Below are 57,221 nucleotides of genomic sequence, written 5' to 3'. Positions count from 1 at the left end.
CTATACCCTCGGGCCCCTCACTACTGACATTGCGCCTGGCTATGACCACATTACCTCCGGTATCGGCGCGGCCATGATCGGCTGGTTCGGCACAGCCATGCTTTGCTATGTCACCCCGAAGGAACACCTCGGTCTGCCTAACAAAAAAGATGTAAAAGACGGCGTCATCACGTACAAAATCGCCGCCCATGCCGCCGACCTTGCCAAGGGGCATCCGGGAGCGCAGTACCGCGACAACGCCCTGTCCAAAGCACGCTTCGAGTTCCGGTGGGAAGACCAGTTCAACCTGTCCCTCGATCCGGATACGGCCCGGGAATTTCACGACGAAACGCTCCCGGCCGAAGGCGCCAAACTGGCCCACTTCTGCTCGATGTGCGGGCCGCATTTCTGCTCGATGAAAATCACGCAGGACGTCCGGGCATACGCCGAAGAACACGGCCTGGGCGACGAAGAAGTACTCGGCCATGCTATGCTCGAAAAATCCCGGGAATTTGCCGAACAGGGAGGAGAACTATACCTATGATCCAGCGGGAGCGACCATATGCGCTGTCGATCGCCGGCCTGGACCCATCGGCCGGAGCCGGGCTGCTTGCCGACGTCAAGACTTTTGAGACCTGCCGGGTCTATGGTCTTGGCGTTTGCACGGCGCTGACGGTCCAGCATGATTCCCGGTTTGATTCCGTCGACTGGGTAGCCTTCCCGCAGATTCAGGCACAGTCTGCCCTCCTGCTCGAACGGTACCCGGTTTCGGTCATCAAAATAGGGCTGATTGAATCGTATGAAGTACTCGACCGGCTGGTATCCTGGCTCGCGGCCAACTGGCCGGCGATTACCCTGATCTGGGACCCGATTCTGAAGGCTTCTGCCGGGTTCGCGTTTCACGACGGTACCCCCGCACACTCACTCGACGCTCTGAGCCTGATCACGCCCAATATGCCCGAGAGCATTCAGCTCTCAGGACATTCCGACGCCAGGGAAGGAGCGTTGATGCTCAGTACCCATTGCCCGGTTTACCTGAAAGGCGGCCATGCCGGTGGGGAAGTGTTCATTACCGACAGGCTTTACCAGAAAGGCACGGAAACGGCTCATTATACCTCTCCTTTTCTGCCTTCGGGAGAAAAGCACGGCAGCGGCTGCGTGGTTTCTTCGGCGATAGCCGCCGGACTGGCCCTGGGACGGTCTCTGCCGGAAGCCTGCGCATTCGCGAAAGAGTATACCGGCCAGTTTCTGGGCAGTACTCCAACTCTACTTGGTTTTCACTCATGATCACATCCCTGCACTACCTCGTCACCAATGCCCGCCAGGCCGAAGAAGCCTGCCGCGGGGGGGTACGGTGGATACAGCTTCGCCTTAAAAATATGCCGTATGAGGCGTGGAAGGAGACGGCCCTGTCTGTTCAGGAAGTCTGTATCCGTTACAATACCATCCTGATTATCAATGACAATCCCAAATTGGCTAAGGAAATCGGCGCGAATGGTGTTCATCTCGGGAAAGAAGATATGCCCGTCGCCGAAGCCCGCCGCCTGCTTGGACCGGATTTTCTGATCGGGGGAACGGCGAATACGTTCGAAGATGTACTCCGCCACCTCCGGGACGGTGCCGACTATGTAGGTCTCGGGCCATTCCGGTTCACTCCAACCAAAGAAAAGCTCAGCCCGATCCTGGGGCTGACCGGGTACGAAAACCTGCTCAACCGGCTCCGGCAGGAGGTTGCCTCCCTCCCTGTTATCGCTATCGGCGGCATCACGGCCGCGGATATTCCGGCCTTGTTTGCCACCGGCATACATGGCATCGCCGTTTCGTCGGCTATTCACCAATCGCCTGATCCGGAAGGACAGGCCCGTCATTTTCTAGCTGAAATACACCATGCAACCGCTTCAACTTGCTGACCGGGTATTCACCTCCCGTTTGTTTACAGGTACGGGGAAATTCGGCTCGGTTTCTGTTATGACCGAAGCACTCCGGGCTTCGGGGACCGAACTGGTGACCGTAGCCCTCAAGCGCGTACATGCCGACGACCCCGGCGATGAAATGCTCGCCGGGCTGAGCGGGATTCCCCTGCTTCCGAATACCTCCGGCGTCCGCAACGCGAGAGAAGCGGTATTCGCCGCCCAAATGGCACGGGAAGCCCTCGAAACCCATTGGATCAAGCTCGAAATACACCCCGACCCCCGGTACCTGCTCCCTGATCCGATCGAGACACTTGCCGCGGCGGAAGAGCTCGCCCGGCTCGGCTTTGTGGTGCTACCCTATGTCCACGCCGATCCCGTACTCTGCAAGCGGCTGGAAGAGGCCGGCGCGGCTGCCGTCATGCCGCTGGCTGCTCCTATCGGCAGCAACAAGGGACTGAAAACGTTTGATTTTCTGGAGATTATCATCGCGCAAAGCCGCGTTCCGGTCGTAGTGGATGCCGGTCTGGGAGCGCCTTCTCATGCCGCCGCAGCGATGGAAATGGGCGCCGACGCGGTACTCGTCAACACAGCCATCGCGGTATCCGAAGACCCCGTGCGGATGGCACAGGCCTTCCGAATGGCGGTCGAAGCCGGCCGGATGGCGTGGGAAGCCCGCCTCGCGCCGGTAGTATCCCATGCCGTTGCCAGTAGTCCACTCACTGCTTTTCTGGAGGACTGACGATGTTCCGGGACTTATTTGATACCTATTGCTGGGAAGAGGTAGTCGGGCAAATCTACACCGCTACGCCACGCCAGGTGGAAGCCGCACTGGCCGCGCCTACCCGGTCGCTGGCCGATTTCGCTGCGCTGATTTCACCCGCCGCGCGGCCGTATCTGGAAACGATGGCCCGCCTCAGCCACGAGCGTACGTTGCGTCGCTTTGGGAAGACGATGCAACTGTACGCGCCGCTGTACCTGTCGAACGAATGCCAGAATATCTGCACGTATTGCGCTTTTTCGGTCGACAATAAAATCCGCCGCAAAACACTGACAGACAGCGAAATACTTGAAGAAGCCGCCGCGCTGAAGGCGATGGGATACGAACATATTTTGCTGGTAACGGGCGAAGCAGTACCCTTCGTCGGCGTGCCGTATCTGCGGCATTCCCTGGCGCTGCTGCGGGATCAGTTTCCACATCTGTCGATGGAAGTACAGCCGCTGGATCAGCAGGATTATGAACTGCTTCGCGACGACGGCCTGCATGCTGTACTCGTTTACCAGGAAACCTATCACAAAGACGCCTACAAGACCCATCATCCAAAGGGCAAAAAGTCAAACTTTTACTACCGCCTGGATACTCCGGATCGTCTGGGTAAGGCAGGTATTCACAAGATCGGACTTGGGGCGTTGTTGGGTCTGGAAGACTGGCGGGCCGATAGTTTCTTCACGGCCCTGCACCTCCGCTACCTCGAAAAGACATACTGGAAAAGCCGGTTCAGCCTGTCCTTTCCGCGCCTGCGACCGATCCAGCTCGGAGAATCCTCCCGTTCGTTCCGGGATGTCATGACGGATGCCGAACTGGTGCAGCTTATCTGCGCTTTCCGGCTGTTTGACGAAGACGTCGAACTCTCCCTGTCCACGCGGGAAGCGCCCAAATTCAGAGATGCGCTGATCCGCCTGGGTATCACGAGCCTCAGTGCCGGCTCGAAAACGAACCCCGGCGGCTATAGCGTCGAGCCCCAATCGCTGGAGCAGTTTGAGATTTCGGACGAACGTTCCCCCTCCGAAATGGCCGAAATCATCCGGCGTCAGGGGTATTCAGTGGTATGGAAAGACTGGGACACCTCTCTCACCGGCGTATGACAACCGAACAACGCACCCGCTACAGCCGGCACCTCAAACTCCCGGAAATCGGGGAATCCGGTCAGGAAAAAATCAACGCCGCCCGCGTAGCCGTCGTCGGCGCAGGTGGCCTGGGCTGCCCGCTGCTGCAGTACCTGGCAGCGGCGGGGGTTGGCCACATCGGCATTTTTGACGGCGACACCATCGCGCTGAGTAACCTCCAGCGGCAGGTACTGTACCGCCCGCAGGATGTCGGACAATCCAAAGCGCTCGTCGCCGCGACGCTCCTTCGTGAGCAGAATCCGCTTATCGAGGTAACTGCTTTTCCGGAATACCTGCAACGGGGTACGATTCTCTCATTTTTGGAAGACTATGATATCGTGGTCGACGGATCAGATAATTTCGATACCCGTTACCTGGTCAACGACGCCTGCGTCATTCTCGGAAAACCCCTTGTATTCGGTTCGATTTACCGCTTTGAAGGGCAGGTAAGCGTACTCAACCACCGCGGCGGACCGACCTACCGCTGCCTCTACCCTGAGCCGGGCGAGCTGGCTGCCTGTTCGGAAGCAGGCGTACTTGGCGTATTGCCGGGTATTACGGGGACGCTGATGGCCGCGGAGGTCATCAAACTCTGCGCGGGTATCGGCGATCCGCTGAGCGGCCGGTTGCTGCTTTTCGATGCGCTGTCGATGGTTTTCAACGTTTTTTCCTTCTCTCTTCGTCCGGAAAATGCGGCGATCGATGCGTTGCCGGATACGACATATGTCTGCGAAACCGACGAGATCGACCCCGCCGCGCTGTTTCCACTGGAAGAAGACGCGGTATTGATCGATGTCCGGGAAGTTTCGGAATACGAGGACGAAAATATCGGCGGAAAAAATATTCCCCTGTCGGAGCTCGAAAACCGGCTGACCGATATACCGCGAAACGTTCCTGTATACGTGCATTGCCAGTCCGGCGTTCGCAGCCGCACGGCGGTCCGTCTGCTACAGGATCACGGGTTCCGGAATGTCGTTCAGGTTCGCGGCGGGTTAGCGGCTATCCTGCGTTACGGCGTTTTGTAACGCACGGAGGGCAGCGACCGGATCGGGAGCCTGCCACAAGGTCCCCATGACTGCGGCGCCGTCGAACCCGGCTGCAACGAGCATGCAAACATTGGCCGGTGTGACGCCACCCAGCGCGATCAGTAGCGGGAGGACCGGTATTTCCTGCCGGATACGGCTGATTTCGGCGGCTGTTTCAGCCAGGGGTGCCGTCGGTCCATAGCCCGGTTTGGATATACTGGGAAAGACGGGACTGAAAAATACCATGTCCGCAGAAAGACCCGGCCAATCAATCAACCGGTGGATACTTGTCGAAAAAGAATGACTATTTGCGTCCCGTTCCTGCTCTTTACTATGCCGTAGAAAGGGTATGGGAGTCTCCCGCGCGACAAGGATACGGGATACGTACGCAGCCGGCAGCGAAGTCAGCACATCGGTTGGCGCGGCAGAACGCCAGTACAGGTAATCCAGGCCGCTTTCGAAGAGGCGCTGAACCAGATCCGGCGAAAGACCCTCATCTTCTGTAATCGCCACAAGCAGAAACCGCTTCATAGAGGAGTGATGCGGAGCAGTGCCTCTCCTGCGGCGTTGCGGGCGAGCGTAACCGGTCCGTCCTGCGACAAAAAAATACCTTCTCCGGCAAACGCCGGCATCAAAAAGCGCGCCTCATATCTCTGAAGTACAGCACTTTGCCGAAAGATTTCCCGAAGCAACAGCAACGCAGGCAGGATCGCCTGCCCGCCTGTATGTATGGGATTATCGTCTCCCGAAAACGCCAGGTATTCCGCCAATTCTTCCCGCGAGATACGAAACGGACCGACAGGCTCCGAAGCGCTTTGCCGTACTTCCCTGCCCGGAACGAGCGTTACCCAGAGCCAGACCTGTTCCCGGGGCAGGTACCCGGTGATAACCGCGGCCCGGCCCGTTAGTACGATACCCGGCTGGCCCGGCTCCGCCGTTACAGACAAACGCGCAATCACCCAGCCGTGCAGGGCGGGTGACCGGTAGGTACGAAGCGTATCGGCGATGGCTGAAATCATAAAAAAAGCCCGGCTTAACCGGGCTGTGTATCAGGAGTTCTGCAGCGTTCCGAGGAGAGACTTGAACTCCTCCCAGTTAGGCAGAATCTGGTCTTTGGCAGAAACAGTAGGCGCTTCAATTCCGTATTCCGACAGGCCCCAGTCGATTCCCAGTGCCGGGTCATTCCAGAGCAGGCCGGACTCGGCCGCCTTGTTATACAAGTTGGTACACTTGTACATGAAGGTAGCTTCTTCAAGGGCAACGAACCCGTGGGCAAAACCGCCGGGTACCCAGAGCATATTGCCGCGGGAAGCCGTCAGCAAAAATTTCTCGTGCTGCCCGAACGTCGGAGAATCGGGGCGGATGTCCACCACGACGTCCAATACGCTCCCCTGCGTACACCGGACCAGCTTTCCCTGCGCATGCGGCTGGTGCTGGCAGTGAAGTCCGCGGAGAACTCCCTTTTTGGACCAGGAGTGATTATCCTGAACGAATTGGCAAGCTGTGGGGAGATTAGCTTCCGCGAACGTTTTTTCGTTATATGACTCCCAGAAGAAGCCTCGTTCGTCTTCGAAAATCCGGGGAAAGAGTTCAATCAATCCAGCGAGCTGGCCAGGACGAAATTCCATGCAATGCGTAAGGGGTTGTGAGTTTGAAAATGTCACTACAATTTTGCAGAGCAAAAATAGGAATAAGTAACGGCAGAGTGACTTCTGTTCAGGCAAAGTTTCCGTCCTTGCAGGAACAATCTCCGTATCTGTCTCATTTCCTGTTGATTATTCGACTTTTTCCCTGCCAATTGTGACCCGGTCAGACCTTTACGCCCAAATCAGGAGCAAATCTTCCTACCTCTGTGTAGGGCTGGATACTGATATTCAGAAAATTCCGTCGCACCTCCGGTCGGAGCCGGACCCCGTTTTTGCCTTTAACCGGGCCATTATCGAGGCCACCCATGAGTATGCCGTCGCCTATAAACCGAACCTGGCTTTTTACGAAGCACTCGGTCCGCGGGGGTGGGAAAGTCTCCAGAAAACCCTGGAAATCATCCCGAAAGAGTGTTTTACCATCGCAGACGCCAAGCGCGGCGATATCGGTAATACTTCCGGATTGTATGCTCGGGCATTTTTTGACAAGTCGGCCTCTGGACTGGAGTTTGACTCGGTGACCGTCGCCCCCTACATGGGTGCCGATTCGGTCAAGCCCTTCCTCGCATTTGAGAACAAATGGGTCATCCTGCTGGCGCTGACGTCCAACCCGGGCAGCCACGATTTTCAGCGCCTGGCGTTGAAAGACAGCGACCGCGCCCTGTTTGAAGAAGTACTTCTCACGTCGGCACAATGGGGTACGGCAGACCAGCTGATGTATGTTGTAGGCGCCACGCGGGCCGACCAGCTTGCCCGCATCCGGGAGCTCATTCCGGATCACTTCCTGCTCGTACCGGGTGTCGGCGCGCAGGGCGGCAGCCTCGCGGACGTGTCCCGGTACGGAATGAACAGCCAGTGCGGTCTGCTTGTGAATTCGTCCAGAGCCATTATTTACGCGTCGTCAGGTGAAGATTTTGCCCGCCGCGCCGCCGACGAAGCCCGCGCCGTACAACAGGAGATGGCCGGATACCTTGAACAATATGCCTGATCTGATCCGGACCGAACGGCAGCGGATTGGGGCGTGGATGGTTTTTTCTTTCCTCGTCGAAATCCTGTTTGTATGCCTGTTCCGTCCGGATCAGCCCTTTTCTCCCGATTACACGCCCTACAACGCCCTGACCGATACACTCGCAGCCGGCAAAGGATTTACAGAGAAAGGCAGGGCGTTCATTTTTTTCCCGCCGGGGTATGTGTTTTACCTGTTTCCGTTACACCGGCTGGCCGACTGGCTGCAAGTGCCCAGGTACGAGGCAGTTGTCTGGGCGACGCTCCCGCTCGGCGTCGTTAATACCTTGCTGATCAGGGAATTCGCCCGATCTTTGTTCGGAAGTACCACCGCGGAGTGGAGTACCCTGCTCTGGGCCTGCTATCCTTTTCAGCTCTATCTTTTCGTTCAGCCCAGCAGCGAAATTCCTTTTCTGACCTGCTTTCTGGCGTCGCTGGCGCTGATAGCCCGTGAAAAGTCAGGCATTACTACGATTATGCTGGCCGGCGTACTGCTGGGCCTCTCCTGTCTGATCCGGCCGATCACCCTGTACCTGAGCATTGTACTGGCTGTATACCTGGGTTTTACGCGTTCTTTCCGGTCGGCAGTAAGCTTTCTGCTGGCTTTCGGGCTAACACTTTTTCCGTGGGAATACTACGTCTATATGCTCAACGGAGAATGGATTCCGGTACAGGGAAAGTCGATTCTGGTCATTCGGGAAGGGCTGCTGTTTGGTCATCCCTCCTATGCCGGAACGCCGGTACCGGTACCGGCAGATGTATACCGCCTCATGGACCAGCTATCCCGAACAGATTACACCTATTCCTCACTTCGGACGGTGCTGCTTCAGGCAGAGCCGGTAGCATTGCTTAAACTAGTGGGACTGAAGCTAATACGGTGCTGGTATGGCCTATGGTCTGGCTCGCGGGAAACCGCAACGGGGTGGATCCAGGGCATACTGCTCGTACTCGCGGCGTACGGGTTTGCGCAGTATTCTCCGAAAAAAAGCCGGGGTATTGTCCTCTGTCTGCTGTTGATTTTCTTCTTCTGGGGAACGACGTTTCTCATCATCCCCATGCTCCGGTACATGATTCCGGCGATGCCCTTTGTGCTGATTTTCGCAGCGATGGCAATGAATAAGCTGCTCCGCCGGTTCAGATGATCTGGCGGATGACATTCTTGATATTGAGTTCTACGATATCAACCATGCTTCCGCACTTCAGGTAGTCCGGGTTATGGAAGTACTCGGCGAGGCCGGATTTCAGCTGGTGGACATTCTCTTCGGTCGAAAGAACATCCCGGTTGGCTACGTCCCGCAGGTGCGCGAGGCGATGACGCTCGCTCCGGATACGGTGCACGAGCATCGATCGTTCCTCCTGCTGGTATTGCCAGACAGTCTTGTCGGTCAGGTGCTCCATTGCCAGCTTCACATACGCCAGGTTTTCCTTGAAAAACTGTGGCATATAAACTTTACGATTGCCTTCGTAAAACTGCTGGTCGAAGTCGATGCAGCGGATACGGAACTGAAAATCGTCGAAATCAGGGGTAATCTGGAGGACGAAGTTGTAGGACCGCATGTCTCCCAGAAGCATAATCAGGCACCGCTCGTTGAATTTCACGAACTCCTTGGCGATCCGGATGGGGTTATACTCCGGATGGTTCATGTAGGTTCGGGGAAAGGCGTCGCCCGGAATACCGGCAATGTGTTCTTCGACGAGTGTCGTATGGTCGACGAGGTAGTTTACGTCATTCGGCGACAGCGTATGCTCCAGTTCCAGGCCATAGATCCGCGACGCATCGGCTTTCTTCACGTAGAAATAATCGTACACATCATTCAGCCGGTTGACAATCCGTATCCGGAACGGATGGGTATTGCCGAAGGTACAGTAGTCGATCCGGTCGATGTACTTGTGCTCGACGATGCTGATATTCCCCGACGTATTCAGCATGGCGTAGATTTTCTTCAGGCCATTGTGAATGTGTTCGATTTCGCCGGGAGGATAAATCGGTGATTCCCAGAGGGTATCCCGGCCATTTTTATCCGTCAGCGGTACTGATTCCCGAAAATTAAGCAGGTCGCTGTACCCGATCGGCAGTTTAGCCTCCCGCTGGTATTTATGCAGGTATTTGTGCAGCTCCGCACTGATGGGGAAAATCGGTTTCTTCCGGTGAATGACTACGTCCTCTTGCATGGCTTCGGTTTCCTTCCTGCTTCCGCCCGCCCCGTTTTTCCATGAGCGGTTTGGCAAATTAGGACAATGTTACTCAACTTCGTAGATTCTTTACGCTGATCGTCATCAAACGAATGAAAAGACTCCCCCAATTGTTGACCCTGCTGGCCGGTACGACTGCCGCGTTGGCCCAGGGCCCGAAAGTAACCCCCGCGCAGACGGCCGCCGGGAACACCTCTATGGAACAAAATCCGTTGCTTCAGGCGTTTGCTACGCCTTTTCAGACTCCTCCGTACGACAAAATCAAAGTCGAACATTTCATCCCTGCCATGAAAGAAGGGATGACCCTCGGCCGCAAGGAAATTGACGCGATCGTCAACAACCCTGCCAAGCCGACGTTTCAGAATACCATCGTTGCACTCGAAGACGCCGGACAGACGCTCAGCCGCGTGACCCCCATCCTCTTCCACCTCAACAGTGCGGAAACCACGCCCGAGCTGCAGAAAACCGTGCGCGAGGCTTCTCCCCTGCTGACGGAATACGGCAACGACATTTCCCTCAACGAAAAGCTCTTCGCCCGTGTGAAGGCCGTTTGGGATCAAAAGGATAAGCTCAAACTGAACACGGAAGACCAGATGCTTCTCGAAAAGACCTACAAAGGCTTTTCAAGAAACGGCGCCAATCTGTCGGAAGCCGACAAGGAAAAGCTCCGTGGCATCAACAAGGAACTCTCCCAGTTGTCAATCGAATTCAACGAGCATAACCTCGACGAAACCAACGCCTATTCGCTGCTGGTGACCGACGAAAAAGACCTCGCCGGATTGCCTGAATATGTAAAGGAAGCGGCGAAAGCTGTCGCCAAAAAGCAAAACAAGGAAGGCTGGGTATTCACCCTCCAGGCGCCGAGCTACGGCCCGTTTATGCAATATGCCGAGAATCGGGAACTCCGGAAAAAACTCTGGCTGGCGTATAACAAGCGCGGGTTCAACGGCGACAAGAACGACAACCAGGCAGTAATCCAGAAAATCGTCAAGCTGCGTCATGACAAGGCAACGCTCCTCGGCTACAAGACCTGGGCCGATTACATCCTGGAAGAGCGCATGGCCGAGAACCCGAAGACGGTCATGGACTTCGAAAAGAACGTCCTCAGCTATGCGAAGCCGGCTGCCGAGCGCGAAATCAAGGAACTGACCGAGTACGCGAAGGCACAGGGCTATCCCGAAAATACCCTGCAGCGCTGGGATGTGAGCTTCTACAGCGAGAAACTGAAAAAGGAAAAGTACTCCATCAACGATGAACTGCTGAAGCCCTACTTCAAGCTGGAAAACGTACTCGACGGCCTGTTTACCCTGACCAACAAGCTGTACGGCTTGACGTTCAAGGAGCGGAAGGATATTCCGACCTGGAACCCCGAGGTAAAGACCTACGAGATTATTGACGCGAAAGGAAACCTGCTCGCCATCTGGTACGGCGACTACTTCCCCCGGCCCGGCAAGCGCGCCGGCGCCTGGAACTCAGGTACCCGCTCGCAGCATTTCGAAGGAGGCAAGGACATTCGCCCGCATGTGCTGAATGTCTGTAACTTCACCCGGCCTACCGAGACGATGCCGTCTCTGCTGACCTTCCGCGAAGTAGAAACCCTCTTCCATGAGTTCGGCCATGCCCTGCATGCCATGAGCTCGCACGTGAAGTACGACGCCCTGAGCGGTACGAGCGTCCCCTGGGATTTCGTAGAGTTGCCGAGCCAGTTCATGGAAAACTTCTGCCTCGAGCCGGAAGTACTGAAGCTGTTTGCAAAGCACTACAAAACCGGCGAGGTTATTCCCCAGGAATACATCGAAAAGCTGAAGGCTTCTTCCAATTTCATGGCGGGCGTTGGTACGGCACGGCAGATCAACCTCGGCCTGACGGATATGGCCTGGCACGGACAGGCGCCGACGAATGAGTCGGTCGCACAGGTAGAAGCGAAAGTCGCTGCGCAGACGGAAGTACTTCCGCTCGTGGAAGGTACGGCTGTCAGCCCGGCCTTTGCCCATATCTTCGCCGGCGGATATTCGGCAGGCTATTATTCCTACATGTGGAGCGAAGTACTGGATGCCGATGCATTTGAGCTTTTCAAGGAAAAAGGCATTTTCAATAAGGAAGTATCGCAGTCTTTCCTCAGCAATGTATTGTCGAAAGGCGGTACCGAAAAGCCGATGATTCTGTACAAGCGCTTCCGCGGCCGGGAACCCAAACCCGAAGCCATGTTGAAGCGTGCCGGGCTGATTAAGTAATCGATGAAAAAGAGTCGTCTCCGGGCGACTCTTTTTTTGTTCTGCAGCGACGGCCTGTTCACCGTGTTAACAGTTTTTAACGGGCTGGTTTGTTGCTTTCCTGATTCTTTACAAGCCATCTTCGCGCGGTAAGACGCGATCCGCTATGTCCTTTCTACGTTATCGTTTATTTCCTTCGCTGTTGTTTATCTGGGTGATGACGGGCTGTTCTGCAAAAAAGGACGACCCTTCTCCGCTTGCCGGCCAGGCCGATCTGGTCGAAAAAGTATGGACATCCAATCAGGTGGATTTCGTGCTGGATGGAAAAACCTATTCCGAAAAAACGCCGGGCGCTACCGGAAACTGGTTATTCCGGAAAGATGGCACCTACCGCACAACCGACGAAGACGGCAAAACCGAACAGGGTACCTGGGAGCTGAGCGGCAACCGGATTAAACTCCGCTATGAAGAAAGTACAGCTGTTGACTACCTGACTATTACGCGGCTGGAAGACCGAACACTGGTACTAAACCTGATTGAAAATCTGGATCTTACAAAAAAAGAAGAGGCCTATACGCCGTCGGAACTTACCTATTTCACGATGGCGAATCATTACCTCGACCGCCTTAATCTGGATATTTCAAAAAACAGAAAACTGGCTATAAACGCGACGTTGGTCGTTAAATAATCCGTTTTTTTTCGGAAAAGTCCGTCACATGTGACGGACTTTTTTTGTACTATCTCTTCTAAGTATTTCTCCGGAAAAGAGAAAAAGGAACCGATACCGTTCAAACATTTTTGGTGAATTTACTTGACGAACCGCTCTTTTAACCTGCATATTCGCGGCTCACGAACCAATCCCTTATTATGTCCATTTTACGTTATTCTATCCTGCCTGCACTCCTTTTTATTTTTGTTTTCACCAGTTGTTCGAAGAAAAAAGACGATGTTACTCCTTCCGTCAATCGTGCCGATCTGATTGGGAAAGTATGGACAGCAACCAGTATCGATTTTGTACTGGATGGCAAGGCCTATAATCTGCCGACAGATCCCTCAGACACCAGTACCTGGGAATTTAAGGATAACGGCTCTTTTGTTTTTAAAGATTCAGACGGATCGAGTGATTCAGGAAAGTGGGAACTCAGCGACAAGCAAATCAAGGTTACCTATGATGGGTCTACGGATGTAGAGTACATCAGCATTGTAAGTCTTGAAAGCAAAAAACTGACAATTAAGTCCGGCGAAGAACTTGATTTGACGAAAAAACCAGAAGACTACACCGAAGATCAACGGTTTGTTTATGAGCTGGCTTCAACGTATTTCAGTGCTATCAAAGTTGACATCTCTAAGTCAAAAAAATTCTCTGTACAAGGCAACTTCACTGTGAAGTAATAGCAACTTATTGAACCAAAAGACCTCGCCCTCCGGTGAGGTCTTTTGGTTTTCAGACGGGCCTATTATCCGCCTCGTTCTATCTCCGGCCACCGGCTTCCCTTCCTGGTTTTGCTGCATTCAGTATTCCGTCTCCTATTCCTGCGGAAATTATTCGATTCCGAGCCTAACCAATATCATTTTTCCATCACCCGGCCCTGGTTATGTTTGTCTCTGACAGGAAGAAACCCGGATCATCCGAACTATTCCTTTCCTGAGGGACTTCTCCCTTCAGTCCCTATTTTTGACACATGAACCTGGATCTGATCATCATCGGAGGCGGGCCGATCGGCCTGGCCTGTGGCCTGGAGGCAAAGAAGCACGGATTGAACTACGTGATTCTGGAAAAAGGCTGTCTGGTCAACTCCCTTTACCGGTATCCGGCCAATATGACATTTTTTTCGACGAGCGACCGCCTCGAAATCGGCGGTGTGCCCTTCGTCTCCAATAATGCCAAGCCCACCCGGCCCGAAGCCCTGGAATACTACCGGCGGGTGGCTTTTTCATACAAGCTGAATATCCGGTTGTTTGAACAAGTCGAAGCCATTGAGCGGGAAAACGGCTATTCCGTCCGTACCCTGAAAGGTACCTATCACGCTCCCCGCGTCATCATCGCGACGGGTTTCTACGATATTCCGAATCTGTTGAATATTCCCGGAGAAGACCTTCCGAAAGTAACCCATTACTACCAGGAGCCGCATTTTTACGCCGGTATGAAGGTCATTGTGGTAGGCGCCAATAACTCCTCGGTCGACGCCGCACTTGAAACCTACCGTAAAGGCGCCGAGGTGACGATGGTGATCCGGGAAGGCGAGATCGGCCGGAGGGTGAAGTACTGGGTCAAGCCTGATATCGAGAACCGGATTGCGGAAGGTTCCATCCGGGCCTACTTTCATTCGCATCTCGTTGCGGTGCGCGAAACAGAAGCCGACATCCGGACGCCGGACGGCCTGATTACAATACCAAATGATTTCGTAGTAGCTGCAACGGGCTACCAGCCGAACTTCTCGTTTCTCGAACAGGCCGGTATTACCCTGTCAGAAGATGAAAAACGCTATCCGACCTACGACCCCGACACCCAGGAAACCAACCTGCCCGGATTATACCTGGCCGGCGTTGTCTGCGGCGGGATGGATACGCACGTCTGGTTTATTGAAAACTCCCGAATACATGCCGAAAAGATCATCGGCCATATCCTTTCCCAGATACAATCCGCATGACGCCACTGGCCCGACTCATCGATCACGCGTTGCTCTCTCCGCTGCTGACGGATACGGAGCTGGAGGCCGGTTGCCGTACCGCCCTGGACTACGGCGTTGCGGCAGTATGCATCAAGCCTTATGCCGTGCCGCTGGCCGCGCGCCTGCTGGCCGGTAGCAATGTAGCGGTATGTACGGTCATCGGTTTTCCGCATGGCAGTAACGCGACATCCATCAAGATCGCGGAAACCCTGCAAGCCATTCGTGACGGAGCTACGGAAATAGACATGGTCGTCAACCTCGGAAAAGTACTCGGCGGAGACTGGACCTATGTAAGTGCTGAAATCAACGCGCTCCACCAGACCTGCCGCGAAAACGGGGCTATTTTGAAAGTCATTTTTGAAAACGACTACCTGACCGACGCGCAGAAGATTCGTCTCTGCACGCTCTGCCGGCATGTTGAATTCATTAAAACCTCAACCGGTTTCGGCTTTCCGAAGCCGGACGGCGCTGCATACCGCGGCGCCACTCCGGAAGACCTCGCGCTGATGCTCGCGCATGCCGGCGAAGGCGTTCGCGTCAAGGCGTCGGGAGGTATCCGGACACTGGAGGCTGCACTGGCGCTCCGGGAAATGGGCGTCGCCCGGATTGGTACCAGTTCAACGGTCACTATTCTGGAAGAAGCCCGCAAACAATCCATCACGTAACCGCTTAAAAGTATGCTTGACCTCGGCTTCGTATCGGCCATTCTGGCTGATTACAACCTCGAAAACGTCCTCAAATTCGCTTCGCAGCATGGCTTCAGGTGCGTGGAAGTGATGTGCTGGCCGAAAGACAACAGCGATTCCCGGCGGTACGCAGGGGTATCACACATTGATGTCGCCGCCCTCACGACCGACGAAGTCAACGATATCCGGCACCGCCTCAAGGAGTACCGGGTCAACATTTCCGGCCTGGGTTACTACCCCAATCCCCTCGACCCGGACCCGGAAAAGGCGGAATTTTACCGCGAACACATCAAAAAAATCATCAAGGCAGCAGCGGCACTGAAAGTACCGGTGGTGAATACGTTCATCGGCCGGAATCCGAAACTGTCGGTCACCGAAAACCTGAAGCTGTTCGCCGAGCACTGGCCGGCGATTGTCCGCGTAGCCGAAGAATACAACGTTAAAATCGGGATTGAAAACTGCCCGATGTGGTTTACGGACGACGAATGGCCGGGCGGCAAAAACCTCGCCACCACGCCGGCCATCTGGGATAAACTATTCGAAATTATCCCCTCGCCGATCTTCGGTCTGAACTACGATCCGAGCCATCTCGTCTGGCAGATGATGGATGAAGTACGTCCGATTTACGACTACAAAGACCGGTTGCATCACATTCACCTGAAGGACGTGAAAGTGTACCGCGACAAGCTCAACCGCGTCGGCATCATGGCCAATCCGCTGGAATATCACTCGCCGAAGCTTCCGGGCCTCGGAGACGTTAACTGGCGGGGCTTTTTCGCCGCGCTGACCGACGTACGCTACCGAGGGCCCGTTGTCATCGAAGTCGAAGACAAAGCTTATGAAGGAAACCTGCAGGATGTTCAGGCGGCTATTCTGACGTCGCGGAACTACCTCCGTCAGTTCCTCGGCGGCGCTTAGCCGCTCCGGTGGCGGGGACGCGGGATGCCGTTTCCCCGCCACTGGTATGTCTTTTTCCGGACCGCAGTGCAAGGTACTCGGCCACCAGCGTCAGCGAATGCGCATCGCATACCCAGTTGATATGGCTGAGTTTCCAGCCGGTCAGCCAGCGGGTTTGGGGATAATAGTTGAGAATCGGCGCAATGGAAAAGCAGTGATGCGCCGACCATTTCCGGATATCTGTGACCGTAGCATGGTCCGGAACGAGCTTTTCGGCTTTTTCGCCCAGCCGCAGCAGGGTGGTATTGAGCATGATACGGTCCATCCAGCTGATTTTCTGTTCGGAAAGCCAGTGTTTCAGGTCTTTCAGAAAACGCTTCCGGCAGTCGTTCAGGACCGGATATTCGGCCATCAGCCGGCCGATGTGGTACATGATCAACGGCGTGGTGGCGTAATACGCCGATACTTCGAGCGGTCGGGTGAGGTAGTCTCCGGATTTGACCGAGTGACGGATAAAGTCCAGGACATCGTAATCGAATTCATCGAGCGGCAACTGATTCCGGCATACCCACAGCAAGACATTGGACAGCGTACTGGCGTCAAAATCTATCGGCATCTTCTCTCCGAACCAGGTTGAATAGATCTTTTTGTTCCGAAACATATCCGGTCCCGTTCGTACCCAGCCTTTTACGGTATTGGCATGCGCGCGGAGTTTTTCTTTCAGCCATTCATTCTCTTCCCAGGTACGGGGCGTAATCAGGTAGAGCATGACGGTATCGTCCACATCATCCGGCAGTTTGAAATGCCGGGTTTTGCGCATGATATGCCCGTTGGGAAAGTGATTGGACGGATCGGTCTGGTAGAAGTTATAGGTGGCGAGTCCGTTTTTGTTCCGGTATAATTCATAGGTGGCAGCTGCTTTGGCAGCGATTTCCGCGACCTTTACCTGATCCTCCGCTCCGAGAAACGGACGAATATCATTGAGCGTAAAAACCGTTATCGCCGTAAAGAAGATATTGGAATCCTCCCGGACATACCCCAGGATTCTCTTCTCCCGGCGGGAGGGAAACAGCCCGGCAGGGTAATACCGATCACCGGTCGACTGGCAGCCGGCTATTTCTTCAATCAGCAGGGAAAGTAAGTCCTTCATGTACACAATACCCGCCCGGTCGTCGGGGCTCATCCGCTAAAATACGGATATCCTGTCCGGGAATTTACCACATATCCGAAGTAAGCGCCGTTTTCCCGGGTCTCTGTTTCATCTTTGACCCGTCACTCATCCGGAATCACACACCATGACACCCTCCAGACAAGGTTCGTTCATCCGAAAAACCAAAGACATCGCCATCGGCGGCACGCTCGCCCTCGCCCTCCTGAGCGGAGGCGTGGCGTTGCAGGGATGCGGCGGCTCGTCGACCGAAACGACCTACGAAGACCAGACCCGGTACGGCAAAGGCGTGCGTACCTATATCTCGGAAATCAGCCCCGGCGAATTCCGGATCACGGACGAAGTATCCGTTCCGGCAGACAGCTCCCGCGCGATTGTCCGGTATTACGACGGACACCGCGACACCCTGACCCTTGCGGCTTCCAAAGCCCTGATCGACAGGGAGGTAGTCAACAACCCCTCCTACCATACCCAGCACCACAGCGGCCTGGGCAGCGCCCTGCTCTGGGGCGGTATCGGGTATTTTATCGGGAGACAGTCCAACAACCAGGTGTATCAGCAATATTACAACCGCGAACAGGATCGTTCCCGGTTTTATTCCAACCCCGCTACCTATGCACGGGCTAACCGCGTGCACGACGAAGTACGTAGTTCCGCCAGTACTCACCGGGTAAAGGTAACCCGGCCGTCGAGTGGTCGCAGCGGATTTTTCAGTCGTAGCCGGAGCAACGGCTTTGGCGGATAACCGACAAACAACATGCCCAAAATCAAGACATTACCCCTCTCCCCGGAATCGCAGTTGCGGCAGGTCGGCTGGGACTGGATGCTGGGGACGGATACCCTTTCCTACCTTACTCACGACCTGGTGGTGGTCAGCGAGGCGGAAGCACAGGCGTATTACGACGCCGCCAATGATCTTTATGAACTTTTTATCGATGCCGGTCAGGCCGTCATTGACCAGGACCGGTTTGCCGAGCTGGGTATTCCCGACAACCTGAAGGAACTGATCCGCCTCTCCTGGGATGACGACCGGCACCTGCACCTTTACGGGCGTTTCGATTTTGCCGGCGGTATTGACGGGAAACCGATTAAACTGATTGAGTTCAATGCCGATACGGCTACCTGTATACCGGAAACGGGAATCGTGCAATGGGCGCATCTGAAGGCCAACGGCCTCGACGAAGCCTCCCAATTCAATACCCTGTACGAATCGCTGGTCGAAAACTTCCAGCTGCTGCGCAACCTGAATTCCGACCTGACGCCTACCCTGCTGATCTCGACTTTACAGGGATTTCCCGAAGACGAAACCAACGTGCAGGTACTGGGTGAAGCCGCGAAAGAAGCCGGATTTGACGTGGAGTATGCGTATGTGGAAGACGTCGAATTCTCACCCAGCGAAGGTATTTTCCGCCAAAATGCGCAAAACGGAAACTTCGAGCGCTTCGACTTCTGGTTCAAGCTGGTACCCTGGGAGTTTATCGGGTGGGAAGAACCCGATCTCGCCGACCTGCTCACGCAAATCGTCCGGAACCGGAAGGCGGTAATCATCAACCCCGCCTATACCCTCCTGTTTCAGTCAAAGGCAATTTTGAAAGTACTGTGGGAACGTAATCCCGGACACCCGTTGCTGCTTCCGACCTACAATACTCCTCCGGCAGGTATTCCGTCCGTTGCCAAAGTTATGTTTGGACGGGAAGGGGCCAACGTGGAGATCCTGGACAAAGACGGAAAGCCCGTAACCTCCGCCGAAGGGGATTACGACGATCAACCCCGTGTGTATCAGGAATATGTGGCGTTTCCGGTAGATAGTGCAGGAAACAGGTACCAGGCGGGCGTATTTTTTGCGGGAGAAGGCTGCGGACTGGGGTACCGGACCGGCGGAGAAATTCTCGACAATGGCGCCCGCTTTTCCGGACATATCGTCGAATAACTTCTGTGTCTTCTGTGAGAGATAACTATTTTTTTCTCACAGAAAGCACAGAAGACACAGAATATAGAAAGACAGGCCGTTCCGGGTGGAACGGCCTGTCTTTCTAGTGATGCTTCATTTTGCTGTCCTTTTTGCAGCAGGAAGGAAGCTTATCATACCCTTTCGGATCGGCGGGGACGAGGTTGGCGTCGTAGCCCGTCTTCGAAATCGTCTGAAGAATCTTCTCTTCGCTGGTCTTGCCGGGATCGTAGGTGACAGTCACCACCTTGTCATTCAGATCCAGGTTCGCGTCTTTCACGCCTTTGGAGAATCCGAGATTCTTCTCGATCCGCGCCTTGCACATCTCGCAGATAGCAGACGTTTTGACTTTAACGATCTTGGGTTCATCGGAGAATCCCAGGAGATTACCGGCCAGCAGAAGGCCGAGAACAAGTGACTTCATCATCGTTTTACTTGGTTAGTTCATGGATAGAATTGTGGGCGTCAGCCGGAGGTAAACCTGCCCGGAAACGGGCGTGGAACCGTATGCCGGCTCGAGCGCTTTATCTGTTAAAAAGATACTTCCCTGAATACCGGCCGTCAGCCAGAGGCTTTTTGACCGGGCCAGCTGCCGGGAATATCCCAGCGTAATGGCGTTGACGTCGAATACGCCCGGCGTAGCCAGCGCCAGCTCTTCGGCGGATTTCTGCACCCACTCATACCGGCCGTATACTGCCCATTTCGGGTGCTGCCAGTTCGATTCCAATAGGGCTGAGTGCTCATTGTGGTGGTCGCCGGACTGGTTATATCCCCAGGCGGCGGTAGTCGCCAGCCAGCTGTCACGACCCAGGCGCCGGTTGTTTTGCGCCGAGGCCGTTGTCCGGTCTACATTTTCGGTCGGTTTCAGCGACTCCGGCGACTTTAGGTATGCCCGGGAAGCCTGCAGCGACCAGGTCGCCGACGGGTTCCAGGATACCCGGTAGCTGTAGGAATCGAAGCGGGGTTTATCAAAGTTATACCGGTTTTCGTCCGGTTCTCTGCCGGTAAAGGATGAACCTTCCAGTTTTACCTGCCCGATTCTCACCCCGAGTGTCGCCACACCGAATACAATGTGCGTTGCATCCTGCCAGTGGTGGCTGAGGGTCGCGTCCGGGTTGTTCATCGCCGAAAACCGGTGCATAAACGCCGCCGGTCCCAGCGCCGGTTCCCCGGGGTAACCCAGGTACGCCGTCACGTCCACTTTCTGACTCAGCCGCTGGGTATAGCCCACCGACAGGCCGGAGATCAGGTCGTGCGGGTGCTGGCGGTCAATCAGCGGCGCATCTTTCCAGCTTTCCCCCGTCTGAAACAGGAGCGGATAACCGTTGCCACCTTCCGTCAGCCGGTCGAGCGACAGCATCATAGACGCCGTAAACAGCCCGTTCTTTCCTACCCGGCGCTGCGCCATACCCATCACCCAGTTCGGTGCGGAGAAGGCCGATTCCTGGCCCCGTTTGCCGCTGTTTCCAAAGTTCTGAGCTGTATACCGCAGAAAAACGCTTCCGTGCATCATATAGGTCCACTTTGATCCGTGCGCCATCCAGGCATACATCGGAGTCGCGTCAGGCTGCCAGCCGGTACCCGAACCGTTCCGGTTCATGGGCAGGCTGAGCGAGTAGGAATGCGTCATCGTGGCCATCTGTCCATGTCCGGCGTGCATGCCGGACATGGAGTTGCGGCTCGAGTCCGCGGGCATCGTATGGTGGTGTTCGTGTTGTCCGAAGGCCGAAAGGCTCAACAGAGACAACGCTGTAATCCAAAACTTTTTCATGGCTTATCGGGAAAAGACTTCCGTCGCGCAAAGGTACCGCCCTCCGTTTCGCCCCTGTTACAGGATTCGGGAAGGCATTTACACGATTCGGGCGTCAGACCTGATCCAGTGCTACCCGCCGCGCCTGGGCCGGGCTTTGCCGGAATTGGGTCGGCGTCTGTCCGGTTACCTTCTTGAACTGGTTCGAAAGGTGCGCCACGCTGCTGTATCCCAGTTTGTAGGCGATTTCGCTCAGGCTCCATTCGCTGTACGTCAGCCATTCCTTGACCTTTTCGATCTTGAGGCGGATGAAATATTGTTCGATGGTCGTTCCTTCGCTTTCCGAAAAAAGCTTACTCAGCGCGCTGTAATCACGGTTGAGACCCTCCGCGAGGTAATCCGACACATTCGTCCGGGCGTTGTCCTGCAAGTCGAGGTAATCGAAAAGCAGGCGCTTGATCCGGGAGACGGTCTGATCGCGCCGGTCTTCCAGCAGCTCGAAACCAACGGCTTCGAGGCGGTCCCGCAGCAAGCCGAGGTCAGCGGCCTCCTCCGCAATATCCACCTCTCCCAGCTCCACCCGCTGCGGATGCAACCCGAGGTCTTCCATCGTCTTCCTGACTACCATCCGGCAGCGGTCGCATACCATGTTTTTGATGTAGAGGGTCATGTTGAGCCTGTTTACGGTTTTCAGTTTGCGGTTTTCAGTTTTCTGTTGAGCGGGGTCAATCTCCTTTTAACCAACAGAAAACTGAAAACCGTAAACCGAAAACTACTTTATCTTATACCTAAACCCCGCATACACCATCCGTCCGATCACCGGGCCCCAGACCATCGAAGCGTCGAACGATTTGCCGAAGGGGTCATTGGCGCCGACGATCGGGTTTTTCTGGGTAAAGTTGTTCAGGTTTTCTCCTCCGACATACAGGGCCCAGGTACGGAAATTCTTGGTAATCTGGGCATTGATGTTGGAGAAGGCAGGGGCGAATACTTCCTGCAGACTGCCATCGTGCGAGTGTGTCATGCTCGGGATGCGGCGGCGCCCGTTCCACTGCCAGGTGACATCGGCTTTCCATTTTTCGAACTTGTCGCTCGACCAGCCGATGTTAAACAGTACCCGGTCCCGGTTGACAAACATTTTCTGCTGGAGGGAAAGATCCCCACCCGGCGTGAAAACCGTCTGCCATACGTCAAACCACCGGTAGGCCAGCTTCACTTCCGTGCGCGGCAGGGGCTGTACATTCACCTCGGCCTGAAAGCTGTTGGCAAAGCTTTTGCCACGCAGGTTGTAGAAACGGACCCGGTCCATGGTCTCCATATCGACAATGAGCTGGTTTTGAAAATCCGTCCGGTAAAAATCCACCGCGAAATTCGCCGCCCGGCCAAACCAGTGCAGTTGTTTGTTGACACTCACGCCGTAATTCCAGCTTTCTTCCGGACGGAAGCTCCGGTCCATCACTTCCAGCGTACGGGAGTTGACCAGCATACCATAGTTTTCCGCAATCGGGTTCGCAACGCGCCAGCCCTTCCCTCCGCCTATCCGCAGGCTTGTCTCCGCAGGCAGGTGAAAAAGGACATGCAAACGGGGCGTAAAACGCGTGCCATAGAGGTTGTGGAAGTCTACCCGGCTGCCTGCTACCAGCGTAATCCGGTCGGGCAGCGAATAGGTATATTCCCCGAAAATCCCTGGCACTACTTCCTGACGGCGGAAGGTCGAATCCTTCCAGCGTTCCCGGAAATCATCCAGCAGGAAGCTGGCGCCTACTTTATAGGTATGCCGGGTATCGCCGATGATATTCTGGTAAATCAGATTACTGTACAGGCTTTTTTCCGTGCCGGCATAGGGTGTGCGGCCGAATCGAGCGGAGGCATCATGGTACACACCGTTAACGATAAGGGCGAGGCCTTTGTACGGTTTTTTCGGGAACAACTGTGCTGTTTTACTGAATACCTCGATCCGTTTAGTCGTGTTGCCGAACTCGTAGACATTGGGTTTGTCACGACCGGCATCCATTTGCCCGCCGGTACGGTCTTCGTACAGGGCTTTTACACCAAACTGACTCATCCAGCGGTCAGACTGATACTTCCACCGGTTCACAATATTTCCCTGCGCGTAGAGCGGGTTATCCAGAAAACCGTCTCCGTTTTTGTCGAGCCGCGTCCGGAGCGCGCTGCCGTGAGACAGCAGGCCTACCGACCAGCGATCGGTCAGTTTCTTTGCCAGATTGAGGTTCAGTTCACCCCGGCCGAAGCTGTTGACATACCCGTTGAGATACAGCTTTTCCGGCCCGTCAGGCTTGGCAAGCTCCACGTTGATAGCGCCCGTCATGCCTTCGTATCCGTTGACTACACTGCCAACGCCCTTGGCGACGTCGATCGAGCTGATCCACGTTCCCGGAATGTAATTGAGGCCGTACGTCGTGTTCAGGCCCCGGATATTCGGGATGTTTTCAGAATTGATCTGCACGTAATTGCCGGCAAGGCCGAGCAACTGAATCTGCTTGGCGCCGGTGACAGCGTCACTGTAACTAACTGAAACAGAGGCATTGGTTTCAAAACTCTCCGACAGGTTGCAGCACGCAGCCTTGGCCAGCGCCCGGGTGGTGATGATTTCGGTATGAATCGGATTGAGGCGATCCACGGCAGTAGACGTGCTCGTCACCGTTACTTCCTGCAGCTGATTGCTGTTTTCGAGGAAGATGCGGAGGTCGTCGCCCGTCGCCACCGTCAGGGTATCGCTCCGGAAGCCCACGAGCGTCACGACCAGGCGCTGGTACGCCGGGCTGCGTTCGATGGCAAAACGCCCTTCTCCGTCGGTCTGCGCGTGGATCTGGCTGCCAAGCCAGAAGAGCGTCGCGCCGGTGAGCGGTTCGGTTTTTCCGTCGGATTTCCGTTCCATAACGGTTCCTTTTAACGATTGAGCCTGGGTATAGAGCAGAGAGCACAGCAAAAGTGCCCCAGTGAATAGGATTCGCTGAATGTACATGATTTCATGGCCTGAATGGAACAAAGAGAGTAGTGCTCCGATGTCTCAGACACCGGAGAAAAAACACGCCCGTTCAGGTATCAAATGAGGAATGACTGCACGAAAACCAGCAAGTCCCTGCCCGAAAGCGGGATCGCGGCGTGCGAAACAGAAGCAGAAGACAGCAGCGCGGAGAGCGTGTCTGCTATCAGGTGAAAAAAGAAGAACGCGATCGACACCGCAGCCTCCGCCACCATTTTTACAAAACCGGCGGCTAGCTTGGTCAGCGAAGAGGTGTAGCTGACGTGTTCGTAGCGGGTTTCCTCTTCGCAGCACTTGTCTTTCTTAACGGTCTCCTTCTGGCCGGCGGCTACCTTGGCAGGCGCGCAAACCGGACAGCCCTTGGCGTTTTCGGTGAGCAATACTACTTTCTTGTTCCCCCGTATATGACAGGTGTGTTCCACCAGGCCAAAGCCGGTAGAGCTCGCCAGGACGACGAACACCATCAATACGTTGAACAGTCGGAAAAGCAGGGATTGTCTCATCAGAGAACGATTTGGTCGCCAAATTAGGGAATATTTTCAGGAAGCCAAGCGGTGCAGGGGATATTTATTTGAGCAGAAAGCGCGTTTCCTGCCGGAAAACCACGCCTCGAAACTTTTTTGTCCTTTCCCCGGCCCTTCCGGAGTATACGCTCCCGGAAACGGACTACTTCTTCCTGAAAACGGCCCATTCTCCGGGCCGACAGCCAGTACCTCGCATGAACCGTTTCCTCCTGCTGTTCCTGTTTCTGACAGCGTCTACTGCCACCGCGCAGAAACATCCCTACCTGTTTTTCCCGTCCTCCCGCCTGGAAGTCCTGAAAAAACGGATCGCCTCCGACACGGCAATTGCCTCGTACTGGCAAACCATCCGGCAGGAAGCCGACGCGGCGCTGAAAGGCGGCGACGCCCGCGCCCGCGTCGATCACCTGTCGCTTGCCTACCTCCTCACCGGCGAACCTTCCTATGCCGGAAAAGTGAGGGAAGTACTGCTGAATCTCTGTTCGAAACCGTCCTGGAGCAATGCGGAAATGCTGGAGCGGAAGCCGGCGTGGACGTCCGACCTGAAAACCGCCGAAAACTGCCGGATCGTCGCCCTCGGTTTCGACGCCGTTTACGAAACCCTGTCGAAAGAAGACCGGAAGACGATTGTGGATGGCCTTGTCCGGATGGGTATACGCCCGGCGCTCGACAACTGGGTATTTGGCGAAACCCGTTTTCATACCCTCAACTCCATGGGCCATAACTGGTGGAGCGCCTGCGTGGGTATGGCGGGGGTAGCGTCGCTGGCCATCCTCGGCGACTACCCGGAAGCGGCAAACTGGGTCGAGACAGTATCAAAAGCGTCGGAAGAATGGTACCGGTTCAATGGCGACGAACTCCATTTCAAGCCGCGAACGATGGATCGCAACGGCGGCATGTATGAAAGCGTCAACTATGCGTCGTTCGGATTATCGGAATACCTGTTTTTCCGGCTGGCCTATACCAATACCTTTCCGAAGAAGACCCTGCCTGACCTGCCGGGGCTTGCGAAGTTTCCCGACTGGTTTTTGCATGTGGGCTACCCGCGCGACGGCATACTTTATTCCCTGAATTTCGGAGACGGCAACCTGGCCGTTACCGGTGAGCGGCCCGTCAAACTGCTCGAAGCCCTCGGCTACCGGCATCCCAATCACCTGTGGTACCTCAACCAGATCACGAAAGGCCAGCACCGCGAAGGGCTGTCGCCGGATACGCCGCTCGGACTCGTCTATCTACCCGACAGGCAACCTGCGCCGCAGGTACCCGATCTGCCGACCTCCGCGCTGTTTCCGGATATGAACTGGGCCAGCATGCGGTCGTCGTGGGAGAAAAACGCAACCCTCCTGGGTGTGAAATCCGGCTATACCTGGAACCACTCCCACGCCGACGCCAACTCCTTTATCCTCTTTCACAAAGGTGAGCAGCTCATCAAAGACGCCGGAAACAGCTCGTATGCCTCCAAAGAATATCCCGGGTATTTCTTCCAGAGTCCTGCTCACAATGTGGTACTGTTCAACGGACAGGCACAGCCAAAAGATCAGCAATACCACGGCTCGCCCCTTCCCGGACGGCTCAGCGAACTCATGGATGGCGGAACAATCAAGTATATTCTGTCGGATGCCGTTGGTCCTACCTCCCATACCTTCTCCCGGAATTTCCGGCATTACCTCTGGATCGGGAAAGTCATCCTGATCATTGATGACCTCAAGACGTATGAAAACGGCACGTTTGAATGGCTGCTGCATCCCGGCGGCGCCACACGGAAAGCCGGCGGCGACCTGGAAATCACGCAAAACAACGCCTCCGTGCTCGTCCGCCCACTGTTTCCGGAAACCCTCGTGCAGACCGGGTTTAACCACGATTTTCCGGAAAAGATGATTCTGAAAGAGCTATCCGCCCCGCAGGCAAAGGATCTTACAAAAACGGAAACATACTATTCGATCGAATGCCCGGAAAAAGTCAGCCAGACGAAGTTTATCACCGCCATTATTCTCAAAGATTCGCTCAATGATACGCGGCTGCCGGTTATCGAGCGACTGCACGACGAAACCATGCGCGGTGTCCGGATCAAAGCCGACGGCAACGTCACCGACGTATACCTGAACCTGCGGGCAGACGGCCGGGTCATGCACCTCAACAGCGTCAATACTTTCGGGGGATGGGATACCGACGCGTACCTCATGGCCGTCACCTATCCCGAAACGCAGCCCGATCAGCCTTCCGACCTCTTCATGGCCTACGGCAGCTACCTGCGCCGGGATGGGAAAACCTGGTTCAATTCCCTCTCCAAGCTTTTTTTTATCGCCCGGCAACAGAAGGACCACCTGGACCTTATTCTGCAGGGCCAGCCGCTGATCCGGGCGTCTTTCGGACTGAAGCCCCGGCAATTGACACTTAACCACCGCCCGGCTCCGGCTACCGTTGTCGACGGACGCCTCACCGTCGAAATTTCTGCTCAACCATGAAAAGATATGCACTTCTGCTCCTGCTGGCCTTTCCGGCGGGAGCCCAGCAACCGGTGCTTTCACCCGACGGCCAAACGAAATGGGAAATCCGCCCGGATGCAGCCAATAGTCTCCAATACCGCGTTTCAATGGGCGGCGAACCCGTGCTGGACTGGTCGCCGCTCGGTATCCGCTACGGCCAGACTGCTCTCGGGCAGTCGGCAACGTTCCGGAAAGAAACCCGGCAGGAGAAAGACGAATCGTTTGACTGGCGCCTGGGCGAAAACGATCGCGTCGTCAACCGGTACCGCGAGGCGGTGCTCTCCTACCGATCCGGTACCACGGATTTTCAGGTAGAAGTACGGGTGTACGACGGCGCTGTTGCCTTCCGGTACCGGCTTCCGGTCGCATCTGCCCGGATTCAGGACGAACTGACAGGCTTCCGCCCGGCGCAGACTGCAACGCTCTATCAATACAACGAGGAAACGGTTTTCACGCCTGTTCCGCTTGCGGAGCTGACCCGGACGAGCGACTTCCCGACAACGTTGACCAGCGGAAAATTCTTCCTGTCCGTCGGCGAAGCGGGAAATGAAACGTTCACGAAAGCCGTCCTCGTGAAAAAAGAAGCCGGTTTGGGTATTTCATTCGGGAAAGACAGCGTAACGGCCGGAGACATAACTCCCTGGCGGACAATAGCCATCGCGCCATCGGCGGTGGCACTTACCCGGTTCAGCGACCTGTCGCTCCGCCTGACCAGGCCCGGAGCTGTTCCGGCCTGGGTGAAACCCGGCAAACTTATCCGTTCGTCGCTGACGACGCAGGCGGGCCTCGACTGCATTGACTTCGCCCGAAAACACCATTTTCAGTATATTATGTACGATGCCGGCTGGTACGGACCGGAATTCAAGCCCTCTTCCGATCCTACCCGACCTATACCGGCGCTCGATCTGGCCAAAGTCATCGCTTATGGCAAGGAGAAGGGTATCGGTGTGATTCTCTACGTCAACCGGATCGCATTGCGTGCCCGGCTGGATGAGTTGCTGCCGCTGTACCGGTCCTGGGGCGTAGCCGGGCTGAAATTCGGGTTTGTCGACGGTCTTTCACAGGAAGGACTATCCTGGCTCTCCGGCGCGATGAAAAAGGTATACGACCACGGCTTCGTCCTCAATATCCACGATAACTATAAACCGACCGGCCTCAGCCATACCTGGCCCAACCTGCTCAGTCAGGAAGGGATACGGGGTAATGAAAACAACCCGGACGCTTTTCACAATACCGTGCTGCCTTTTACGCGGTTTCTGGCGGGGGCGGCCGACTATACCTTCTGCTACCCCAACTCCAACCGGTTTTTCAACCAGGGGCTGAGTACCCTGAAACTACAGGTCAGTAAAGGCCAGCAACTGGCACTTTCGGTGATATACTTCAGTCCGTTGCAGTCGATCTTCTGGTATGGCAACCCGAATGACTATACCGAGGAGCAGGAGATTGAATTCTTCGCAGCCGTACCGACGGTCTGGAACGAGAGTCGTTGTCTTTCCGGGGAAATCGGACATCATATCACCACCGCCCGCCGCAGCGGCCGTGACTGGTACATGGGTACAGTAACCGGCCTCAACGATCACCGGGAAACACTAACGCTTTCTTTCCTGGAAGACGAAGCCGAATATGACCTTGTTACCTATGAAGACGCCCCCGACGCAGGTATCCGGAAAACAGTACGCACGGCCCGGAAAGGAGACTCCCTATCCATCGAACTTAAAGCCAAAACCGGCAAGGCTTTTATCTTCCGTAAACGATGATGCGGTGGATTCTGATCGCGCTGGCAGGACTCATGACGCTACCTGCTCTCGCCCAGGAATGGCAGTGGTCGGTTCCTGCCCCCGGAGGCCGGAATCCCGATGCGACTGCCTATCTCTGGATTCCTGAAAAAACGAAACAGATACGGGCTGTAGTCGTCGCCCAGCATAATATGGAGGAAATCTCCATCCTCGAACACCGGACCTTCCGTCGGGAGCTGGCAAAAATGGACGTGGCGGAAGTATGGGTCGCGCCCGGATTCGACCTGCAGTTCCGCTTCAACGAAGGTGCCGGAGAAATCCTGAACAAGCTACTGAACGACCTGGCTGAGTGTTCCGGGTATGACGAACTCCGGTATGTTCCCCTGGCCCCGCTCGGGCATTCGGCCGCCGCCTCGTGGCCCTACTACCTGGCGGCCTGGAACCCGAAGCGGACGCTCTGCTGCCTGTCGGTTAGTGGGCAATGGCCCTACTTCCGGGATGATAAATTTGCGCCGCCGATCTGGGGCGACCGGAAGGTCGACTACATACCCTGCCTCGAAACGATGGGCGAATACGAGGCGGCCGATAGCTGGTCGACCGAAGGCCTCCGCCAGCGGCAGCAATACCCGCTCACGCCCCTGAGTATGCTGGCGTGCCCGGGAGAGGGGCATTTCGCTTCCACCGAAACAAAAGCGCAGTACCTCGCCCTGTATCTTAAAAAGGCGATGCAGTACCGGCTGCCGGCGCGAACGACGGCCGGACAGGCGCCCGTCCTGATACCCGTGGATCCGTCCCGCACGGGCTGGCTGGCTGAAAAATGGTTACGGGACCGCATTCCGACAACAAAATCGGCTCCCGTTGGCAAATACTCCGGCAACCCGGCGGAAGCTTTCTGGTTTTTTGACGAGGAAATGGTCCGCGCCACAGAAACCTATCAGGCCTGCTGGCGCGGCAAGAAACCGCAGCTTGCCGGGTACATGCAGGATGGGAACCTAGTCCCCCAACGCAATACCCATCAGCAAGTTGATCTCGCGTTCCGTCCCTTACCTGACGGCAGTACCTTCCGCCTGCGCGGTGCGTGGCTGGACCGGGTTCCGGGGGAAAGTCCCCGCCCGGCTGCATGGACGCAACGGGCAGTCGGCACGCCCCTCGGACATGCCGTAGGTAAGGTTCGGCTGACGAAAATCACCGGTCCCTTTGAGGTACTCGACGACTCGACGTTCCGGCTGAAACCGGAGCGCGGCCTGAGTAATAGTGACAAACCTCTGGCGCTATGGTTCGCTGCCATCCATCCGGGAGACGATGTGTATAAACCGGCCGTCCAGCAGGCACAGCTACTCGTTCCGAAACGGAATACAAACGGCCGGCCGCAAGTCATTCATTTCCCGGAAATCCCCGATCAGCGGAAAAGTACCCGCCGGATACCCGTGCCGGTCCGGGCGGATTCGGAAGAACCGGTGCAACTGACCGTACTGGAAGGGCCGGCCCGACTGGAAAAAGGCGGTCTTCGCCTCACGCGCCTTCCGCCCCGGACCCGGTACCCGGTACGTATACGTCTGCTTGCCTGGCAGTATGGCATTCCAGGGAAATGGGCGACGGCCGAGCCGGTTGAGCGCAGCTTTTACCTGCAACCGTAGGAGACTATTTCCGTCGGATATGATCGGAATCGTCTGATCCGGTCGTTATTTTGAACGACGATGGCGGCGTCCGGCCGGCCGTCGCGAACACTATCAAACCTGTTATTCATGTCAGCATCCGCAACGGCCTCGGGCAAAACCACGGCCGCCTTTACCGAGAAGAAGTACCTGGTGACGCTGATTTTTGTCACGTCCCTCTTTCTGTTGTGGGGTTTCGCTATTTCGATGGGCGACGTCCTCAACAAGCACTTCCAGAACGTCCTGCACGTTTCCAAAGCCGATTCGGGCCTCGTCCAGTTCAGTATGTTCGGGGCGTATGCCATCATGAGTATCCCGGCAGGGCTGTTTATGAAGCGGTTCGGGTATAAAAACGGTGTTTTGCTGGGTCTGGGGCTTTATACCCTTGGCGCGTTTCTGTTTGTGCCGGCAGCGAATGCCGAGTCGTTCGGCTTCTTCCGGTTTGCCCTGTTTGTACTGGCCTGCGGGCTGGCTACGCTGGAAACCGTGGCGCACCCGTTTGTAGCGGGCCTCGGCGACCAGCGGACGAGTGATCAGCGGGTCAACTTTGCCCAATCGTTTAACGGACTGGGAACGATCATCGGGCCTACCGTCGGCACCTATATCCTCCTCCGCGCCGGTGCGGGAGAAGGCGAACACGACCTCGGGTCCGTCAAAACCCTGTATATGATTGTGGGAACGGTGATTGCCCTGATTGCCGTTGCGTTCTCGTTTGTGAAAGTACCGGTATTCGAAGATCCGCACTCGGTCGAAGCCGAAGCGGATGCCTATGCCGTACCAACCGATCCTTCTGTTCTGAAAGGCTCCAAATCCCTCTTCAGTCACCCGCATTTTGTCTGGGCGGCTATTTCCCAGTTCTTCAATGTGGCGGCGCAGGCGGGTACCTGGGCGTTTTTCATTAACTACGGCCACGAGAAAATGGGCCTGTCAGACGAAACGGCGGGGTACTATTTCGCGCTGAGTATGGTGATGATGACCGTCGGGCGTTTCATCGGCACCTTCCTGATGCGGTTTATCGCCCCGAACAAGCTGCTGGCGATTTTCGCGCTGTGCAACATTGTGATGTGTCTGATTATCGCCCAGAGCTTCGGCTGGCCGTCGTTTATCGCGCTGCTGATGCTGAATTTCTTCTTCAGTATCATGTTTCCGACGATTTTCAGCCTTGGCATCAAAGACCTCGGAAAGCATACCCAGCAGGCGTCGTCGTTTATCTCGATGGGCGTGGTTGGTGGCGCGTTTTTTCCATACGTAATGGGAAAAGTTGCTAACACCGATGTAGCTACAGCTTACTACCTGCCGATTATTTGCTACGCTGTGATCTTTCTTTTCGGGGCGAAGTTCTCGAAATCCAAGTAATACCAACGGGCGGCTCGCAAGGCCGCCCGCTTTCGTTCCGGCCCATGCGTTACCTTCTTTTCTTTCTCTGTCTTTCCGTTCAGGCGCAAACGCGGTATGACTTCACAGCCGTCAGCCAGCGGGTGCAGCACTGGGTAGACCGCGGCTACTATCCCGGCGCGGCGATGGCTGCCTGGAAAGACGGGAAGCCGGTCTACGAACGCTCTTTCGGCACGTATACCCCGGAAACGGAAGTTTACATCGCTTCGGCAGGAAAATGGCTGGCAGCGGCGACGATCGCAGCAGTGGTCGACGACGGAAAACTATCCTGGGATGACCCCGTCTCCCGCTGGCTGCCGGAGTTTACCGATGTAAAAGGAAAAGCGACCCTCCGGCAACTGCTCTCCCATACGTCCGGCTACCCCGACTATCAGCCGAAGGGCCTCCATCCGGACAACTACCAAACCCCGGCGGAAGCCGTCGCCGCCATCCGGCCGCTCCCGGCCGATACCCTTCCCGGCACGGTCTTTCACTATGGCGGGCTGGCGATGCAGGTTGCGGGCCGTATGGCGGAGCTGGCTTCCGGAAAGGAATGGGAAGCGCTGTTTCAGGAAAAAATTGCCCGGCCGCTGGGTATGTCACACACGCATTTTACGCCGGTAGATCCTACGCCCGGCCATAATCCGATGGTGGGTGGCGGCGCCAGGAGTTGTGTCCGGGACTATGTCCGGTTTTTGTTACTCATTCAGCAGCAGGGTGTTTGGGAAGGCAAACGGGTACTTTCCGAAAAAGCCATCGCCGCGCTGGAAGCCGATCAGGTATCACCCGCGCGGGTAAATCCCGGAGAGTTTGTGGAAGAAGTCCGCGGGAATACCCATCAGGGACTGTACGGGCTTGGTGTCTGGCGGGAAGAGCTTTATCCCGACGGTCGGGCGATACAGCTGAGCAGTCCAGGCTGGGCGGGGGCCTATCCCTGGATTGACCGGATCAGCGGCGTTGTGGGCGTTTTCTTCGCGCATATTGATGTTTCGAGACCGAACCCGGAGGGGTTTTCTTCGTTTCTGGGAAGTCCGGTGCTGGGAACGATGGTTCGCCGAACCATTATGAACCCGGAACCCACCGGCCGGCCGCTGATACCTGTACGAAAAGGCATGGCGCAGGCCGGAGATGCTCAGTTGTACTATGAAATCGCGGGAAACGGTCCGCCGGTTATTCTCCTGCATGGCTATGTACTCGACACCCGCCAGTGGGACAGACAGTTTACGGAACTGGCGAAAAACTATACCGTTGTCCGCTATGACCTGCGCGGGTACGGGCAGTCCGATCTTCCCCGAAAAGCCTTTTTACATGCCGATGACCTCGGCAAACTCCTCGATGCCCTGAACATACCGAGAGCGCACCTGGTGGGCAGTTCGCTCGGGGCAATTGTCGCGACGGATTTCGCCGCCCTGCATCCCGAACGGGTCCTTTCCCTGACCGTCTCCGGCGGGGGCGTATCGCCTGATCCCGGACCGGACGTTCCGTTTTCGCCGGAAGAAAAAGCCAAACGCCAAAAGGAAATCAACGAATGGCGGGAAATGCGAATGCCCAGAACGTATCTGCTGGCCGAGCTGCGAATGAACTCCACGCGTCCGGACGAAAACAGCCCTTTGTTTGTCGCCGCTGCGCGCGACTGGTCGGCATGGGCTTTTCTGCACATCGGCCCCCGCTGCTTGCTGGGTTCGTCCGTCATTCCTAAGCTGCCCGCCCTCCGGATGCCTGTTCTGGTACTTCACGGCGAGCGGGAACCCACGGCGGCAGCAAAAGCTTCGCAAGCGCTGCTGGATCGGGTACCTCACGGGCGAAAAGTGACGCTGAAATCAGCTCGTATGTTTGCCAACCTCGATCAGCCGGAGGCTTTTACGAAAGCGCTTCTGGCTTTTCTTCAGGCAGGGAAATAGTTCATAGCTGTTTTTCGTACGAAAATTTCTACGTCAGAATAAGTGACTTTCCGGGAGAAACGGTCTATTTCTTAGAAACCCGGCATCGGGCCGGCTATTCGCTCCTTCTATGAAAAAACGATTTTTCTTTGGCTTGCTCCTGCTGGGTACGGTCCCGGCTTTTTCTCAGGTAACGGTGACAAACGACAGCGACCTGCCATTCGATCAGGCGGTTGTCGAAATACCGTGGGCAACGGTCAAAAAAGCCTTTCCTGCCGCCGACACCGCGCAACTGAAAGTACTCGCCGGCAAAAACGAACTCCCTTGGCAGGCCGAACGTAAAGGCACGAAAGACATACAAAACCTGCTCGTACAGGTCAGCGTACCGGCGCATGGCTCCCTGAAACTGCTTTTTCAGAAAGGAAAACCGGCGCCCGTGCCCGCCAAGACCTATTGCCGGTATGTGCCGGAGCGGTACGATGATTTTGCCTGGGAAAATGATCGGATCGCGTTCCGCATCTATGGCGCCGCGCTCGACAAACGGTCGGACAACGCCTATGGGTCTGATATCTGGGCGAAGCGTACCTCCGCACTCATCCTGAACAAATGGTACAAGCAAAACGACTACCACAACGACCACGGCGAGGGGCTGGACTACTACCACGTCGGCCTGACCCTCGGCGGCGGAGATATCGGCGCGTTTCTCGGCGATTCCATCCGGTATATTCACAACTATCAGAAATGGGAGGTACTTGACAACGGCCCGCTGCGCTCCACCTTCCGCGTTACCTACCCTACCTATGTGTTTCAGGGTATTACGGTCCAGACGGTCAAAACCTACTCCCTCGACGCCGGCTCTCAGCTGAGCCGGATTCTGGTGGAGACCACGCATACCGCCCCCGGGGCACTGCCGCTGGTTGCCGGGATTACCCTTCGGAAAGAACCGGGTATGATCGTAGAAGATGAGAAAAACGGCATCCTGGCCTACTGGGAGCCGACGCACGGCAAAGACGGTGCCATCGGCGTCGGCTGCGTTTTTTCCGGTGGAAATATCAAAATGAGCCGGCGGTATGAGCACGCGCTGGCGCACCTCTCGGCGTCGGGGCCGGTTGTTTACTATTCCGGCGGCGCGTGGGACAAAGCCGGTGTGATTACCTCCGGTCTGGCATGGGCACATTACCTCGATGCGTTTGCGGCCCGTTTGCGCAATCCCTTGAAAATCAATCTCTGATTTCTGTTTCAATACCCTGTTTGCAAAAAAGCCGCTCCTCCGGGACGCGGCTTTTTTCGTAGAAGTCGGATAAAACCCACGTCTTCTGTAAGTATATTTTTGATCTTCCGGTGGATTTTTGGCTTATCTTTGAAGCTGTTTTTTTTCTTCAACCGAACAAAACCTGTGTACCCTCCCCCGAACCGAATCTTCACCCCCTCCATGAAACACCTTCTCCTTTTGTTTCCCCTGCTGCTCGGCAGCTGCGTGGGACCTATGTATCCGACCGGCGTACCGGAAGACTCCCGTAAAAATCCCGATTCACGCCCGGTGCCGCGCCGGGAAGACCCTGAGCCGCAGGGCCGTCCGAATTACCCGGACCAACAACCTGTTCCACAAGAGGCTCCGCGGCCGGCAGACAAGGGGATTACCATACGCTCCGTCCGGCTGACGCAACAGGGTACCGTCCTCTCGCTGACGTTTACCAATCGCAGTCGCGTCCAAAAAGACGAGAACGGGCGTGTCATCAGCGATGGCTCGGAGCGCATTGCCTTCCGGCCTTCCGCGGTGCTGATCGCCGGTGAAGGAACGCGGCAATTCAAATTTATCCGCGGCGGTGGGCTACCCATCGGCGAGTTCACAGACATAAAAACATTTCAGGCCAACGCTATGACGGTGCCGGTCGGAAAATCGGTTGACTTCGAAATCGTCTTCGAACGCCTCGATCCCGGTCTGGAAGACTTTGATCTCTTTGAATGCAACGATTTTGACCACTTGATCTGCTGGAATATTTACAACCTGCACGTTGATAACCCGCTGCCTCCCATCAAAAAACCGGATACCCGGCCGACGAAACCCGCCACCCGCCCCCGCACGGGCAAGGTTGGCGAAGTAGATAATACGCCTCCCAAACCGGTAGAGCCGCCTGTCGTGCCTATTGCCCTGGTAACCGGCGTGGTCCGCAACGCCAAGACCAATCAGCCCATCAGTGCGACGATTGATTTTCACCGGTCGGGCGACAAAGCCAAGCTCGATTCCGTGCAGAGTTTCGCCAGCACCGGTCTCTATAAAATGTCGCTGCCGAAAGGACAGGTATACACCTATCTCGCTTTTGCCCGTGGCTATACCGCTACCAACGATGTACTGGATTTGAGCAAGACAAAGAGCGGAGAAACCGTCACGCGGGATATTTACCTGAACCCGCTGGCTGTCGGCGATAAGATTACGCTGAAGAATATCTATTTCGAAGTATCAAAATCGGAATTGCTGAAGGCTTCCTTCGCGGAGTTGAACAAGCTGGTCGCCATGATGCAGGAAAACCCCGGAATGGCAATCCGCCTGGAAGGGCATACCGATATCGTCGGCGATCACGACGCCAACCAGGAGCTGTCTCAGGACCGGGTCGACGCCTGCCGCGATTACCTCGTCAGCCACGGAATTCAGGAAGGGCGGATCGAGGCCGTCGGATACGGAGATACCCGCCCGCTCGTCAAAAAGGGAACCGACGAAGAGCGGAAAGTGAACCGCCGCGTCGAATTCATCATCACGCGCTTGTAACACGGAGCCGGGCATATGTCCGGCTCTTTTTTTGTTTCCGGTGAACAGCTCTGACGTATACTTCCCATTTTTTTCCAGAATCGGGGGAATATATTCGGGAGATCAAAGCTGTGAACCCATGAAGATGTTAGTCGTTGAAGATGAGCAGGAACTCGCCGAAAGCATCACCTCCTACCTCACCCGGGAAGGCTACCGGTGCGAAATGGCGGCTACTTTTCGCGAGGCCGATGAAAAGCTATACCTCTACGAATACGACTGCGTGATCGTGGACCTCACGCTGCCCGGCGGCGACGGCCTCGACCTGATCGAAACGCTGAAAAAACGCATTGCCTCCACGGGCATTATCATCATTTCGGCCCGTAATGCGCTGGAGGACAAGATACGGGGACTGGAAGTCGGGTCCGACGACTACCTCACCAAACCCTTTCACCTTTCCGAACTGAACGCCCGGGTCAAATCCCTTATCCGGCGGCGGAATTTCGGCGGGCATAATGAAATACGCTTCCGGGAAATCGAAGTACATCCGCATGCACACAAGGTATTCGTGGGCGGGCAGGAGACGGTTCTTTCCCGGAAAGAGTATGATTTGCTGCTCTATTTTCTCTCGAATCTCGACGTCGCGCTGACCAAAGCCTCGATCGCCGAGCACCTCTGGGGCGACAATATCGACTCCGCCGATTCCCTGGATATGGTCTATTCCCACATCAAAAATCTCCGGCGGAAGCTGGTGGAAAAGGGGTCAGGCGACTACATTCGCTCCATCTACGGCATCGGTTACAAATTCGGCCCGCAGTGAGACTTCTCGAAAAAACCAACCGCATCTACCTCGCCTTTTCGCTGAGCCTGTATATCGTGACGGCGATTGCGTTTTATGGCATTATCAAATGGCTGATTTACGAAGAGGTGGAGAGCCGGTTGCTGGTCGAAAAGCGTGATTTCCTCGTCTACGTACATCATTATACCTGGAAAGACAATTCGTATTTCGTTGAAAACAAGATCGAAGTAGAGCCAGGTACCCAGCCGAAAGATTTCCGCGAGCATTTCAAAGATACCCTCATCCAGGACCGCTACACGAAAGAGTGGATACCCTTCCGTCAGCTGACGTTCTATACGCCTATTCAGCAGGAAACCAAGCGGGTAGCTATCCGCAAGTCGCTCATCCAGTCCTACCGCCTGATTGAAGTCATTACGCTGACGATGGCGACGGTCCTCGGCCTGCTCCTCATTGGGACTTTCTGGTTTCAGGACCGGCTCTCGGGGCGCTTGTGGCAGCCGTTTTACGAGACACTGGCGCGGATCAAGCGGTTCGATCTGTCGAGCGGCAAAGCCCTCCACCTGGAAAAACCGGAGATCATCGAATTCCGGGAGCTGAACGAAGTCCTGCAAAAAATGGCCGAGCAACTCCTTCACGACTATACCACGCTGAAGGAGTTTACTGAAAATGCCTCGCACGAGCTGCAAACGCCCCTGGCCCTGATCAATGCCAAGGTCGAACAACTGATTCAGTCGGAGCAGCTGACGGAAGACCAAACCCGCTGGATCCAAACCATTTACGACGCCTCCCGGCGCATGTCCCGGCTCAACCAGGGTCTTCTTCTCCTTGCGAAAATTGAAAACAGGCAGTTTACGTCTCCGCAGGAGATCGACCTGTCGCGCGAGTTGCACGAAAAATTCGCCGACATGGAGGAGCTGTTCACCCACAAAGGCATCCGGATCGAGCAGGAAACCGCTTCGCCGTTTGTCGTGTCTCTTCCGGCGATACTCGCCGACAGCCTCCTCGGAAACCTCGTCAGCAATGCGCTGAAACACAATATGCCCGGCGGCTATATCCGGGTGGAATCCTCGGCCGACGAACTCCTGATCCGGAACAGCGGTCCTACCCTGAACAACGAACCCGACGTGCTCTTTTCCCGCTTCAAGAAAGAAGAAACCGGCTCGGATTCGGCGGGCCTCGGATTGGCAATCGTCAAACAGATCTGCGACAGCTACGGCCTTGCGATCCGGTATACCGAAAACAAGGGTGAGCATACGTTCCGGCTCGCCCGAAAAGAAGCATAAAAAAGGCCCGGAAGCGATCTTCCGGGCCTTTTTTATCAGTCGTTACTTCCTATTGGTGTACGATTTTCACCATCACAAAATCACTTTTCTGTGACGTAGAATCGGTGGAGAGGAAGCTTCCCGAATCCAGGCGGATGATATTAACGCCGGCCTTCGTCAGGTATACCTTCAGGCTGTTGGCCTGTTTGAAAACATTCTTTTTGTTGGCAGGACGAACCGTTACGCCGGTAAACTTCAGCTGTACCGTCGGGTATTTTTTCAATACGGCAGCCAGCTCGTCGATCGCCGGGGTAGATTGCGGAGTCGGTTCGTTCGTTGCCGGGTCGAATTTCACTTCGTTCATCACGAATATCTTTCCTTCCTTCGCCAGCGGGTCGCTCAGGTGCTGGGCGATTTTGGCAGCCGTAGTTGTACCGCCGGTAGTCGGGGTAGTCGTCGCCGCTGCCGGCGTTGTCGCAGCAGGTACTGCCGGGCGGGCCGTGGTATCCGGATAGTTGGCTGTAGAATCCTGAGGTACAGCTACTTCCTCAGACGATGTGGTATCGGCATTACTCATCAGCGAGTCTCCAAACTGCGACCAGCCAAACCAGGCGGCGCCAAGGACCGCGACAACCAGCGCTACCGCCAGTATTCCTTTCCAGGGGACAGATACGCTCCTAGAATTCAGGTCATCATATGCGTGCTCGGAGGTATGCCGTGTGCGGGACGGAGCCAGCTCTTCGAGCGTCTCCTCTCCCGGCTCGACGTAACCGAGGCGGGTAATACCGTCGACCGACAGCGTCTCCGCGACCTTGTCGATCATCTCGGCGTCAGCATCCTTGAGCAGGTAATCTTTCTGGTTCCGGATCAGGATGGCGAGGCCGGTGGCGTCGAGGTTCTGGTCGCGGACGAGCTTCCCGAACGTATCGAGCGTCACAAAAGAAACCAGACCCAGTACAGCGGTCGCTGATGAGTTCCGGATTTTTCCGTGGCTGCTGATCATCGCGACCAGGGTACTGCGTTTGTCCGGAAGGAGGTGGCTGAAGAGGTTGCCGCCACGCTGAACGATCTGGCTGGCCTGCTCCCGGTCTTTCAGTACGCCGGGAAGAGAAGCGGTTACGCGTCCGTCCAGTTTTTCGCGTTCGATGGCCTTGAACATGGCTTTCGCGCCACTTTCGTTGGAAGTACGCTTCAGGAAGGAAACCAGCACGGACAGCACTGCGGCATGCAGCGCCGATTCCACTTTACCGGATTCCTCGTTAACATAAGAAGAGGTATTCTCCACGAAATCCGTGGAGAGAAGATCTTTCAGGTACGAAAAAATATTCATTGGCAGTGATCAGACTATCGTTTCTCAGTTCCAGCCGTCATCCGATTTCGGCTTGGGTTTGGCGGCACCCTTTTTGGCAGTAGCCGCAGGCTTTCCGCCACCGAAGGACGAGATGGTCTGGTCCTTCTCCGCCCGGGTGAAAACTCTACTTACGATTTTCCAATCCGCCCCGATTTTCATCAGCGAGAGAAAATCGACAAACTTGAAGTTGTCGAGCTCCATTTCGAGTACAGCGCTGCCGGCTGCACCGAGGTAGTTGTAGGAAACGATCTTGCCCGTCCATTTGGCTCCGCCTTTCGGAACCTTTGCGATGAATTCGCGGACCGGGGTATTGGTCACCCGGCCGTCTTTCAGACTCCGGAGGTTCGCCAGCGGGTAAAATGCCCGGTTCAAACGCGCCGTATCACCGTCTGCCCCGCCATCGAGGTAGTTCTGCAGGGTTGCTTTGATTTGTTCATCTTCGGATTGTGCCCGGGCACTGAATCCCAGCAGCACCATGGCGAGCAGAGGGAGGAAGGTCTTCATAGGTTTCATTGCATGTTATGGTCCACGAATAACGATAAAAAATGCTTCTTTTTAAAGCACTGCCAAATTTTACCGGCCGGCAGGTATCTGCTCCGAACGCCGGAGAAAGGCCGCCGCGATCCGGGCGGTGGTTTCTTCGAGCGAATGGAATTTTAATCCTGTCTGCCCCTGTATTTTTTCGTTGTGATAATAGAAATGATGCAGGGAACTACGGGCGGTTTCACGGGTAACGAGCGGCTTTTTTCCGGTCAGAAAACCCCGGATCGCTTCCACGCGCCAGGCAATTGCCGCCAGCAGGGGCGTTACCCGGAACCGGGGCGCTTTTTTTCCGAGCTGCTCCGCCGCCAGGGCAAAAAACTGCCGGTAGGTCGTCTTTCCGCCGCTAAGGATGAAGCGCTCGTTGACAATATCGCTGACCAGCAGGCGGGATACGGCTTCGGCCACGTCCCGGACATCTACGTAATTGAGCGTCCCTTCGGTGTAAAAAGGCTTCTCATCAAAGACATATTTGAACAGCGCGGTGCTGCTGCGGGACCAGTCGCCCTCGCCCAGTACCACCGACGGATTGACGATCACCGCGGGAAGGCCTTCGGCGATACCCCTCCAGACCTCCAGTTCGGCCTGGTACTTGGATTTGGCGTAATGCGAGTTTTGCGGAGACTCTTCCCACTTTTGTTCTTCGTCTATTTCAACAGGCTGTTCCGCATTACGGCTGTTCTTTTCGGGACGGCCCAATGCCGCTACAGAACTGATATGCACCAGTTTGCGCACCCCGGCAGCGAGCGAAACGTTTACGACGTTGGCAGTACCTTCCACGTTTACCTGGTACAGCTGCCGGCGTTCTTTCGGTGAAAAAGAGACAATCGCTGCGGTATGTACTACTTCCGTACAGCCTTCAACAGCCCGTTCGAGGGACAGAATATCGAGTATATCGCCTTCTACCCACTCAATCCGGTTCTGGTCTTCCCCGAGCAGGGACAGGTCGCTGTCAGGCCGGCGCAGTGCCCGGATTGCCTGCCCGTCGGCCAATAATTTGCGGGCTATAAAGCTGCCGATCAGCCCGTTGGCTCCGGTAAGAAATATCATGCGTGTTCCAATTGACGGGATTCCGGTTCGCGCGTTCGTTCCAAAGCCCGTATTTCTGTCAAAAGTAAGCAGAAAGGTGTTTCAGTCCACCAGTGCCTGGTAGGCCAGTTGCTTGAACTCCCGCTCGATACCGGGAATGGCGTTTGGCAACAGCTGTGTCGTCCAGACCCCGAGTATCTGCTCTTTGGGATCGAACCAGTAGTCCGAGCAGTTTCTGCCGCCCCAGCGAAGGGTACCGACGCTGCCAGGGGCCTGGGCGTTGCCGCGGGCTGTTTCGATCTCGAAACCGAGGCCAAACTTGTTGCCCGCTCCTATCTCCAGGTCGCCGATCTGGTTGACGCACATGAGGTCGATGGTTTTCCGGGAGAGCAGTTGTTTTCCGTTGAAACTGCCGCCATTGATCAGCATTTGCAGGAATTTGGCGTAGTCGAGGACGGTGGACGTCAAACCGGCACCGCCTGATTCATAGGTTTTTGCACCTGCGATGGGGTAGTTTTCTTCGGCGAAGTCGGGATGGCGTTCGAGCGGAGCGTCCTGGTTTCGTTTGGAATAGAGGTGCATGAGGCGGTTTTTCTTGCTGTCAGGCTGATAAAAACCGGTATCCTCCATCCCGAGCGGTTCAAAAATCCGCTTCTGAAGAAATTCGCCGAAGCGCATCCCGGAGACAATTTCCACAACCGCGCCGAGTACGTCGGTATTCAGGCCATAGGTATGTTTTTCACCGGGTTCGTGGAGGAGCGGCAGCGCGCCCATCGCCGACATGGTTTGGGTAATCTGCTTCGGTTCTATGCTGAAGAAATCGGGAATTCCGGCCTTTTTGTATAGAGGATGGCTGTAGTTGATGCCGGCAGTATGCGTCAGCAGGTGGCGGAGGGTGACTTCCCGTTTGGCCGGAATACCCGACCACGTGGTATCCTTCGCATTGAAATAGGCCAGTACTTTCGGGTTCCTGAAACTGGGTATATAGCGTGAAACCGGGTCATCCAGCCGGAGTTTTCCTTCCTCATATAGTAGCATTATCGCTACAGACGTAATAGCTTTCGACATCGACATAATCCGGAAAATAGCCGTTTTGTCGAGTACCTCCCCCGCTTCCACGTCACGGTAGCCAAAGGATTTGTAGTAAACAATCTGTCCTTTTCGTACCAGGATCATCGTGGCTCCGGGCATATGCTTTTTCCGGACGTGGTCCTGCATCAGCGCGTCAATACGGGCAAACCGCTCGGCCGAAAAGCCGAGGCTCTCCGGGTTTCTGGCGGTCGCGAACACCTGCGGTCTGGTTTGAACGTTGAGTGTCTGGCTTTTACCCGTACCGGCGGCGGACACGAGTACGGATAAAAAGAGCAGAACTTTCCGGAAAGTCATCGGAGTTAACAGGTTTAGTTAATTTTGCCTCAAATTACAGTATTTCATGCCTGACAAGAAATTTAACCGCACAACCGTCACCGCGGCCCTTATCTACGCCAACGGACCGATTCACATCGGCCACCTGGCGGGCTGCTATGTGCCGGCAGACGTATATGTCCGTTTTCTCCGGACGAAAGGCGACGACGTCGCTTTCATTTCCGGAACGGACGAGCACGGTGTTCCCATTACGATCCGCGCACAGAAAGAGGGCATTACCCCGCAGGAAGTAGTCGACAAGTACCACAACCAGATCAACAAGGCCTTTTCCGACTTCGGTATTTCGTTTGATATCTATTCCCGGACCTCGAAACAGGTCCACCACGAGATGTCTCAGGATATCTTCCTCCAGCTCTACAACAAGGGCAAGTTTACGGAGGAAGTCACCGAGCAGTATTACGATGAAAAGGCGGGGCAATTCCTGGCCGACCGGTACATCGTTGGTACCTGCCCCGTCTGCGGTAACGAAAACGCCTATGGCGATCAGTGCGAGCGCTGCGGGAGTACCCTCAGCCCGACTGAGCTCAAAAATCCCCGCTCGATGCTGTCGGGTGAGGCCCCGGTACTGAAAGCTACGAAAAACTGGAACCTTCCGCTCGATCAGATGCAGCCGGACCTGGAAACCTACGTCGAAAGCCACCCCGAGTGGAAAACGAACGTAGCCGGGCAGGTACGCTCCTGGCTGAAGGAAGGGCTGAAACCCCGCGCCATGACCCGGGACCTCGACTGGGGCATCAAGGTTCCCCTGCCCGATGCCGAAGGCAAGGTTATGTATGTGTGGTTTGATGCTCCTATCGGCTATATCACGTTCACGAAAGAACTGAAAGGCGCTGATTGGGAAAAATGGTGGAAAGCGGAAGATACCCGTATCGTCCACTTCATCGGGAAAGACAATATCGTCTTCCACTGCCTGATTTTCCCGGCGATGCTCATGGCCGACGGCCGGTTTATCCCCGGCGCCGACAACGTGCCGGCGAATGAGTTCATGAACCTGGAAGGCGACAAGATTTCTACTTCCCGGAACTGGGCCGTCTGGCTGCACGAATACCTGGAAGACATGCCCGGCAAGCAGGATGTACTCCGGTATACCCTCATCGCCAACGCGCCGGAAACCAAAGATTCGGAATTTACCTGGAAAGACTACCAGACGCGGAACAACTCCGAGCTGGTCGCGATTCTAGGTAACTTCGTCAACCGTGCCATTGTCCTGACCGAAAAGAACTTCGGACCGGCTGTACCCGCACGCGGCGAGCTGACCGAAGCCGATACCGCGATGCTCGAAGAGCTGGCGCTGTATCCGGGCCGGATCGCCGAAGCCCTGGAGAATTTCCGCTTCCGGGAAGGATTAGGCCTGTTTATGGACGTCGCCCGTCTCGGCAACCAGTACCTCGCTGCCACCGAGCCCTGGAAAGTACTCAAGGAAAATCCGGAGCGCGCCGCGACCATTCTGCACCTGGCCCTGCAGCTGACGGCTACCCTCAGCGTATTGGCAGAACCGTTCCTCCCCTTCACGGCGGCGCGCCTGCGGGAAATGCTGCATATCGGACCGCTGTCCTGGGCCAATGCCGGCAAGCTCAGCCTGCTCGAAGCGGGGCAGCCCATTTCCAATACCGGCCTGCTGTTTGAGAAGATCGAAGACGCCGTTATCGAAGCACAGGTGCAGAAGCTGCTCGACACCAAAAAGCAGAACGAACTCGCCGCCAGGGTGCCGGCGCCTCAGAAGGAAGCCATCACGTACGACGACTTCACAAAACTGGATATCCGGATTGCGACCATCGTCGCTGCCGTACCCGTCCCGAAATCGAAAAAACTGCTTCAGCTCACGCTGGAGACCGGTTTGGACACCCGTACGGTTGTCAGCGGCATTGCCGAACACTTTTCTCCCGAAGAAATCATCGGGAAGCAGGTATCGCTCCTGGCCAACCTCGCCCCCCGGAAAATGATGGGAATTGAGTCGCAGGGGATGATTCTGATGGCGGAAGACCGCGACGGCAAACTTCAGTTTATCCGCCCCGGCGAACCGGTCTGGAACGGCGCATCTGTCTCCTGATACCGACTGGACGAACAGCTTGGCGGAACGGAAAAAGTTTCCTTATTTTAAACACACGGAATGAACGTTCCGTGTGTTTTCTTTTGACCGACCCTTGTTCCGCCAGACATGTTTTCCTCCGCCCACTTCGACGTATTCTATTACGTCGGCATCGCTGCTGTCGCCATCTACAGCAAGAAACTCCTCATTGACCGGAACCGCCCGCAACCCTGGCCGTGGACCTACCTGATTCTGGGTAGTATTGCCTTGCTGGCGGGCCGTTTGCCGGCCCTTCTCTTCAATCACGAGCTTAGTCCCGACGAAAACCTGATCCTTACCCAAACGCTGACATTGCAGAAAGGATCGGCTGTATTCTGGAAGGATGTCGACGGCAGTACGGCTGGTCCGCTCAACGCCTATTTTCTGCTGATTCTGTCTTACCTGACCGGTTTTTCGGGATTTGTTCTCGGCCGGCTGGCTTCCATGCTGTGTACGTGGGTGTCCTGGATACTGCTGGTACTCATGCTGCGGAAATGGCTGAAGGGGCGGCTGCTTGTTTACCAGCTCGCCATCTTTCCCCTGGGCCTGCTGACCGTGACCCTCTCCCCTTCGCTGGTAGCGTACCGGGCGGACCTGACGGCGCTGGTATTGCTCCAGCTCGGAATGACGCTGGGTGCATACGGCCTGGATAACGGGCGGCAAATGCTTATGCTGCTTTCCGGGGCGATTTTTGCGCTGGTACCGTTTACGCAGCTGTCAACCATACCAGTCACCTGTGCGTCTATTGCCCTGCTCATCAGTCTGGCGCATCGCCGGGGCAACGCTGCGGTACTGATCAGGAGTCTGGCTTCCGGCGGCGGGTTGGCGCTGAGCCTGCTTTTTATCGGTATCTGCCTGTCGCAGGTGGTGGATTCCATGCTGTTTTACTACTTCCGGCGACGGGAGCTTCCACCGTTCTCGCTTCCCTGGAACGAGCCGCATCAGGCGATCGAGCTGCCGTTGTTTCTCGGGATTATGTTGCTCTGGGTCGGGTACCTGCTGACGGCAAGAACACGGATCACCCGACCCGACCTGCTTGTCTGGGTACTGATGACCGGCGCGTTGCTGTATAGTCTTTCTTCGGGGACAAGCCGTTTTCTGCTGCTCATCTATCCGCTGACCTGGCTGGTTGCGTGGCTGAGCGAAACCCGGCAGCGTCTGGCACCGATGCCGCTCGCATTTAGTTTTCTGTCGGGCGTGGTCTGGCTGCTCTGTGGGCTGTATGCCACACTTTCCCAGCATCGGTTGACGGTGTACGACGAGGCCCTCGCCGTCGCCGGTTCCCGGCAGCAGGACGAAATAACCATGCTGCTGGTACATCTGGCACGTCCGGATTCCCGGCTGGTGGTATGGGGTCAGGCCAATGCGCTTCACGTACTCAGCCAGTTGCCGCAGGGCACCCGGGAAAATCAGGTGGAATTTCTCCTTTCCCGCTCCCGGAAACTCCTCGCGGAGTCCCGGAGAAGATACCTTTCAGATCTGGTACGAAACCGGCCCGATCTTTTTGTAGACTACTCCGGCGCGTTGTCAAAGGCCTCGGATATCGGGCAGAAGTTTCCTGAATTATACCATTATTTGCAGAAGAATTACGAGCAGGTTGCGGAGATTGCCGGGGTCCATATCTACCGCCTCCGCGTCCTGGCTTCCGGACCAGAAAAGTTATTACCCTATGAATCAGGGAGCTGACATAAAAATCGGGATTATCAATGTCTCAGACCGGGCAAGTGCCGGAATCTACGAAGACATCCCCGGAAAAGCCATCCTTGCCACGCTTGGCGAGTACCTCAAAAATCACTGGACGCCGGTGTACCGGGTTGTGCCCGACGAGCAGGACCTGATTGCACAGACCTTGATAGAACTGGCAGACCAGGAAGGATGCTGCCTGGTAGTTACTTCCGGCGGTACCGGCCCCGCGCCCAGGGACGTCACACCCGAGGCGACCGAAGCCGTCTGCCGCAAAATGATGCCCGGCTTCGGCGAGCTTATGCGGCAGGTCAGTCTCCAGTATGTACCGACTGCGATTTTGTCAAGACAGACGGCAGGTATTCGTGGTTCCTGCCTGATTATCAACCTGCCCGGAAAGCCCTCGGCGATCCGGCAATGCCTGGATGCCGTATTTCCGGCGGTTCCCTATTGCATCGACCTCATCGGCGGGCCGTATCTGGAAACCGACGAAGCCGTTATTTCCGCTTTCCGGCCCAAATCGAGCTGATCATTCTATATAAAAACAGAAGAGGCTGTCCCTTGCAGAAAGAGACAGCCTCTCGTTTTTTCAGGACAGACTACAGGCGGCTGTTCCGTTCCTTGCTCTGATCTTTCCGATCGCTATCCTTGCCTTGCTGCGGCTTGGACTGTCCGGATTGCTGAGCCTGGCGCTTCGAGTCCTGATCATTTTTCTGATGGCCGGAGCCTTGCTGATGGCCACCTTGGTTCTGTTGCTTTTGCATGATTGAAAGAGGTTTTGATTTCAGTACCGGTCGGTTTCACCGGCACTGATACTGCTAAAAAATCCATTCCAGAACAGGCACTTCAGTACGACGGAGCGTGCTGACCCTCAGCGATTTCCTCAATCATTTTCTCGTTGAAGGCAGGGAGGTCATCCGGACGTCTGCTGGTGACCAGACCGTTGTCCGTCACTACTTCTTCATCTACCCATTCTGCCCCGGCATTGTAGAGATCTGTCCGCAGAGATGGGTAAGAAGTGAGTCGTCTTCCCTCCACCACATCCGCTTCGATCAGCAATGCCGGCGCGTGGCAGATCGCGGCAACGGGCTTGGCATTTTCGAAGAAATGCTCCACAAACGCAACCGCTTCGGGAATCTGCCGCAGGGCGTCGGGGTTCATGACGCCGCCGGGCAGCATCAGGGCGTCGAATTCAAGCGGATCGGCGTTTTCGAGCGGCAGATCCACTGCGAACGAATCGCCCCAGTTGGTGTGGTCCCAGGCTCTCACGTCCTCTTTCCGGGGCGCAATCAGCACGGTTTGCGCGCCGGCATCGATCAATGCCTGCCGGGGATCCGTCATTTCGATCTGCTCGAAACCGTCGGTCACCAGAATCGCTACTTTCTTTCCTTGCAGTTTCTGTTCCATAGCCAAAAAGAAAATGGTTTTCCTTTTCCGGGAAAACGCCGTTCCTGCGCCGGCGACCGGGCGTAATCTGCCCGATTTTCCTCTTCCGCCCCGGCCCCGCCACGCGCCGTTCCCGAAAAACCCCGGGCCGGCGTAGGGGCTGACATTCTGCCGTTTGTCTGCAAAAACACGACCGAATCACCGTTTTTACCGACTGAATCTGTTAAAAAACCAACCAACGCCGTGGAAATGTCATTATCCCGAAGTATTCAACCATATTTGTATACCCCATTACTTAATACCACCACCTTTATGTCCCGTGTCCTTTCGTTGTCCGAAGGATGGCTTGTTCTGTTTATGCTTTTGTGCGCGCTGCCCGTCGCCGGACAGTACGAATTCAAGGGTCGTGTAACAGACGCTGCAACCGGAGAACCTATCCCTTTTGCCAGCGTGGCGCTTCGCGGGAAGGCCATCGGCACTACTGCCAATTTTGACGGTTATTTTGTGCTGAAAGCGAGGGAAACGAGCGATTCGCTGGTGTGTACTTACCTGGGATACAAGCGGAAAGCAAAGGCCGTCTCAGCAGAAACAGGGATACAGGAAATACACCTGCAGCTCGAGGCAGGAGCTTCCCAACTGCGGGAAGTAGTGGTACGATCAGGCGAAAACCCGGCGTATGACATCATCCGGAAAGTTCGGAAAACGCGGGACCGGTTTGACCGGAACCAGCTCGATGCCTACGAGTACGACAGCTACACCAAGACAGAAATCGATATCGACAACCTATCCGACAGTTTCCGCAAGCGGAAGGTGGTCCGGAAGATCAACGAAGCCCTCGAAAAGGCCGACAAACTCGCCGGCGAAGACGGAAAGCCCCTCCTGCCGACATTTGTCTCCGAGACCTTTTCCCGGTTTTACTACCGGAGTCAGCCCGAACGGAAAAAGGAACGCATCCTGCATACCTACGTGCAGGGCGTGGGGGTGAAAGACGGCTCCTTTGTTTCCCAGCTCATCGGCGGGAACTTCCTCCAGAGTTTCAATTTCTACCATAACTTCATCACGTTTCTGGGGAAAGACCTGGTTTCACCCATCGGGGAAAACTGGAAGGGTTCGTACGACTATTTTCTGGCGGATACCGTCGTCATCGATCAGGACGTCTGCTATGAAATCGAATTTGAGCCGCGCCGCTCTCAGGACCTGGCCTTCCGCGGAAAACTATGGATCGATACCACACTTCACGCACTGCGGGAAATCGAAGCGACCATCGGGAAAGAAGCCAACCTGAATTACATCGAGCAACTGAAAATCTCGCAGGAGCTCGGCCCGGTAGCCGGCCCGAAGGGAGAAATAAGCGCGTGGCTGCCGATGCGGACGCGGTTTCTGGTAGACATCGAACAACTCACCAAAAACTCCGCCGGGATGCTGGCCAAATTCCAGATTTCGAACCGGAATTTCGTCCTGAACAAACCCAAAGAGCCGGACTTCTACAACCCGGCCCTGGAAGTGGCGGAAGATGCCCGCGACAATACCCCCGAATTCTGGGAAAAACACCGGCCGGAAGTACTGACGAAAGAAGATCAGATTGCGCGGCACCTCATCGATACCGTCAAAAACCTGCCTGTTGTACGGACGTATGTCGACATCGCCGAACTTGCCACCACCGGCTGGAAAAAGTATGAAGGCATTGAGTTCGGCCCCTACCTCTACAGTTTCGCCTGGAACAGGATCGAAGGGCTGCGCCTGCGCCTGGGTTTCCGGACGAATCCCCATTTCAGCAAACACTGGATATTCCGGGGGCACGTGGCCTATGGTACGCTCGATAACCGCCTGAAATACAGCGGAGAAATGAACTACCTCTTCTCCCGGAAGCGGTGGACTGTTGCCGGTCTGAGGTACTACCACGACATCGAACGCATCGGCCTCACGCCCGACATGATCGGGGATAACAAGCTATTCTATGCCTTCACCCGCTTCGGGCAAGCGCGTGGCGCGTACATGCAGACCGACCAGGAAGTATTCGTCAAATCGGATATCATCAAAAACCTGACGGTTTCCGGCTCCTTCACTACCCGGGAATATGAGCCGCAGTTTACCTTTTTCTATAAGACGGCGCCGGAAATGGGCGAAAACTCCCCCCGGTTGACCAATTTCCATGATACGTTTGTCACCCTCGAAGCCCGCTACGCCAAAAACGAGCAGTACCTGATGGACGGTAACGAACGCGTCACGCTGGGTACCAAACGGATTCCGGTCCTGTCCCTGCGGTATACCCGGGGTATCCGGGGGCTGCTCAACGGCCGGTTCAACTACCACCGGTTCCAGCTTTCGGCCTACCAGACGCTCCGGATGGGGACGCTCGGGCGGTCGAACTACCGGTTTACGGCCGGGTATACGCCGTCTACCGTTCCGCCGATGCTGCTCTTCCCCCACCTCGGCAACCCGACGGGGCTCTTCAACCGGAATGCCTATAACCTGCTGGATTTCTTTGAATATGTGTCGGACCGGTATGTGTCGATGCAGTATTTCCATTCGTTCGACGGGCTGCTGACCAACCGGCTGCCGCTCGTCCGGAAGTGGAAGCTCCGGACGTTTGCGCTGGCGAACGTACTGGTGGGTGAGCAAAGCGCATCCAACCAGAACCTGGTCGACAAACTGAAAATTCCGCAGCGGACGCACTACGAATACAGTTCGCTCGATCCGTCCAAGCCGTATGTCGAAGTCGGATATGGCGTGGAAAACATCTTCCGGATCTTCCGGGTGACAGCCCTGCACCGCCTCACGTACAGGGATATCGGGGGCCGGGATTTTGCCATTAAAGCCAGCGTACATTTCAGCTTCTGAAAAGGAACCTTCACGTTCTCTTTTTCCTTCTCCTGAAAAATATTCCGTTATTTTTTTAAATAAACAAACGTTCATTTATATATTCGTCCCCGAAATGAGACCAAAGGACGAACAGAAAGAACGCGCTATCCGGCAGAAAGCCATCGAAATGATTGCCGAGCAGGGGTTGGACGGGCTGAGTATGCAGAAGCTGGCGAAGTCGGCAGGGGTGTCACCGGCGACGCTGTACATCTACTACAAGGACCGGGACGACCTCATCGTGCAGGTATGTGTAGAAGAAACCCTGAGAATGTTCCGGGCGACGCTGGAGAATTTTGATCCGCAGATGTCGTTCGGTGACGGCCTCCGGATTCAGTGGCTGAACCGGGCACGTTTCTGTATGGCCAACAAGTGGTCGGTAGCGTTCACCGAACAAATCCGGCACTCTCCCTACCACAGCCGCGCCATGGAGCTGATCGGGACGGAGATGTCTGACGTTCTCGGCCAGTTTGTACGGAACAATGTCGTACGTGGGGAACTGGTCCGTATGCCGTTTGAAGCGTACTGGTCTATTGCCTTTTCGCCTTTGTATCAACTCATTAAGTTTCACTTTCAGGGGCGCAGTTTTCCGAACCACGAGCCGTTTGTCCTGACTGAAGAGTTGCTCCTTCAGACAATGCAGCTGGTCCTGAAAGCCCTGACTCCCTGAGTAACAGCCGTCGTCATGCATATCGGTACCCATGCGCTCGACATCCTCGTTTTCAAAACCTCTGTTCACTCGCCCTCGGACGTGGTCCGGCTGGAAGACCTCCTGGAAACGGACGACCGGATTCTCCGGTGGAACGTCGACCTGGAAGATGTTGACAAAGTCCTCCGGATCGTGTCTAATACCCTGACCGCTCCCGACGTCATCCGTCTGCTGGGAGCCAAAGGATTCACCTGCGAGGAACTTCCCGACTGATTTTATAGCTACATACTCTGTCATGAATTCACCTGAAACGTCCAGAGCCTTCACGAAGTACGAAGCTTTTGTGATCGCCATCCTGGCCATTCTCCAGTTCAGCATCATCCTCGATTTTATGGTGCTCTCGCCCCTCGGGGCCATTCTGATGCCGTCGCTGCATATTTCTCCCCAGCAATTTGGCTGGGTTGTGTCAGCGTATGCGTTCAGCGCCGGCGCGTCCGGACTGCTCGCAGCGGGTTTTGCCGACAAGTTCGACCGGAAAAAACTGCTGCTGTTTTTCTACGCCGGGTTTATCGTCGGTACGTTTTTCTGTAGTATCGCGGATACGTATACGTTTCTGCTCTTTTCCCGGATTTTTACGGGAATATTCGGCGGCGTGATCGGATCTATCTGTGCGGCGATCATCACCGACCTGTTTCCGCTTGCGATGCGGGGCCGGGTGATGGGCTTTGTGCAGATGGCCTTTGCCAGCAGTCAGGTACTCGGCATTCCGATCGGGCTCTACCTGGCCAATCATTTCGGCTGGCATGCACCGTTTTCCATGATCGTGATCCTGAGTGCGATTGTCGCGGTTCTGATTTTCGTACGTCTCAAGCCCATTGACGGCCACCTGAAACTTAACCAGGACCACAACGCGTTCGAGCACCTCGGCAGGACGCTCTCCCAGCCGAATTACCTGCTGGCTTTTTCGGCGACTACCCTCCTGGCAATGGGCGGCTATATGCTGATGCCCTTTGCGAGTGCGTTCAGCATTCACAACCTGGGGATTCCGTTCGAGAAACTGCCGATGATCTACATCATTACCGGTATCAGTTCGATGATTGCGGGACCGCTGATCGGGAAGTACTCGGACGTCGTCGGAAAGTACCGGCTTTTTGTGATCGGCTCTGTTTTGTCGATGATTATGACGGGTATTTACGGGAACCTCGGCATCACGCCTATTCTCACTGTCATTGGCATTAATATCCTGTTGTTCATGGGCATTACGTCGCGGATTATTTCCTCCTCCGCACTGATGACAGCCGTACCCCAGCCGAAAGACCGGGGCGCCTTCATGAGTATCAACTCCTCGGTACAGCAGATCGCCGGCGGTATCGGCTCGGCTGTGGCCGGCTTCATCGTCGTCGAAACACCCGGTGGCAAGCTTGAACAGTATGATACCCTGAGTTATGTCGTCATCGGCGGGATGATCATTGGTATTGGCATGATGTATCTCGTCAACCGCATGGTTCAGCGGACGCTCGCCCAGAAACCGGCGAATGTTCCTGCCTGATCTTTCTTCCCCGAAGGCCGGCCGTTGTGCCGGCCTTTTTTTATGTCTTTGGTGGAAGAAATGCCGGCAAATCCGGATTTTTACACCATGAAATTCCAACTGAACGGCCGGATCTGGATCGAAGGAGACGAACGCTTCATCGGCATCGGCCGGTGGGAACTGCTGACGCACATCCGGGAAACAGGCTCGCTTTCGGCCTCCGCCAAAGCGATGGGCATGTCGTACAAGCGGGCCTGGGACCTTGTCCAGTCCATGAACAAACAAGCGCCGGAACCGCTTGTCGTCACCCAGACCGGCGGCGAAAAAGGCGGTGGCAGTGTCCTGAGTGCGGAAGGGCTCCGGTGGCTGGAGCGGTACGGTGAGCTGCACCGTCGTTTCCGGCATTTTCTGGAAACCGAATGCGCGGACCTTTTGCCGTAATTTCCGGGATACTGAGTTGAAAGAAAGGTCTTTCCGCTATTCCTTTAAAAAGCCTCTTCTCCTCATGAAAAAATGGGCCATTTGCCTGCTGTTTCCGCTGCAGGCCTGGGCACAGCAGCCGTATGCGGCGCGCGTCGATCAGCTGCGGCAAGCTATCCAGCAGGTATTCTATCAACCGGCTACCGGTCTTTACCTCGAAACCAACGATCCCAAACACAACGAAAAGCCCGTCTCCTACCTCTGGCCGCTCTGTGCCCTGATTCAGGCTGCCACGGAAGCCGAGCAGATTCAGCCGTCGCTGCACTACATGCCGACGGTTCTGAACGCTATTGAACAGTACCGGAACGACGCGCCGCCTGCGTCCGGCTACCAGGCCTATATTGCCAAAGCCGGGAAAGACACCCGCTTTTACGATGATAATCAATGGGTTGCCATAGCCGCGCTCGACGCCTACCGGCGTACGAAAAAGCCGGAATACCTGGAACTCGGCGAGCGTATTTACCGCTTCATGATGACCGGCTACGACGAGCAGGCCGGCGGTGGTATTTACTGGAAGGAGGACGACAAAACCACCAAGAACACCTGTTCCAACGGCCCGGGCGTGCTGGTTGCCCTGCAGTTGTATGAACTGACGAAAAAGCCGGAGTACCTCACCGTCGCCCGGAAAATCTATACCTGGACGCACGATCGCCTCCGCGCGCCGGACGGTCTTTATTACGATGCCCTCAAGCTCCCGAAAATGACCATCGATTCGGCCCGGTATACCTACAATACGGGTACCATGCTGCAATCGGCCGCTATTTTGTACCGGCTGACGGGCGAAAAGGCCTATCTCACAGAAGCTCAGACGATTGCCAAAGCAAGCGAAGCATACTTTTTCCGGAAGGGTCGTTTTCCGGACCACCATTGGTTCAACGCCGTGCTCCTTCGCGGGTACATCGAACTATACCATATTGATCATAACCGGGCGTTTATCGCGTTGTTCGAGAAAGACCTGAACCGTATCTGGGCAGAGGAGCGGGATCCCGCCACCAATCTGATCGGCAAAAAAGCCCGGAAGACCCTCATCGATCAGGCCGCTGTCATGGAGATGTTTGCACGGCTGGAACAGTTGAAGTAGTATATCGACAGGATGAGAGCCGCCGGAATTCCGGCGGCTCTTTTTCTTTCAACTGGTACTTACATCGCGAGTCCTTCGATCCACTTCCGCGCCGTTTCGGGATCGGTGAAGAACCGCTCCCGCGGGCTGCTGAATTCGGCTTCGTACCGGTCGATCTTGGTATCATCCTGGTGCACATGTGCTGCTCCGGTACAACGGATGCCGCGAGTATAGCGGATTTCAAGCCCTTTGGCTTCTTCCGCAAACAGGTCGACATAGCCTACTTTCCAGCCGTAGGTAGCCAGGGTAGCCGGCACAATTGTCCGGAACCGTTTGTGAGCATCCAGGTCTGTTGCCTTGAAACCGTAGAGGTTAATGAAGATTTTGAAGGACGTATCGTCCGGGATTTCCGCGAGGGCCTGGTGAAGGGAATCTTCCCAGTATTCGACTTCGGCGCGGGTAATATCCCCGCTGATGTGCGTGACGAGCAGCTGCTGCTCGGACAGCCAGTATGATTCGGTAATGTTCGGCATGGAAAAACGGTTTTCGGGGAAGCAACCGGCCGTTTTTCCGTTTTGTTCGGGCGTTTTCCGCGAGTTGTGCCAAATGCAGGCTGAACTGTCAGAAGTGCTCCCCGGCCCGGAAAACCCATTCCGGCGCGTCGTTGATGGTTTGCCGGAGGAGGAGATTCAGCTGCGCGGCATGGTGCTGGGTATGCCGGAGGTTGTAGAGGAGTATTTCGTGTCGGGAATAGTTCATGGAACCGGAGGAGTTGATCCAGCGGGCGGTCAACCCTTCGTTCGTCAGACCGGAAATCTGCGCGTAGCAATGGCGACGGCTCTTATCGAGGTAGTCCAGCAGCTCCTCTTGCGTATAAATACGGTCGGGCATGCGGTCTTCAAACTCCGATTCGTCGAAAGGCAGCGGTGGCGTGAACGACGGCGGGTCTTCCGCCAGGTAATAATCCAGAAAAAACAGGCAGTGAAAGGCGTGATACCAGAACTGGTTGGTTTCCCAATGCTCGCCGGGGCACCGCCGGATGGCATTTTCAAGCATGTCGATCGCAGCGCCCAGCTGGTTTCGGAGACCTTCCTTGAGGATGTCGAGCATACGGAATTAGGGTTGATTCATCAGGATTCGTTCGATTTCCAAGTGTTCTTTTTTCCGCGCCCAGGCCAGCGGAGTGGCCCGGGGAGCGCCCAATTTCTCCGGATCGGCTCCAGTTTTGTGACCCCATCGGGCTGCCATTTTTTCAGCCGGAAACGATCTATTCTGCGAACTGAGATAATATCTCCGGGAAGCTCGCCGCACCACCGACCCCGAAGGGGTCAAACGCCAGTAACCCCGGGCTGCGCCCGGGGATTCCAGCTCGGGGATTCCAGCCCAGGGATTCCAGCCCAGGGATTCCAGCTCGGAGATTCCAGCCCGGAGATTCCAGCTCGGGTACCTGCTTCGGCACCAGCTTCGGGCAGATCCCCGGGTATCTACCCAGGGTTAATAACCTTCGACCCCTCCGGGGTCATCTGCCGATACTATATCCCTTTCCCCTCCACATATGCCTTGAACCGCTCCAGTACCTTCTGGCAAAATTCCTTTTGCAGTTCCGGCGGGGTATCCGCTTCTGGTTCAAACTGTTCGGTCACGATGGTGCGCTTGCCATCGGAGGCAAAACGGATGAACGATTTCCGTCCGTCAGCGAGCGTGAGGGTAATCAACTCCTGAAACTCAATCCGGTCGTACCGGCCGCGGTAGTCAAAACCCTCACTGCCGTCTTTCGTTTCCATGCGGTAAAAAAATGCGCCTCCCGGACGAAGGTCGTTCTCGGCACGGGGCGTATGCCAGTGGTCGAACGGAATGTTCCACTCCCGGATCGCCTCCGGGCTGGTCCATGCCAGCCAGGCTACATCGATCGGTTGCCGCACCGTTACTTCCGCCCGCAATGTCTCTTTTGCCACGACAGGTAACAGCCTGTAATTCATCACAATCTCTCCATTTGGAAACTTTTTGAGCATCGTCAGCGCCAGCCGCGTCGTTTCGGAAGACGCCGGAAACAGCGGAATTCCCTCTCCAAACAACACCGGATTGATGAATATCCACAGCTCATCGATCAAGCTTTTACTCAAAAGGTAGCGGGTGACACTAGGGCTGCCGAACAACAGAATATCCCCTGCCGTCGAAGCCTTCAGCTGACGGACGTGTGCGGCGCAATCCCTCGGGAAGGTCTCCGTGCCTTCCGGAGAACCGGAATCCGTTACCACCACTTTCCGCACCCGGTTATACCAGTTGGAATAGCTAATTTCTTCCTGAGTAGCACCCGGAAGATCCTTCGCGCCGGGCCAGTGTGTATCAAGGAGTTCGAAGGAATTCCGGCCGAACAATCCGACATCCGCCGTATCAGTCAGTTCGTTGACAAACGCCAGGTTTTCAGCTCCGGACGGAAAAGCACTGAGATCGCCGCCGGGCCGGGCAACGAATCCATCGAGGGAAAGGTGGACAACAGATTTGAGGGTTCCCATGACTTACAGGTTGGAAATACTCCCGCTTCGCAGGAGGTCGTCAAAATGAATGGAATACGCCGGTGTCCAAAGATGGAAATTTGTCGCTCCCAAAAATAGTGCGACTACCCCGACGACCCTCTTCCAACGAAAAAAGGCGGGTCTCCCCGCCTTTCTCCCTGCTAAAAATTTCTTACTGAGGAATGACATCAAACGTCAGGTAATCCCC

At 55.7% G+C, this 57,221-nt stretch carries 54 protein-coding genes (2 of these 54 cut by a window edge); 34 read left to right on the top strand and 20 right to left on the bottom strand.

Annotated elements, in window-relative coordinates:
* The 6 genes in view from thiC to moeB are tightly spaced (at most 2 nt apart) and all read left to right on the top strand, a layout consistent with a single transcriptional unit that may run on beyond the window.
* Positions 1-523 carry the 3' end of a phosphomethylpyrimidine synthase ThiC gene (gene thiC / locus BLR09_RS16375; protein WP_093204560.1) on the top strand. The gene continues 1,337 nt to the left of window position 1, outside the view, so 523 of the gene's 1,860 nt are visible here — the last part of the coding sequence; its start codon lies beyond the left edge, outside the window; its stop codon occupies positions 521-523.
* A complete protein-coding gene (locus BLR09_RS16370) occupies positions 520-1,266 on the top strand; it encodes a hydroxymethylpyrimidine/phosphomethylpyrimidine kinase (protein ID WP_093204556.1) in 747 nt (248 codons plus the stop codon). Before thiC ends, BLR09_RS16370 begins: the two co-directional genes overlap by 4 nt.
* Positions 1,263-1,889 (top strand): thiamine phosphate synthase, encoded by a 627-nt coding sequence (locus BLR09_RS16365; protein WP_093204553.1) that lies wholly within the window; start codon positions 1,263-1,265, stop codon positions 1,887-1,889. Before BLR09_RS16370 ends, BLR09_RS16365 begins: the two co-directional genes overlap by 4 nt.
* Positions 1,867-2,631 carry a thiazole synthase gene (locus tag BLR09_RS16360; protein ID WP_093204551.1) on the top strand — a complete coding sequence of 255 codons (765 nt, stop codon included), beginning with the start codon at positions 1,867-1,869 and terminating at the stop codon, positions 2,629-2,631. Before BLR09_RS16365 ends, BLR09_RS16360 begins: the two co-directional genes overlap by 23 nt.
* A gap of 2 nt (positions 2,632-2,633) precedes the next feature.
* On the top strand, positions 2,634-3,755 hold the full coding sequence (gene thiH, locus BLR09_RS16355; RefSeq protein WP_093204548.1) for a 2-iminoacetate synthase ThiH: 1,122 nt from the start codon (positions 2,634-2,636) through the stop codon (positions 3,753-3,755).
* On the top strand, positions 3,752-4,801 hold the full coding sequence (moeB, locus tag BLR09_RS16350) for a HesA/MoeB/ThiF family protein (protein WP_093204545.1): 1,050 nt from the start codon (positions 3,752-3,754) through the stop codon (positions 4,799-4,801). The genes thiH and moeB overlap by 4 nt, the downstream gene beginning before the upstream one ends.
* Here moeB and BLR09_RS16345 read toward each other — a convergent pair.
* From BLR09_RS16345 to rfbC, 3 genes are read right to left on the bottom strand one after another with little or no spacing between them, the layout of a single operon-like run.
* Positions 4,769-5,332, bottom strand: coding sequence for a thiamine phosphate synthase (locus tag BLR09_RS16345; protein WP_093204543.1), 564 nt, complete (start codon positions 5,330-5,332; stop codon positions 4,769-4,771). The genes moeB and BLR09_RS16345 overlap by 33 nt on opposite strands.
* Positions 5,329-5,820, bottom strand: a complete 492-nt coding sequence (locus BLR09_RS16340; protein ID WP_093204539.1) for a hypothetical protein — start codon at positions 5,818-5,820, stop codon at positions 5,329-5,331. The genes BLR09_RS16345 and BLR09_RS16340 overlap by 4 nt, the downstream gene beginning before the upstream one ends.
* A gap of 30 nt (positions 5,821-5,850) precedes the next feature.
* Positions 5,851-6,429: a dTDP-4-dehydrorhamnose 3,5-epimerase gene (gene rfbC, locus BLR09_RS16335; protein ID WP_093204536.1), complete on the bottom strand. Its 579-nt coding sequence runs from the start codon at positions 6,427-6,429 to the stop codon at positions 5,851-5,853.
* 172 nt (positions 6,430-6,601) lie between these two features.
* Between rfbC and pyrF the strand changes: the two genes are divergently transcribed.
* Positions 6,602-7,432: an orotidine-5'-phosphate decarboxylase gene (gene pyrF, locus BLR09_RS16330; RefSeq protein ID WP_093204534.1), complete on the top strand. Its 831-nt coding sequence runs from the start codon at positions 6,602-6,604 to the stop codon at positions 7,430-7,432.
* The gene (locus BLR09_RS16325) at positions 7,425-8,591 is read left to right on the top strand and encodes a glycosyltransferase family 39 protein (protein WP_093204531.1); all 1,167 of its coding nucleotides are present in this window, start codon (positions 7,425-7,427) and stop codon (positions 8,589-8,591) included. The genes pyrF and BLR09_RS16325 overlap by 8 nt, the downstream gene beginning before the upstream one ends.
* Here the strand turns inward: BLR09_RS16325 and BLR09_RS16320 are convergent.
* Positions 8,584-9,621: a hypothetical protein gene (locus BLR09_RS16320; protein ID WP_093205320.1), complete on the bottom strand. Its 1,038-nt coding sequence runs from the start codon at positions 9,619-9,621 to the stop codon at positions 8,584-8,586. The two genes, BLR09_RS16325 and BLR09_RS16320, sit on opposite strands and share 8 nt — an antisense overlap.
* Positions 9,622-9,734: 113 nt before the next feature.
* On the opposite strand from BLR09_RS16320, the gene BLR09_RS16315 reads away from it, so the two are divergent.
* From BLR09_RS16315 to BLR09_RS16290, 6 genes are all read left to right on the top strand, one after another.
* Entirely contained in the window at positions 9,735-11,876 is a 2,142-nt protein-coding gene (locus BLR09_RS16315; RefSeq protein ID WP_093204529.1) for a M3 family metallopeptidase, read from the top strand.
* Between the two features lie 145 nt (positions 11,877-12,021).
* Positions 12,022-12,543 carry a lipocalin family protein gene (locus BLR09_RS16310; protein WP_093204526.1) on the top strand — a complete coding sequence of 174 codons (522 nt, stop codon included), beginning with the start codon at positions 12,022-12,024 and terminating at the stop codon, positions 12,541-12,543.
* 179 nt (positions 12,544-12,722) lie between these two features.
* Positions 12,723-13,247, top strand: coding sequence for a lipocalin family protein (locus tag BLR09_RS16305; RefSeq protein ID WP_093204524.1), 525 nt, complete (start codon positions 12,723-12,725; stop codon positions 13,245-13,247).
* A 290-nt stretch (positions 13,248-13,537) separates the two neighbouring features.
* Positions 13,538-14,506: a YpdA family putative bacillithiol disulfide reductase gene (locus BLR09_RS16300; protein ID WP_093204521.1), complete on the top strand. Its 969-nt coding sequence runs from the start codon at positions 13,538-13,540 to the stop codon at positions 14,504-14,506.
* Positions 14,503-15,192 carry a deoxyribose-phosphate aldolase gene (gene deoC / locus BLR09_RS16295; protein WP_093204519.1) on the top strand — a complete coding sequence of 230 codons (690 nt, stop codon included), beginning with the start codon at positions 14,503-14,505 and terminating at the stop codon, positions 15,190-15,192. The genes BLR09_RS16300 and deoC overlap by 4 nt, the downstream gene beginning before the upstream one ends.
* A gap of 12 nt (positions 15,193-15,204) precedes the next feature.
* Positions 15,205-16,131 (top strand): sugar phosphate isomerase/epimerase family protein, encoded by a 927-nt coding sequence (locus BLR09_RS16290; RefSeq protein ID WP_093204516.1) that lies wholly within the window; start codon positions 15,205-15,207, stop codon positions 16,129-16,131.
* Here BLR09_RS16290 and BLR09_RS16285 read toward each other — a convergent pair.
* The gene (locus BLR09_RS16285) at positions 16,082-17,293 is read right to left on the bottom strand and encodes a hypothetical protein (protein WP_093204512.1); all 1,212 of its coding nucleotides are present in this window, start codon (positions 17,291-17,293) and stop codon (positions 16,082-16,084) included. The two genes, BLR09_RS16290 and BLR09_RS16285, sit on opposite strands and share 50 nt — an antisense overlap.
* Before the next feature lie 112 nt (positions 17,294-17,405).
* Between BLR09_RS16285 and BLR09_RS16280 the strand changes: the two genes are divergently transcribed.
* Both BLR09_RS16280 and BLR09_RS16275 read left to right on the top strand, forming a co-directional pair.
* Positions 17,406-18,023 carry a Cj0371 family chemotaxis-regulating polar lipoprotein gene (locus BLR09_RS16280; RefSeq protein WP_093204509.1) on the top strand — a complete coding sequence of 206 codons (618 nt, stop codon included), beginning with the start codon at positions 17,406-17,408 and terminating at the stop codon, positions 18,021-18,023.
* A 12-nt stretch (positions 18,024-18,035) separates the two neighbouring features.
* Positions 18,036-19,208 (top strand): glutathionylspermidine synthase family protein, encoded by a 1,173-nt coding sequence (locus tag BLR09_RS16275; RefSeq protein WP_093204506.1) that lies wholly within the window; start codon positions 18,036-18,038, stop codon positions 19,206-19,208.
* Between the two features lie 103 nt (positions 19,209-19,311).
* On the opposite strand, the gene BLR09_RS16270 is transcribed toward BLR09_RS16275, so the two are convergent.
* From BLR09_RS16270 to BLR09_RS16250, 5 genes are all read right to left on the bottom strand, one after another.
* Positions 19,312-19,653 carry a heavy-metal-associated domain-containing protein gene (locus BLR09_RS16270; RefSeq protein WP_093204503.1) on the bottom strand — a complete coding sequence of 114 codons (342 nt, stop codon included), beginning with the start codon at positions 19,651-19,653 and terminating at the stop codon, positions 19,312-19,314.
* A gap of 12 nt (positions 19,654-19,665) precedes the next feature.
* Positions 19,666-20,997: a hypothetical protein gene (locus BLR09_RS16265; RefSeq protein ID WP_093204501.1), complete on the bottom strand. Its 1,332-nt coding sequence runs from the start codon at positions 20,995-20,997 to the stop codon at positions 19,666-19,668.
* A 94-nt stretch (positions 20,998-21,091) separates the two neighbouring features.
* Positions 21,092-21,646 carry a helix-turn-helix domain-containing protein gene (locus tag BLR09_RS16260; protein ID WP_093204498.1) on the bottom strand — a complete coding sequence of 185 codons (555 nt, stop codon included), beginning with the start codon at positions 21,644-21,646 and terminating at the stop codon, positions 21,092-21,094.
* Positions 21,647-21,748: 102 nt separating this feature from the next.
* A complete protein-coding gene (locus tag BLR09_RS16255; RefSeq protein WP_245689940.1) occupies positions 21,749-23,875 on the bottom strand; it encodes a TonB-dependent receptor in 2,127 nt (708 codons plus the stop codon).
* A gap of 167 nt (positions 23,876-24,042) precedes the next feature.
* Positions 24,043-24,486 (bottom strand): HYC_CC_PP family protein, encoded by a 444-nt coding sequence (locus BLR09_RS16250; protein ID WP_143011121.1) that lies wholly within the window; start codon positions 24,484-24,486, stop codon positions 24,043-24,045.
* 215 nt (positions 24,487-24,701) lie between these two features.
* On the opposite strand from BLR09_RS16250, the gene BLR09_RS16245 reads away from it, so the two are divergent.
* The 9 genes from BLR09_RS16245 to BLR09_RS16200 all read left to right on the top strand — a co-directional run bounded on the left by BLR09_RS16245 (position 24,702) and on the right by BLR09_RS16200 (position 38,460).
* A complete protein-coding gene (locus BLR09_RS16245) occupies positions 24,702-26,969 on the top strand; it encodes a heparinase II/III domain-containing protein (protein ID WP_093205317.1) in 2,268 nt (755 codons plus the stop codon).
* Positions 26,966-28,747, top strand: a complete 1,782-nt coding sequence (locus BLR09_RS16240) for a glycoside hydrolase family 97 protein (protein ID WP_093204490.1) — start codon at positions 26,966-26,968, stop codon at positions 28,745-28,747. The genes BLR09_RS16245 and BLR09_RS16240 overlap by 4 nt, the downstream gene beginning before the upstream one ends.
* Positions 28,744-30,363, top strand: coding sequence for a hypothetical protein (locus tag BLR09_RS16235; protein ID WP_143011120.1), 1,620 nt, complete (start codon positions 28,744-28,746; stop codon positions 30,361-30,363). The genes BLR09_RS16240 and BLR09_RS16235 overlap by 4 nt, the downstream gene beginning before the upstream one ends.
* Positions 30,364-30,471: 108 nt before the next feature.
* Complete coding sequence (locus BLR09_RS16230) at positions 30,472-31,737, top strand: sugar MFS transporter (RefSeq protein WP_093204484.1); 1,266 nt, start codon at positions 30,472-30,474, stop codon at positions 31,735-31,737.
* 44 nt (positions 31,738-31,781) lie between these two features.
* A complete protein-coding gene (locus tag BLR09_RS16225) occupies positions 31,782-33,656 on the top strand; it encodes an alpha/beta fold hydrolase (protein WP_093204482.1) in 1,875 nt (624 codons plus the stop codon).
* Positions 33,657-33,765: 109 nt separating this feature from the next.
* Positions 33,766-34,866 (top strand): DUF4861 family protein, encoded by a 1,101-nt coding sequence (locus BLR09_RS16220; protein ID WP_093204479.1) that lies wholly within the window; start codon positions 33,766-33,768, stop codon positions 34,864-34,866.
* Between the two features lie 201 nt (positions 34,867-35,067).
* Positions 35,068-36,402 carry an OmpA family protein gene (locus BLR09_RS16210; protein ID WP_093204473.1) on the top strand — a complete coding sequence of 445 codons (1,335 nt, stop codon included), beginning with the start codon at positions 35,068-35,070 and terminating at the stop codon, positions 36,400-36,402.
* Positions 36,403-36,520: 118 nt separating this feature from the next.
* The gene (locus BLR09_RS16205; RefSeq protein ID WP_093204470.1) at positions 36,521-37,198 is read left to right on the top strand and encodes a response regulator transcription factor; all 678 of its coding nucleotides are present in this window, start codon (positions 36,521-36,523) and stop codon (positions 37,196-37,198) included.
* Complete coding sequence (locus BLR09_RS16200; RefSeq protein ID WP_093204468.1) at positions 37,195-38,460, top strand: sensor histidine kinase; 1,266 nt, start codon at positions 37,195-37,197, stop codon at positions 38,458-38,460. The genes BLR09_RS16205 and BLR09_RS16200 overlap by 4 nt, the downstream gene beginning before the upstream one ends.
* 49 nt (positions 38,461-38,509) lie before the next feature.
* Here BLR09_RS16200 and BLR09_RS16195 read toward each other — a convergent pair whose 3' ends face one another.
* From BLR09_RS16195 to BLR09_RS16180, 4 genes are all read right to left on the bottom strand, one after another.
* Entirely contained in the window at positions 38,510-39,769 is a 1,260-nt protein-coding gene (locus BLR09_RS16195) for a DUF937 domain-containing protein (protein WP_093204465.1), read from the bottom strand.
* A 24-nt stretch (positions 39,770-39,793) separates the two neighbouring features.
* Positions 39,794-40,294, bottom strand: a complete 501-nt coding sequence (locus tag BLR09_RS16190; protein ID WP_176785577.1) for a nuclear transport factor 2 family protein — start codon at positions 40,292-40,294, stop codon at positions 39,794-39,796.
* A 69-nt stretch (positions 40,295-40,363) separates the two neighbouring features.
* Positions 40,364-41,380: an NAD-dependent epimerase/dehydratase family protein gene (locus tag BLR09_RS16185; RefSeq protein ID WP_093204461.1), complete on the bottom strand. Its 1,017-nt coding sequence runs from the start codon at positions 41,378-41,380 to the stop codon at positions 40,364-40,366.
* Positions 41,381-41,461: 81 nt separating this feature from the next.
* Positions 41,462-42,745, bottom strand: a complete 1,284-nt coding sequence (locus tag BLR09_RS16180; protein WP_093204459.1) for a serine hydrolase domain-containing protein — start codon at positions 42,743-42,745, stop codon at positions 41,462-41,464.
* Positions 42,746-42,791: 46 nt separating this feature from the next.
* On the opposite strand from BLR09_RS16180, the gene metG reads away from it, so the two are divergent.
* The 3 genes from metG to mog all read left to right on the top strand — a co-directional run bounded on the left by metG (position 42,792) and on the right by mog (position 47,064).
* Positions 42,792-44,834, top strand: a complete 2,043-nt coding sequence (metG, locus tag BLR09_RS16175; RefSeq protein ID WP_093204457.1) for a methionine--tRNA ligase — start codon at positions 42,792-42,794, stop codon at positions 44,832-44,834.
* 108 nt (positions 44,835-44,942) lie between these two features.
* The gene (locus BLR09_RS16170; RefSeq protein WP_093204455.1) at positions 44,943-46,538 is read left to right on the top strand and encodes a hypothetical protein; all 1,596 of its coding nucleotides are present in this window, start codon (positions 44,943-44,945) and stop codon (positions 46,536-46,538) included.
* On the top strand, positions 46,522-47,064 hold the full coding sequence (gene mog / locus BLR09_RS16165) for a molybdopterin adenylyltransferase (RefSeq protein WP_093204453.1): 543 nt from the start codon (positions 46,522-46,524) through the stop codon (positions 47,062-47,064). Before BLR09_RS16170 ends, mog begins: the two co-directional genes overlap by 17 nt.
* A 70-nt stretch (positions 47,065-47,134) precedes the next feature.
* On the opposite strand, the gene BLR09_RS25535 is transcribed toward mog, so the two are convergent.
* Positions 47,135-47,299, bottom strand: a complete 165-nt coding sequence (locus BLR09_RS25535; RefSeq protein WP_176785576.1) for a hypothetical protein — start codon at positions 47,297-47,299, stop codon at positions 47,135-47,137.
* Between the two features lie 82 nt (positions 47,300-47,381).
* On the bottom strand, positions 47,382-47,942 hold the full coding sequence (locus BLR09_RS16160; RefSeq protein WP_394331411.1) for a type 1 glutamine amidotransferase domain-containing protein: 561 nt from the start codon (positions 47,940-47,942) through the stop codon (positions 47,382-47,384).
* A gap of 291 nt (positions 47,943-48,233) precedes the next feature.
* Between BLR09_RS16160 and BLR09_RS16155 the strand changes: the two genes are divergently transcribed.
* The 6 genes from BLR09_RS16155 (at position 48,234) to BLR09_RS16130 (ending at position 54,518) form a co-directional block, all read left to right on the top strand.
* Positions 48,234-50,762 (top strand): DUF5686 and carboxypeptidase-like regulatory domain-containing protein, encoded by a 2,529-nt coding sequence (locus BLR09_RS16155; RefSeq protein ID WP_176785575.1) that lies wholly within the window; start codon positions 48,234-48,236, stop codon positions 50,760-50,762.
* A gap of 94 nt (positions 50,763-50,856) precedes the next feature.
* A complete protein-coding gene (locus BLR09_RS16150) occupies positions 50,857-51,450 on the top strand; it encodes a TetR/AcrR family transcriptional regulator (protein WP_093204446.1) in 594 nt (197 codons plus the stop codon).
* Between the two features lie 15 nt (positions 51,451-51,465).
* On the top strand, positions 51,466-51,702 hold the full coding sequence (locus BLR09_RS16145) for a hypothetical protein (protein ID WP_093204443.1): 237 nt from the start codon (positions 51,466-51,468) through the stop codon (positions 51,700-51,702).
* 22 nt (positions 51,703-51,724) lie between these two features.
* On the top strand, positions 51,725-52,978 hold the full coding sequence (locus BLR09_RS16140; protein ID WP_093204441.1) for an MFS transporter: 1,254 nt from the start codon (positions 51,725-51,727) through the stop codon (positions 52,976-52,978).
* An 87-nt stretch (positions 52,979-53,065) separates the two neighbouring features.
* Positions 53,066-53,398, top strand: coding sequence for a winged helix-turn-helix domain-containing protein (locus BLR09_RS16135; protein WP_093205315.1), 333 nt, complete (start codon positions 53,066-53,068; stop codon positions 53,396-53,398).
* 64 nt (positions 53,399-53,462) lie between these two features.
* Positions 53,463-54,518 carry a glycoside hydrolase family 76 protein gene (locus tag BLR09_RS16130; protein ID WP_093205312.1) on the top strand — a complete coding sequence of 352 codons (1,056 nt, stop codon included), beginning with the start codon at positions 53,463-53,465 and terminating at the stop codon, positions 54,516-54,518.
* 59 nt (positions 54,519-54,577) lie between these two features.
* Here the strand turns inward: BLR09_RS16130 and BLR09_RS16125 are convergent, their stop codons facing one another.
* The 4 genes from BLR09_RS16125 to BLR09_RS16110 all read right to left on the bottom strand — a co-directional run.
* Positions 54,578-55,030, bottom strand: coding sequence for a hypothetical protein (locus tag BLR09_RS16125; RefSeq protein WP_093204438.1), 453 nt, complete (start codon positions 55,028-55,030; stop codon positions 54,578-54,580).
* Between the two features lie 88 nt (positions 55,031-55,118).
* On the bottom strand, positions 55,119-55,607 hold the full coding sequence (locus tag BLR09_RS16120; protein ID WP_093204436.1) for a DinB family protein: 489 nt from the start codon (positions 55,605-55,607) through the stop codon (positions 55,119-55,121).
* 422 nt (positions 55,608-56,029) lie between these two features.
* Complete coding sequence (locus tag BLR09_RS16115) at positions 56,030-57,013, bottom strand: dihydrofolate reductase family protein (RefSeq protein WP_093204433.1); 984 nt, start codon at positions 57,011-57,013, stop codon at positions 56,030-56,032.
* A 172-nt stretch (positions 57,014-57,185) separates the two neighbouring features.
* Positions 57,186-57,221, bottom strand: partial view of a DUF5004 domain-containing protein gene (locus tag BLR09_RS16110; RefSeq protein ID WP_093204431.1) — the 3' portion only. It continues 468 nt past the right edge of the window; 36 of the gene's 504 nt are visible here — the last part of the coding sequence; the start codon falls outside the window, past its right edge; it ends in the stop codon at positions 57,186-57,188.

This window comes from Siphonobacter aquaeclarae, from assembly GCF_900103285.1.
GTDB classification, from domain to species: domain Bacteria; phylum Bacteroidota; class Bacteroidia; order Cytophagales; family Spirosomataceae; genus Siphonobacter; species Siphonobacter aquaeclarae.
This window is presented reverse-complemented; position numbering and strand designations above follow the sequence as displayed.

Coding starts and splice junctions, on each gene's coding strand:
- BLR09_RS16255 (WP_245689940.1), bottom strand. CDS start 23,875: ATGGAACGGAAATCCGACGGAAAAACCGAACCGCTCACCGGCGCGACG.
- BLR09_RS16265 (WP_093204501.1), bottom strand. CDS start 20,997: ATGAAAAAGTTTTGGATTACAGCGTTGTCTCTGTTGAGCCTTTCGGCC.
- BLR09_RS16130 (WP_093205312.1), top strand. CDS start 53,463: ATGAAAAAATGGGCCATTTGCCTGCTGTTTCCGCTGCAGGCCTGGGCA.
- rfbC (WP_093204536.1), bottom strand. CDS start 6,429: ATGGAATTTCGTCCTGGCCAGCTCGCTGGATTGATTGAACTCTTTCCC.
- BLR09_RS16290 (WP_093204516.1), top strand. CDS start 15,205: ATGCTTGACCTCGGCTTCGTATCGGCCATTCTGGCTGATTACAACCTC.
- BLR09_RS16155 (WP_176785575.1), top strand. CDS start 48,234: ATGTCCCGTGTCCTTTCGTTGTCCGAAGGATGGCTTGTTCTGTTTATG.
- BLR09_RS16205 (WP_093204470.1), top strand. CDS start 36,521: ATGAAGATGTTAGTCGTTGAAGATGAGCAGGAACTCGCCGAAAGCATC.
- BLR09_RS16135 (WP_093205315.1), top strand. CDS start 53,066: ATGAAATTCCAACTGAACGGCCGGATCTGGATCGAAGGAGACGAACGC.
- thiH (WP_093204548.1), top strand. CDS start 2,634: ATGTTCCGGGACTTATTTGATACCTATTGCTGGGAAGAGGTAGTCGGG.
- BLR09_RS16250 (WP_143011121.1), bottom strand. CDS start 24,486: ATGAGACAATCCCTGCTTTTCCGACTGTTCAACGTATTGATGGTGTTC.
- BLR09_RS16365 (WP_093204553.1), top strand. CDS start 1,263: ATGATCACATCCCTGCACTACCTCGTCACCAATGCCCGCCAGGCCGAA.
- BLR09_RS16280 (WP_093204509.1), top strand. CDS start 17,406: ATGACACCCTCCAGACAAGGTTCGTTCATCCGAAAAACCAAAGACATC.
- BLR09_RS16260 (WP_093204498.1), bottom strand. CDS start 21,646: ATGACCCTCTACATCAAAAACATGGTATGCGACCGCTGCCGGATGGTA.
- BLR09_RS16180 (WP_093204459.1), bottom strand. CDS start 42,745: ATGACTTTCCGGAAAGTTCTGCTCTTTTTATCCGTACTCGTGTCCGCC.
- BLR09_RS16150 (WP_093204446.1), top strand. CDS start 50,857: ATGAGACCAAAGGACGAACAGAAAGAACGCGCTATCCGGCAGAAAGCC.
- BLR09_RS16220 (WP_093204479.1), top strand. CDS start 33,766: ATGAAAAAACGATTTTTCTTTGGCTTGCTCCTGCTGGGTACGGTCCCG.
- BLR09_RS16190 (WP_176785577.1), bottom strand. CDS start 40,294: ATGAAGACCTTCCTCCCTCTGCTCGCCATGGTGCTGCTGGGATTCAGT.
- BLR09_RS16225 (WP_093204482.1), top strand. CDS start 31,782: ATGCGTTACCTTCTTTTCTTTCTCTGTCTTTCCGTTCAGGCGCAAACG.
- BLR09_RS16270 (WP_093204503.1), bottom strand. CDS start 19,653: ATGATGAAGTCACTTGTTCTCGGCCTTCTGCTGGCCGGTAATCTCCTG.
- BLR09_RS16185 (WP_093204461.1), bottom strand. CDS start 41,380: ATGATATTTCTTACCGGAGCCAACGGGCTGATCGGCAGCTTTATAGCC.
- BLR09_RS16305 (WP_093204524.1), top strand. CDS start 12,723: ATGTCCATTTTACGTTATTCTATCCTGCCTGCACTCCTTTTTATTTTT.
- BLR09_RS16145 (WP_093204443.1), top strand. CDS start 51,466: ATGCATATCGGTACCCATGCGCTCGACATCCTCGTTTTCAAAACCTCT.
- BLR09_RS16245 (WP_093205317.1), top strand. CDS start 24,702: ATGAACCGTTTCCTCCTGCTGTTCCTGTTTCTGACAGCGTCTACTGCC.
- BLR09_RS16160 (WP_394331411.1), bottom strand. CDS start 47,942: ATGGAACAGAAACTGCAAGGAAAGAAAGTAGCGATTCTGGTGACCGAC.
- BLR09_RS16230 (WP_093204484.1), top strand. CDS start 30,472: ATGTCAGCATCCGCAACGGCCTCGGGCAAAACCACGGCCGCCTTTACC.
- BLR09_RS16320 (WP_093205320.1), bottom strand. CDS start 9,621: ATGCAAGAGGACGTAGTCATTCACCGGAAGAAACCGATTTTCCCCATC.
- BLR09_RS16170 (WP_093204455.1), top strand. CDS start 44,943: ATGTTTTCCTCCGCCCACTTCGACGTATTCTATTACGTCGGCATCGCT.
- metG (WP_093204457.1), top strand. CDS start 42,792: ATGCCTGACAAGAAATTTAACCGCACAACCGTCACCGCGGCCCTTATC.
- BLR09_RS16315 (WP_093204529.1), top strand. CDS start 9,735: ATGAAAAGACTCCCCCAATTGTTGACCCTGCTGGCCGGTACGACTGCC.
- BLR09_RS16325 (WP_093204531.1), top strand. CDS start 7,425: ATGCCTGATCTGATCCGGACCGAACGGCAGCGGATTGGGGCGTGGATG.
- BLR09_RS16240 (WP_093204490.1), top strand. CDS start 26,966: ATGAAAAGATATGCACTTCTGCTCCTGCTGGCCTTTCCGGCGGGAGCC.
- BLR09_RS16340 (WP_093204539.1), bottom strand. CDS start 5,820: ATGATTTCAGCCATCGCCGATACGCTTCGTACCTACCGGTCACCCGCC.
- BLR09_RS16195 (WP_093204465.1), bottom strand. CDS start 39,769: ATGAATATTTTTTCGTACCTGAAAGATCTTCTCTCCACGGATTTCGTG.
- BLR09_RS16235 (WP_143011120.1), top strand. CDS start 28,744: ATGATGCGGTGGATTCTGATCGCGCTGGCAGGACTCATGACGCTACCT.
- BLR09_RS16370 (WP_093204556.1), top strand. CDS start 520: ATGATCCAGCGGGAGCGACCATATGCGCTGTCGATCGCCGGCCTGGAC.
- mog (WP_093204453.1), top strand. CDS start 46,522: ATGAATCAGGGAGCTGACATAAAAATCGGGATTATCAATGTCTCAGAC.
- BLR09_RS16360 (WP_093204551.1), top strand. CDS start 1,867: ATGCAACCGCTTCAACTTGCTGACCGGGTATTCACCTCCCGTTTGTTT.
- BLR09_RS25535 (WP_176785576.1), bottom strand. CDS start 47,299: ATGCAAAAGCAACAGAACCAAGGTGGCCATCAGCAAGGCTCCGGCCAT.
- BLR09_RS16125 (WP_093204438.1), bottom strand. CDS start 55,030: ATGCCGAACATTACCGAATCATACTGGCTGTCCGAGCAGCAGCTGCTC.
- moeB (WP_093204545.1), top strand. CDS start 3,752: ATGACAACCGAACAACGCACCCGCTACAGCCGGCACCTCAAACTCCCG.
- BLR09_RS16310 (WP_093204526.1), top strand. CDS start 12,022: ATGTCCTTTCTACGTTATCGTTTATTTCCTTCGCTGTTGTTTATCTGG.
- BLR09_RS16300 (WP_093204521.1), top strand. CDS start 13,538: ATGAACCTGGATCTGATCATCATCGGAGGCGGGCCGATCGGCCTGGCC.
- BLR09_RS16115 (WP_093204433.1), bottom strand. CDS start 57,013: ATGGGAACCCTCAAATCTGTTGTCCACCTTTCCCTCGATGGATTCGTT.
- BLR09_RS16210 (WP_093204473.1), top strand. CDS start 35,068: ATGAAACACCTTCTCCTTTTGTTTCCCCTGCTGCTCGGCAGCTGCGTG.
- BLR09_RS16275 (WP_093204506.1), top strand. CDS start 18,036: ATGCCCAAAATCAAGACATTACCCCTCTCCCCGGAATCGCAGTTGCGG.
- BLR09_RS16140 (WP_093204441.1), top strand. CDS start 51,725: ATGAATTCACCTGAAACGTCCAGAGCCTTCACGAAGTACGAAGCTTTT.
- BLR09_RS16345 (WP_093204543.1), bottom strand. CDS start 5,332: ATGAAGCGGTTTCTGCTTGTGGCGATTACAGAAGATGAGGGTCTTTCG.
- deoC (WP_093204519.1), top strand. CDS start 14,503: ATGACGCCACTGGCCCGACTCATCGATCACGCGTTGCTCTCTCCGCTG.
- BLR09_RS16285 (WP_093204512.1), bottom strand. CDS start 17,293: ATGAGCCCCGACGACCGGGCGGGTATTGTGTACATGAAGGACTTACTT.
- BLR09_RS16120 (WP_093204436.1), bottom strand. CDS start 55,607: ATGCTCGACATCCTCAAGGAAGGTCTCCGAAACCAGCTGGGCGCTGCG.